This window comes from Algoriphagus aestuariicola, from assembly GCF_017254835.1.
GTDB classification, from domain to species: Bacteria; Bacteroidota; Bacteroidia; order Cytophagales; family Cyclobacteriaceae; genus Algoriphagus; species Algoriphagus aestuariicola.
Window position 1 is genome coordinate 746013 of the sequence record NZ_JAFKCW010000003.1, and the last position, 57671, is coordinate 803683.

Genomic DNA, 57671 nt, shown 5'->3' on the forward strand with positions numbered 1-57671 from the left:
CACCTACGTTTTTGACTTTCAAAAATCGGTGGTGGACATCTCCGAAGAAAATCCAGCAGAGAACCTTAAATTGGTTTTCTCAACAGGCTCAGCGATAGATAGTATTAGTCTTTCCGGAAAAGTGAACTTTTACTTTCCAGGATCAAAACCTGACTTCAAGGACGTTCTTGTCGGCATATATCCTCTAGGAGACACTACTGACGTGCTCACTGCACCTCCATACTATCTAAGCCAAGTCGACACAGCAGGAAATTTCCGAATCAGCAACATCAAAAACGGAAAGTATATGGCCTATGCCTGGAAAGACGCAAACGGTACGCTTAAAGCCGAATTTAAATCAGAAGAATATGATTTTTCGCTAGACACATTGGTCTTAAACCAGAACTTGGAAAACCTCAACTTCAACCTCTCCAAAGCTGATATCACTCCAATCCGAATCCTGAGGACGGCAACATTTGGACAAAATTTCGATGTCATTGTAAACCGAACACCCGCTTCGACTACCGTCGAAAACGATTTACTCGGTGAGGAATATTTCTTTAGCAATACAGATGGACGCATCAGAATATATTCAAAGAACCCAAAACCAGACAGCATTCCCTTCCAAATCAATGTTACCGATTCACTGGGATTCAGCAAAGACACCCTGGTCTGGGCTAAATTCCCAGAATCGGAAAGAAAACCTGAAAAACTCACCGTATCGGCAAACTCGGGCAAAAACTTCTATAGAAACCTCGAGGTCGAGCTGAAGTTCAACAAACCCCTTAAATCGATCAGCACGGACTCCTTATACATATCCTACGACAGCGCTTCCATCATACCCGTAAAAGAGTCCATGATGTCATACAGCGATTCATCTATGCGGGATATTCTGAAGATCCTAGTCACAATTCCCGACTCTCTTTCGCAGGAAATATTCACCCTCAAAGCCGCAGATTCGACTTTCACGGATACAGAAAACCAAAAAAACGAAACAGCTCTTCTAGCAAATTACAGAAAATTGAAACGTGAGGGTCTCGCAGATGAAATTGCTGGAACAATACAGGGCGCAAATCCCCCGTTTATTGTCCAGTTGCTGAACACCAAAAACGAAATCGCCCAAGAGCAATTTCTAGAAGACACCAATTCTTATTCCTTCAAAATGGTGGAGCCCGGAACTTTTAAAATTAGGGTAATAGAGGATCTCAACGGAAACCAACGCTGGGATCCATCGAACTTTACCCAAAGGAAGCTCGCAGAGAGAGTGTTCTACTTCGTCAATACAGAACGCCAAGCGACCTTGGTGATCAGAAGCGGCTGGTCTCTGCAGGACCAAAACATCCAAGCTTCTGACCCAACTGGACTTCGAAAAGACTAGCCTAGTCCCTGTGGAAAAGCAGAGAATAGTTGTCGATAACTTCATGAAAAGTCCCGATTAGATGCAAGCTTGCCAACAAATCCAAAGCGAATCAATCGAACTGAAAAATATTTGGGGAAAAGCGATCTCTTATCCACAACGTAATTGAGGGCTTTCCACAGCCAAATTAACCACAACACAGTCCACCGGAATAATCCACCAAAATCAAGAGTTTCTGATAACTCACAGAAGTACAGAATCGAACAAGTGGAAAAACGGTTGATAACTTGTCAAAACAGACTTGGAACCCGACCCATTCATGTGGTCAACTTTTATCCCTTCGATTATCAACAAATCCACAGCCTTAATAACCTTAATAGTTTTTATTTAAATAAATAATTAATAGAGTTATTACCACGTGGATTCTGTGGATAGCTTTTGTGATTGAGATTGGGAATGGGTAATATTAAAATAGGCAAACCCAAAAGAATTGATGGATCTCAATAGACTCTTCGATCTGATTCCCTATCAGATTTCCAAGTACGACAAAACGGTCGCATTGGGCCACAAGGAAGACGAAGTCTGGAAAACCTATTCTTCAAAAGATCTAAAAAGGATTGTAGACAATCTCAGTTTGGGACTTCTAGCCTCTGGGCTTAGTGCTGGAGAAAAAGTAGCAATCATCTCCGAGAATCGGCCGGAGTGGAATTTTGTCGATTTTGCCTTGCAGCAGATTGGTGCTATTTCAGTGCCTGTCTACCCTACCATCACTACGGAGGACTATGCCTATATCTTCGATCATGCTGAGGTAAAAATGCTCTTTGTGGGAGATCAGACGATCTATTCAAAAGCTTCTGAAGTAGCCGCAGGTCGAAGCATTTATTCATTTGATCTGATAGATGGTGTGGATCATTGGCACATGTTGGAGCAACTTGGCGAAACCGGGGATCTCGCCAGATTAGAACAAAGCAGAAGTCGGATCAAAGGTGAAGACCTCGTCACGATCATTTATACCTCAGGTACCACGGGCAGACCGAAAGGAGTAATGCTAAGCCATTCCAATATTCTCTCCAACGTCCTCTCGGTAGCCGAGAGGATGACCCCGCCCGCTGGAGTTTCGACAGCCCTCAGCTTTCTCCCTCTTTGCCACATCTATGAGCGCACTGGCTTTTTCTGCTTTATATACCTTGGGTTTTCGGTCTATTATGCGGAGAGCATGGATCGGATAGGCGAAAACGTGAAGGAAGTCCAGCCCGATGTGTTTAACACGGTACCGCGACTTCTGGAGAAAGTGTATGATAAAATAGTCGCCAGAGGCTATCAATTGAAGGGCTTGAAAAAGAATCTCTTCTTTTGGGCACTGGATTTGGGTCTTCGCTATGAACCGACCCGCAATATGGGAGCATGGTACCGCTTCCAATTGAGAATGGCTAACAAGTTGATTTTCTCAAAATGGCGTGCGGCCTTGGGTGGTAATATTGTACAGATCAATTCCGGCGCTTCTGCGCTGCAGGCTCGTTTGGCCAGGGTTTTTTGGGCGGCAGGGATTCGGGTTTGCGAAGGCTACGGCTTGACGGAGACCTCACCGGTGGTATCTGCGTCAATCGGGACACCGGATGGGATACGCATCGGCTATGTCGGAAAGGTGGTCAAAGATGTCCAAGTAAAAATCGCTTCAGACGGCGAGATTCTCGTCAAAGGACCCAATGTCATGCAAGGGTACTACAAGCAGCCTGATACCACCGCAGAGGTCCTTAAAAATGGCTGGTTTCATACCGGTGATATCGGGGAGTTTGACGGAGATTACCTCAAGATCACCGATCGCAAAAAAGAAATGTTCAAAACCTCTGGAGGCAAGTACATCGCGCCTCAGGTAATCGAGAATAAATTCAAAGAGTCCTCCTTGATCGAACAGGTAATGATAGTGGGTGATGGGAGAAACTATCCAGCAGCACTCATTGTCCCCAATTTTGAGGCATTGCATGATTACTGTCGGCGAAAGGAAATACCCTATTCTACGGATGCTGAGATGATAGTCAAGCGGGAGATCCGGGAGAAATACCAATCGGAGATTGATGGCTTGAACAAATATTTTGCGAAATGGGAACAAATCAAGCGCTTTCGACTACTTGACGAGCCCTGGGGTATAGATTCCGGAGAGTTGACTCCCACGATGAAATTGAAGAGGAAAGTGATCATCCAAAAATTCATTGATGAAATAGAAAAGATCTACCAGCCTTCCTAGGTAGGTATGGGCAATTGTCGATTTTTTAACAAAAAGGTCAGCTCAAAATTACTTTTTGGGTAAAGGGATTTCAGGCCATTTTTGTTTGGATTTCCTTGTAATGTCGACCAAGTTTTAAACCATTGTTCTTTGATCCTGTAGAATGGCAGTTTTTAATTTGTGATGCATGCATAACTTTTTTGAAAATAGTATGCATGCATACAAAATATATTCTAAATTAGGTCAGCTCAAATTCAGCTTTTGATTGCCATGAAAAGAGAAGAGACTGTAGACTATCACATCAAAAGTGCTTGGCATGCCATCTCCAGGATGTATAATCAACAGGCAGCCGAGGAGGGATTTACGACTGCGATCGGATTTGTGCTGATCAATATCCACTCCAAAGACGGAACACCAGCCACCAAGATTGCGCCTTTGATCGGATTGGAGACGCGCAGCCTTACCCGCATGCTAAAGACGATGGAGGAGAAGGGATTGATTTTCAAAAAGGCCGACCCTTTGGACAAGCGTTCGGTTCGGATTTTTCTGACTGAGGAAGGGAAGGAGAAAAAGGAAAGATCAATCAAAACCATCATGGAATTCAACGAGCAGGTTCGTGAAGTGGTCAGTCCACAAGAACTGCAAACCTTTTTTGGCGTATTTGAAAAGATCCAACTGGTAATAGACCAGGTCAATGGAAACGAAGTCAACAAGCCTGTATTTGAAATGTAAACCAATCTTCCCAAAGCACATCTGTGTGCCAAAAACTCAATGCAATGAACAGAACCATTAAGAAGGTAGCCATTTTAGGTTCGGGGGTGATGGGATCACGGATCGCCTGTCATTTCGCCAACATTGGCGTTCAGGTACTTTTGCTGGATATAATCCCTTTTGAACTGTCCGAAGAGGAGCTAAAAAAAGGATTGACCAAAGAGCATCCCGCGGTCCGCAACAGGATCGTAAACACAGCCCTACAAAATACCCTGAAGTCCAACCCCTCTCCGATCTACGACAAAGCTTTCGCCAGCCAGATCACGACGGGCAATTTCGACGATGACCTACCCAAGATCAAGGACTACGATTGGGTGATGGAAGTCGTTGTGGAGCGACTGGATATCAAGCAGTCGCTTTACGAGAAGGTGGAGAAATTCAGAAAGCCTGGTTCTCTGGTCACCTCCAATACTTCCGGTATTCCCATGCATATGATGTGCGAAGGCAGGAGCGAAGACTTTCAATCCAATTTCGCCGGTACTCACTTTTTCAATCCTCCAAGATATCTGAGGCTTTTGGAAATCATTCCAGGTCCGAAAACAAAACCGGAAATCATCGACTTCTTGATGGAATACGGGGATCGGTTTTTGGGAAAAGAGACCGTCCTGTGCAAGGACACTCCGGCGTTCATCGCAAACCGCATTGGGGTCTATGCGATCATCTCTGGAATGCACGCCATAGAAAAAATGGGCCTGAGCGTCTCCGAAGTGGATAAACTTACCGGGCCGGTCATAGGGAGAGCCAAATCGGCAACCTTTCGGACTATGGACGTGGTCGGGCTTGACACCACGGTCAACGTAGCCAATAACCTATACAAAGCCCTACCCCACGATGAGTCTCGGGATAAATTCAAACTCCCGCATATCGTCGAGGTGCTCTACAACAACAAGTGGTTTGGCGACAAAACCGGACAAGGCTATTTCAAGATGATCCGCCACAAGGATGGAAGCAAGGAACTCAAGGAGCTCGATCTGAAGAGCTTTGAATACAAAGACGTAGAGAAGCCTAAGTTCAAAGCCTTGGAAGCTTCCAAGGATATAGAGGACCTCAAAAAACGAATCAAGTTTTTGGTCAACTTCGACGATAAAGCGGGTGAATTTTATCGTGCGTCATTCTACGATCTATTTAGATACTGTTCCAACCGTATCCCGGAGATCTCCGATGAGCTCTACCGCATAGACCAAGCGGTCTGCGCTGGATTTGGATGGGAGCTGGGGCCCTTTGAGACATGGGATGTGTTGGGAGTGAAAGAAACGCTCGAAAAAATGGAAGCCGCTGGAGAGAATCCAGCAGCATGGGTAAAAGAGATGCTGGATGCTGGTAACACATCCTTCTACAAAGTCGAGAATGGCAAGAAGCTTTTTTACGACATCCCCAGCAAATCCTACCAAGAGATCCCAGGAACAAAAGACTTCATCATCCTCGATACGCTCAAGTCCGCAGGCAAGAAAGTTTGGGGAAATGCCGGCTCCACGGTCTACGACATGGGTGACGATGTGATTGGATTGGAGTTCCACACGAAGATGAACTCCATGGGCTCCGAGGTAATCGAAGGCATCAACACGGCAATCGGTATGGCAGAGAAGTCGTACAAAGGACTGGTGGTTGGCAACGAAGGGGCAAACTTCTCCGCGGGAGCCAATCTGGCCATGCTGTTCATGTTTGCAGGTGAACAGGATTTTGACGAGATCAATTTGATGGTCGCACAGTTTCAAAATACCATGATGCGGGCACGTTATTCTTCCATCCCGGTAGTTCTCGCTCCGCATAATATGGCTTTGGGCGGTGGCTGCGAGCTTTCCCTCCATTCTGACCATATCCAAGCTCATGCAGAGTTGTATATGGGCTTAGTGGAAGTAGGTGTCGGGCTGATACCGGCGGGAGGCGGTACCAAGGAGATGACGCTGCGATATTCCAATTCCATCCACAGTGGAGATGTGGAGCTCAACCGGCTGCAAGAGTACTTCATGAACATCGCGACCGCGAAAGTTTCGACCTCAGCTGAGGAAGCGAGGGGCTTGGGTTATTTGCGAAAAAGGGATGCAGTCTCCATCAATAGGAAGCGCCAACTCGCCGATGCCAAAGAGAAAGTCTTGGCCCTGGCGGAAGCTGGCTATACACAACCGATAGAGCAGACGAATATTAAGGTGCAGGGAAAAACCTCCCTGGCGCTCTTCGAAGCGGGAATCACGGGCATGCAGTACGGAGCCTATATTTCTGAGCACGACGCCAAAATCGCGCGAAAATTAGCCTGGGTAATGTCCGGAGGGGATTTGTCATCCCCGACAGAGGTCAGTGAGCGATATCTGCTTGATTTGGAGAGGGAGGCCTTCTTGAGCTTGACTGGGGAGAAAAAAACCCTTGAGCGGATACATAGCATTCTTTTTAAAGGAAAACCGCTAAGAAACTAAAGTATCAAGTATCTAGTACGAAGTAACAAGAGATTTTAAACCCATCTAATCATGCACAACTTCAAAGAACTCAAAGTATGGCAGAAGGCTGTCGATTTCGCCGTGAAGATCTATTCTGTAACCAAGCTGTTTCCCAATGAGGAAAAGTTTGGACTGGTTTCACAGATGAGAAGAGCTGGAATCTCGATTCCCTCTAACATTGCCGAGGGCTGTGCCAAAACTTCCCGTAAGTCTCTTGTAAACTCATTGGAGATCAGCTTGGGAGAAAGTTTTGAACTGGAGACACAGATGATCATCTCAGAGCGCGTTGGGATACTGAATCTTGAAACAGCAAGAGAGATGGAAGTGGATCTTGCTGAAGTGCAGCGCATGATCATGGGTTTAAAGACCTCAATTGAGGCAAAGTCTTGATACCAGCTACTCAATACTAGATACTCTCAACTAAAAATAACCATGGAAGCATACATAATCAACGGATATAGATCGGCGGTAGGAAAGTCGAAAAAAGGAGGTTTCAGATTTTATAGACCGGACGACCTCGCTGCGGATGTCATCAAGCATCTCATCGCCAATACGCCGGGCTTGGAGACCAAAATGGTTGATGACTTAATCGTCGGCAATGCGGTACCCGAAGCGGAACAAGGGATGCAGATGGGCAGAATGATCTCACTTTTGGCGTTGGGAGTAGACAACCCTGGATTTATCATCAACAGATATTGCGGTTCTGGCTTGGAAGCTATCGCCCTAGCAGTGGGCAAAATCAAAGCGGGAATGGCAGACTGCATCATTGCAGGAGGCACGGAGTCTATGTCTCTGGTGCCGATGATGGGCTACAAGACAGCCCTCAACTACAAGATCGCAACGGAAACGCCTTCCTACTACATCAGTATGGGATTGACTGCAGAGGAGCTTGCAAAAGAGTACGGAATCACCAGAGAGGAGTCCGATGCTTTTTCTGTCAAATCCCACGAAAAGGCCTTGGCCGCGATTGCTGCGGGCAAGTTCAAGGACGAGATCGTACCTGTGGAAGTGGAAGAAACCTATCTCGATGAGAAAGGAAAAAAGAAGACGAGAAAATTCTCCGTAGATACCGATGAAGGGCCTCGGGCAGGGACGACACAGGATGTGTTGGCTGGATTGAAGCCCGCCTTCAAAAATGGAGGACAGGTCACCGCGGGAAATTCCTCCCAAACTTCCGATGGAGCTGCTTTCGTCGTAGTAATGTCTGAGCGTCTGATGAAATCCCTGAATCTGGAGCCTGTGGCCAGACTGATGTCCTACTCCGTTGCCGGTGTTGACCCAAGAATCATGGGAATAGGACCTCGGGAAGCTGTGCCAAAAGCACTGAAGCAGGCAGGCTTGACGCTCGCTGACATCGACTTGATAGAGCTGAACGAAGCGTTTGCGGCGCAGGGACTGGCCGTGATGAAGTCTTTGGACATGAATCCGGACATTGTCAACGTCAACGGTGGAGCCGTCGCTTTGGGCCATCCGCTCGGATGTACCGGAGCCAAGCTATCCGTGCAGATATTCAACGAACTTCGCCGCCAAAACAAAAAGCATGGTCTAGTCACTGCTTGTGTAGGTGGCGGACAAGGTGTTGCTGGCGTCTATGAGTTGCTGAAGTAGGTAGACCATGGACGAATGACCTAAGAAAAACCATTTCTCCATTCGACATTCTGAATAGACGGGATTCCTAACTCTGAACATTGAACAAAAAAACATATACGATACATGAACACCTTATCCAAAGCAATCCAGGGAGGTGAATTTCTCGTCAGAGAGACACCAGCACAGGATATCTTCATACCTGAGGAATTTAGTGAAGAACAAAAAATGATGGCTCAGGCCTGCCAGGACTTCATCGATACGGAGATCACTCCGAGGATTGAAGAGATTGACAGCATGAAGCATCCCGAGCTGGTGCCGGAGATTCTCAGAAAAGCCGGAGAGCTAGGGCTTTTGGGCGTTTCCATTCCGGAGGAGTACGGGGGTCTAGGCATGAGCGTCAATACGGCCATGCTGATAGCGGATATCATTGGCGCAGCCGGTTCTTTCTCTACCACCTACGGAGCGCACACAGGGATCGGTACTCTGCCCATCCTATACTATGGTACTGAGGAGCAAAAACAAAAGTATCTGCCCAAGCTAGCGACGGGTGAATGGGCTTCCTGCTACTGTCTCACCGAGCCGGACGCAGGCTCTGATGCGAATAGTGGAAAAACAAAGGCAGTTCTCTCTGCTGACGGTAGCCACTACTTGATCAATGGACAGAAGATGTGGATCTCCAACGCCGGTTTTGCGGACTTGTTCATCGTCTTTGCGAAAATTGAAGATGACAAAAACCTCACTGCCTTCATCGTGGAAAAGACCTTTGGAGGCATTACTATGAACGAGGAGGAGAAAAAAATGGGCATCAAGGGCTCTTCTACCCGTCAGGTTTTTTTCAACGACTGTCCGGTTCCGGTGGAAAACATGCTTTCGGAGCGCCAAAATGGCTTCAAGATCGCCGTCAATGTCCTCAACATCGGCAGGATCAAGCTAGGCTCAGGAGTCTTGGGTGGAGTTCGTACGGTTATCAGCCGCTCCATCGCCTACTCCACGGAGCGTAGGCAGTTTGGCGTCAGCATCAATACATTTGGTGCAATCAAGTCAAAGCTGGCCGAGATGGCGATTCGAACCTACGTATCGGAGTCTCTTTGCTACAGAGCAGGTCAGGACATCGACGACCGGATAGATGCTTTGAAAGCCGAGGGCATAGACGAATCGGAAGCCAAGCTTAAAGGAGTAGAGGCATTCGCCATCGAATGCGCAATTGCCAAAATCCACGGCTCCGAAGTGCTCGACTACGCAGTAGACCAAGGTGTGCAGATCTACGGGGGAATGGGCTATTCTGCCGAAGCTCCCATGGAGCGTGCCTATCGGGATGCGCGTATCGCCCGCATTTATGAGGGTACGAATGAGATCAACCGTATGCTGATGGTGGGGATGGTGCTGAAAAGGGCCATGAAAGGGGAAATAAACCTCTTTGAGCCAGCTATGGCTGTCTCGGCCGAGCTGACTTCTGTTCCTTCCTTTGAGACCATTGATACTTCGGAGCTTTTCGCAGCTGAAAAAGAAGTCCTCAAAAAACTCAAGAAGGTATTTCTGATGGTTGGAGGCAAGGCGGCCATGGCTTTGCAGGACAATATCGAGGACGAGCAGGAGATCATGATGAATCTGGCCGATGTGATGATCGAGATCTATGCTTCCGAATCAGCCATCCTCAGAGCAGAAAAGCTGGTAGGTCTCCGGGGTCAGCCTGCCTGCTCCCACCAGATAGCCATGGCCCAGGTTTACTTGGCCGAAGCGGTGGACAAAATCAACTCCGCAGCCAAGGAAGCGATCGCATCCTTCACCAAGGGAGACGAGCAAAAGGTGATGCTGATGGGTCTGAAGCGATTTACCAAAGCCGATTTGGTCAACACCAAGGAGCTCAGAAGACAGATTGCAGACCACATGATTGCAGAGGGAAAATATCCATTCTGATTTCAATAAGGGCTGACTAACGACAAGCCTTCAGTAGGATTTCCTGCGAAGGCTTGTTATTTTCAGTTGCCTAAACCCAAAGTTAAGGTCACTGCCGAGGGATAGAGCGGATTTTTCTAAACCGACTTTTTTTATGAAAAAAGAAAAGCTCCTGCTTATTGTTTTTGTTTTTTGCTCCGGCTTGGCCATTGCCCAAAAGCAAAAAGTGTCATTCAAAGACTCTTTAGACCACAAGCTTGATCTCAGTGATTGGGTATTGACCGCCCATGGTTTTATTCCCTTTCCTTCGATCATCACCGAGCCGGGGCTTGGTGGGTTTGGAGGGGCAATGTTTGGTGTATTCGTAGACCCCAACCCTCCCTACAGAGACAGTGTCGATGGCAAGGAAGTCCTTACCCGCGTCAAGCCAAACATTTACGGCGCCGGAGGGGCTGTGACTGTGAATGGCACTTGGATGATGGGGGCCGCGGCCATCGGTGTGATCAATAAATGGCGCTCCAACTACCGTCTGGTCACGGGCTACGCCGATGTGAATTTGGAATTTTACAGGACGTTTCCGGTTATCGGTGAGAAGAGATTTGAATTCAACATCCGTACGATCCCCATCACGGGTCAGCTGACCAAGCAGATTGGGAAAAGCGACTGGTACGCGGGACTGAATTACCTGTTTTTGAAAACTGAACTGGGTCTGACCAACTTTGAATTCCATGACGAAAAGGCGATAAATACGATCATCAGCCGTCCGAGTGTGCTAATAGAGTATGATGGGCGAGACAATATTTTTACACCGGACCGAGGGGTGCATTGGGTCACTTTGATCGGCAATTCGGCTGATTGGCTGGGCAGTGATTACTCCTATGGGATCGTGAGTTCTACGGTATTTTACTGGCTCCCAGTGACGCCGACGTTGATCTCTGGATTCCGCGCGGAGGTTCAAAACCTATGGGGCGAGGCTCCTTTTTATATGCTTCCCTTTGTCAATCTGCGCGGCATTCCCGTCGCTCGCTACCAGGGCAATACCATCGCCACGGCAGAGACCGAATGGAGATGGGATTTCAGTCCCCGATTTAGTGTCGTGGGATTTGTCGGCACGGGCAAGGGTGTGATGAAAGAGGATTCCTGGGGCGAAGATTCTTGGAAAACCTCTGGGGGAGCCGGCGCACGCTACCTGATCGCCCGCAAGCTTAAGCTGAGGATGGGAATCGACATCGCCCGAGGCCCGGAGGAGTGGGCGTACTATTTCGTCTTTGGGACTTCTTGGCGGAAATAATAATGACGGTTTAACACTGATTCTTTTGCAAAAGGAGCTGCATGGCAACTTTTTGACCTCAGCACCTGATTCGTTTTCCCTTCCAAACTATTTAGAGGCCGGTATATAGGGGGGTGTATAACTTTTGGCTCACGGTACGGGCAAAGCCCGAAATGACTGAATTTTACGCTATAATAGCCGATATCTTTGGTGAAAAAAGGAAGAAAGAATTTAACTAGTTGTTTTTCTTGGAAAAGGAAAACACCAAATTAGCAGCAATGAAAAATGCCCTGATACTGTCGCTGGCGAGCTGCCTACTGATTTTTTCCTGTTCACCCGTAAAAGAAGAATTTGGTACTGAAATTTCCACAGATGCAAGCCAAATATTGAAAGGGAAGGCGGTCTTTGAAGACCAATGCTCCACTTGTCACAATTTCAACGAAGATGCGATCGGCCCCAATTTGAGCGGGGTGACCAGACAAGTAGAAACTTCCTGGATTCGTCAATTCATCCGAAATCCCCAGCAGCTTTTTGATGCCAAAGATCAGCGGGCCCTTGAGCTATTAGCCAAATTCAAAACCCCAATGCCGGGATTTGCCCATTTGAGTGAAGATGTCGAAGCCATACTGAGCTATTTGCACACCTTTGAAACGCTCCCATTGGAAATCTCCGGGGATACCACATCCAACCTTATTCCGGAAAAAGTGGTGGATTCGGGAGTCAGATTGGAACTTGAGTTTTTTGCACAGCTTCCTCCATCCGATACCGTTCCTCCTTTGGCCAAAATGACCAAAATGGAGCCCATTCCGGGGACTGACCGGCTTATGATCAATGACCAGAGAATTGGAATTTATGAATTGGTTAATCAGCAGCCCATTCTTTTTCTAAATATTTTGGAAAACCGCCCAGCAATGGTCAGCAAACCAGGTTGGGCTACGGGAGTGGGAAGTTTCGCATTTCATCCGGAATTTGAAACGAATGGACTTTTCTATACTGCTCATACAGAGCCTGGAGGCACCAAACCTTCGGATTTTGGCTATACGGATAGTCTGGCAGTTTTTATGCAATGGGTCTTGATCGAATGGAAAGCTGAAGATCCCAAGGCAAAAACTTTCAAAGGAACTGACCGGGAAATCCTCCGTATTGATAATTCCACCCAAGCTCACGGGATGCAGGAATTGGCTTTCAATCCCAATTCCAAAAAAGGCGATCCGGATTACGGATTGCTATACATCGGATATGGGGATGGAGGCACTGCCGAAAAACGATTTGCTGGAATTTCCAATCACCAGGGTGCAGGGATTTACAGCAGTATTTTAAGAATAGATCCTGCCGGAAAAGACGGGAAAAATGGGAAATACGGAATTCCGAAAAACAATCCGTTTGCGGGAGAGCAGGGAAAAGCGGGTGAAATAGTTGCCTATGGATTCAGAAATCCCAATCGGCTGTTTTGGGATCGGGAAGGGCAGCTTTTTGCCACGGACATTGGGCAGCATAGCATAGAGGAAATCAACAAAATCGAACCGGGAAAATTCTACGGCTGGCCGGTTCGAGAAGGGACTTTTCGAATCAATCCGTATGGGAGCTTTCGGGCGCTTTATCCTTTGGGTGAGGATGATGCCATAACCGGTGTGACCTATCCACTGATCCAATTGGAACATGATGAGACAGTAGCTGTTATTGGAGGATATTTTATCCCTTCTGGAGTCCTGAATGGCAAGTTTGTCTTTGGGGATATTCCATCTGGTAGACTATTCTTTGCCGACCTGTCGCAAGCTATCCCTGTAGTCCAGACTTGGGGGGTAATTTTTGAAGGGAAGGAAGTGTCCATGAAAAGCTTGGTAAATCATGATCGGGTGGATCTCAAGTTTGGAATCGATGGAAAAGGGAATGTTTTTATTATGAGCAAAACCGAAGGGAAGGTATATAGACTAAAATTGGACTGAGATAATCCTAGGCAAAAAGTAAACAAACGATTCTTCGCAAGAAGAATGAGAAAGTCCGCAAACGCGGACTTTCTTGTTACTTATAGAGTTTTTGATAGTACTCCTCCGCCATCCTGTTGCTGTCAAATTCATGTCGGACATCGTGCATACCGGCTTGGACGATATCCCTCCATTTGCGCTTGTTATCATAGTAGGTGGGTAGAATTTCGTTTTGTAGGATCTCAAAGAGGTGGTCGAGATCTTGGTTGTCTTGGTCTTGGATACTCAGGGTATGATAGTCGGCCTGGGGGACGATGAAGCAGTTTTCCCCATGCTTGGCAAACTCACAAATCCAGCCGTCAAAGGTGCTGAAGTTGACAGAGCCATTCATCGCGGCGCTCATCCCGCTGGTACCTGAGGCTTCGCGCGGCACGCGAGGATTATTGAGCCAAACATCGGATGCTTGTTTGAGCCTCTTGCTTAGCGCAAGTTCGTAGTCCACACAGACAGCCACATTTTTGAACCGCTTGCTTAGATGAACGAGGGAGTTGAATACGCTGATGGCGCCATAGTCCATGGGATAGGGCTTGCCCGCCCAAATGATCTGAACCGGCTGTTCGGTATTTTCGACCAATTCCTGAAATTTGGCTAAATCCTGTGCGATGAGATCCGGCCTTTTGTAAGCGGCAAATCTCCTAGCCCAGACGATGGTGAGCACCTCAGGGTCGAAGAGTTTGCCGGTTTGGTCCGCGACGATTTCGAAAGCCCGCCTTTTCAAAAACATCTTCCGGTCATCGAAGGCCACGTTATCTCCCTCTTCCATATACCGATACAGCTGCTTGTCCGCCCAGTATTTCCAATTTTGCGCGTTGGTGATGGACTGGATTTCAGGGATGTTTGGGTAATGTCCCCACATCCTTCGGCTCACTTCTCCATGCAGCTTGCTCACGCAGTTGGCTTCACTCGCAAATCGAAGCGCGGCCAAGCTATGGTTATACACCGCTCCGTCCATTTCGGTCAGCGCTTGTACTTCCGAGATCGAATGTCCATAGAAGAAGCTCATCTTGTTAAGGAGGAAGTAGTCATGTTTTTCGTTGCCGGCTTCTTCAGGAGTATGGGTTGTGAAAACCAGATGTTTTTTGACTTCATCCTTGCTACCGAATTTTTTCATGAGGTAGTAGATGCTGCTGCCGGCATGGGCCTCATTGAGGTGGTAGAGTTTTGGGTTGAAATTCAGCTCATCGACCAGCATAGCGCCGCCTATCCCCAGGATCATCATCTGGGCAATCTTGGCTGCGGTATCCGCATCGTATAGCTTATGGGTAATGGTCTGGCTGAGGTAGTCATTTTCCGGGAGGTCGGTGCTCAGCAGAAAAAGCGGCGCACTTTCAAAGGTTTCGGGGGGAAGATACCAAGCCTTGACCCAGACCGGCTGATTGTGTACAGGCACTTGGATTTTTATTCCGGTATCCTGGAGAAAGCTGTAGGTTTTCTCGTACCATTCAGCCTTCAGCGTTTGGTCTTGGTTTCGTCCTTGGTCGTAATAGCCATATTTCCACAGGATACCAATTCCGATCAGGTTTTGCTTGAGTTCATAGGCGCTTCGCAAATGGGAGCCGGAAAGGAAACCCAGACCGCCGCTATAGATCTTCAGAGGCTGATGAATGGCAAATTCCATGGAGAAATAGGCGACGGCCGTGGAATATTCCGGGGCAAGTTCATAGGGAACTTTGTAGTTCTTAAAGTCGGTCATAGGTGTAAGGATAACGTCGATGAAGTATTGAAAAAAACCGGTGATCAGAGATTTGAAGAATACTTGGCTACAGAAAAGTAGCTCTTTCCAATAAGGTAAAAAATGGCTGGGGCCAAAAAAAGAGATCAGCTGATTTTTTGGTTCAATTGAAAAAAGGTTTCAGGAGGAGAACCCTCCTGAAACCCCGGAACGATGGATAATTTGTTTTGCCTTTAGGCGCTGGCAAGGCTCATTCTTGCGGCTCGGTCCGGATCGTTTTTAACTTCACTTGTATCGTTCAAAACCATGGTTTCCCCGTTTTGAGCGGTGAATTTTGGCCAATTGGGAAGCGTTCCGGCGTTGGGGTCGCCGGTTTTCATAAAGGCCAGTAGCGAAGCGGACATTTTCTCGGAAAGCATTCTTGGGCGCTTGCCCCCGCCGGTGTGGGTGTACATCCTGTCTGTATTGTCGTACCAAAAACAGATGTCGATGCAGTGGAAAGCACGCATCCTGCCATTGTAGAGATTGGGTTCCCAACCAAACCAAGCCATATAGACGGGTGCCTTTTGCTTGACTTTTGCATTGCCACAGGCAACGGCATTGGCGCGGTTTGAGGCTGCCAGAGTCATAATTTCAGCAGGCTTTTTTCCTGGGAAATTGGCAGCATAGGCTTGGTAGACTTTTTCGGAATTGTCCCCAAAGCGGGATTTCAAAGCCTCTATCGCCTGCTCTGGCCCCCCTGCCTCAAGCTGCGGATTGGTGCGCGTGGCTCCCCATTCGTGGAAGGTCGTGCAGATCATCAGCGGTATTTCTGCAGTATGGTCATTCGGATTGCTGAAAAACTCGCCTTTGGGCACATTCACTCCATCTGCCACGGGTCCAAACCCGCCTCGGAATCCTGGCTGAGGAAATTCTTTTCGCATCCGGTCCAATGCTTTGTTGGCGATGTCGAGGTATTCTCTCCAGGGAATGTCCTGGAGTTTATCTACTTCTGCCGGGGTCAATCCGGCTCCTTCAAGGACATATTGTCCAAGTTTGCGGCTGTATTCGGGATCATTGGCTCTGAGCATCGAACCACTGAGTGCCACACCTTTGTGCACAAGTCCTTTTGCCGCGGGCATAGACATGGTGCAAGTTACTTTTGCTCCACCTCCGGATTGGCCCATGATGGTGACATTTCCGGGATCTCCGCCAAAATTGGCGATGTTGTCCCGCACCCAGTGGAGTGATGCTAAGATGTCTAGCTGGCTAGCGTTGCCCGAAGCAGCATATTTTTCACCGCCGACTCCTGAGAGGTCCGTAAAACCAATAGGACCGAGCCGGTGATTGATGGAGACAAATACCACATCCTTTTTCTTGGCGAAGTTTTCCCCATGATAGCCATCCTGCTCGATTCCGTTGCCATTGGTAAATCCTCCCCCATGCAGCCAAACTAGCACTGGTCGCTTTTTCCCATCTGCCAGTCCGTTGGTCCAAACATTGAGTTTGAGACAGTCCTCGGATACGTCATCGTAGTTCCAGTGATCGGCAAAGGAATAATGCACGTTCGCATAGCGTCGGTCCATGATTTGGGGCGCGGTATTTCCCCACCAGATGGTGTCTTTGATTCCCTCCCACTTTTCGGGTTTTTGTGGGGGCATAAATCGGTTTTTGCCGGAGGTATCAGCCCCATAGGGCACGCCCAAAAAAGTGTAAACCCCATTGAGCTGGTAGCCCCGGATTTTTCCAAAACTTGTATCAGCCACAGCGATATCATCTCCGATTTTCAGGAATTGCTCATCCTCGGCTTCTGCCTGAGGCGATGAAGCAGAGGCACCACTTACAGCAAATGGTACAGCCGCAATACCAGCTGTCCCAAGGCCAATTTTCTGCAAAAAGTCGCGTCGGTTGTTTTTCATAAAGGTTACAGGTTTAGTGTCAATTTCTATTGTCTCAAGTTGTGGGAATAGATGAGAAAATCCTAATCGCCTGATTGTTTTTATTTTGGCTAGTCAAATGGGGTTTGGACGGTACACAGGTTATTCTTGCGGAGGGAGGAATAAACTGGACGCTCGATCAAATTTCCTGGGTGCTGTGAGCCTTGAATTGAGCTATTGGAGTTGATTTGACTTAAATTGGCTTTGGTTAATTTTCTTCCTTGAATCCGACTACTCTGCAATGAAAAAACTCCTTTCCCTGCTGTTGATCCTGATTTCTTTTCAGGCATTTTCCCAAAAGATTTCCGTTCCGGGTTCCGTGAAAAAGGCCATGGCTCAAGTGGATACCCTGACGGTCCGAAATCACATTGCTTACCTGGCAGATGACAAATTAAAAGGGCGCCTTCCCGGTACCGAAGGCTACCAGATGGCAGTGGACTATGTCATTGAGCAATTCAAGAATATGGGTGTTCAGCCTGGAGGTGATCCGGGACAATTCACTCAAAAATTGATTTTGAGGAAGTCCATAGTAGAAAATTCTTCTGCCAAGGCCGCGTTGAAGGATAAATACGGCAATGTGGATTCCTTGGCCTTTTTCAGAGATTTTCTACCTGTCCCCCATCCCTTGCAGTCAAGGGCTTCTGGAGAGGGAACCCTGGTATTTGTGGGATACGGGGTGGATATTCCAGGTAAATATTCCGACTATGAAGGCGTGGATGTCAAGGGTAAGGTAGTAGTCATGCTTGCCGGAGTTCCTGATGGGATTCCTGCTTCAACCTTGATTTCACACTTTTCCAGTCCTGGAAATAAAATGAACACCGCTTTTTCGAAAGGCGCAATCGGATCCATTCTGGTCAATCCCAGTTTGACTTTTGCCAATCCCAATCCCTTGCTTCAGTCCAATGTGGCGTTAAACCCAGAGAAAACCACAGCCTACGGACGCGGTTTTGTTGGCAATCTAGGCTTTGCTTTCAACGCTAGTATGTCTTTTCTAACGGGGATCTTCTTGAATTCAGGAAAAAGCCTGGATCAGGTTTTGGCAAACTTAAAGTCCGGCAAGAATTCTTCTTTTGAATTTCCATTGACATTTTCGGCAAGCTATTCCAATTCCCACAGCGAGTTTGAAAGCGCTAATGTCATCGGCATGATTCCAGGTTCGGATCCCAAGCTGAAAAATGAATATGTGGTCCACTCTGCTCACTTGGACCATGTGGGTGTCGGTAGACCTGAAAACGGAGATTCCATTTACAATGGCGCCCACGATAATGCCTCCGGGGTAGCTTCGCTTTTGGAGATTGCGCGGATTTATTCCAAAGGAAATGCAAAACCCAAGCGCTCGGTGTTAATCGTAATGGTGACGGCCGAGGAAATGGGCCTTGTCGGATCGTCTTATTTTGCCGCCAATCCCTCTGTGCCCAAATCCTCCATCGTGGCAAACGTCAATACCGACATGCCAACCCTCATTGCGCCTTTGCTTTCTGTGGTTCCCTTGGGAGCGGAGCATTCCAGCTTGATGGAGAATGTAAAGTTTGCCGCTGATTACCTGGGCTTAGAAGTAGAAGCGGATCCCGAACCTGAACAAAACCGATTCGTACGCAGTGACCAGTACAGTTTTGTGGTCAGTGGGATTCCCGCATTGCATATTAAATACGGCAACAAAACCAATGATCCCGGATTTGATCTAGACGCTTTTGTGAAAGAGTGGAGAGCTAAGTTTTACCACAGGGCTGCCGACGGAATGGACGGAGTTTTCGATTTTACCGCCGCCAAAACATACATACAGCTCAACTTCCTGATCAGCTATTCCATTGCGAATACTTCCGCAAGGCCGACATGGAACCCCGGGGATTTGTTTGGTGCCAAAGGGAATTAGGAAAAGGACCGGGAAGAAGGCACAATATCCTCTGAGAGGGTCTTCCCGGTTTTCAAAAAAGTTTGGTTTATTGTTGGTTTTCGAGACTGCTGACAGAATCTGCGGCGGCGGATTGAATCTCCATGATTGCCAGCTGTATGGGAGCATTATCCCAATACCCATGGGATTTCACAATTTTGCCGTCGACAAATTGGGAGGTAACATGAATCGGAGTTTCAACTGATTTTCCATCGGCTGTCAACGTTCCTCTCCACACTCCCCAGAAGTTCACCCAGGTTTCACCCTGATCGTCAACCACCATTTCCAAAAAATCCTTTCCCCTGTCAAAGGAATAAGAAGAAAGAGCTTCCAATTCCATCTTTTGCTGGGCTATGATCTCCTGTATGGTGGCTGGATGATCCTCCGTTGCGTTGAAAAATATCTGAGCCCCCTCCGCATAGTGCGGGAGGTATGCCTCAAAATCCCCTTTTTCGTAACTGCTTATTATTGATTTGAAAGTTTCAATTTCTGCAGATTGTTGCGTGTAGCGCTGCTTGCCTTCACAGGCGAAAAGCATTGCCGCAACAGCATAGATAATGATTCTGTTTTTCATCGTAGTTTTTGGATTTCAGTTAGACTTTTATTGGACCAAAAGCTTTCTGGCCTCCTCCGCCCTTTCCTGAGAGACTTCCAAACCCATGTCAGCTGCTTTTTGGTAGTATTTGGCTGAGTTTTTATAGTCTTTCACATTCATGTAGTACTCTCCCATACTGTCGTAGGTATTGGGTTCATCCGGAAATTTCTTGATATACTTTTTGAAGGATGCCTTAGCGACTTTCATATTGGCATAGCCCAGCATATTGTATCCTCCGCCGAATTCCGGGGCAAGTTTTACCAGCATTTCTCCGTTTTTTACCGCTTCGGCATAGTCTTTTTTGTAGAAGTAGTTGACAAAAAGACCGAACTCATAGACTTGCGCCGTGGTAGGATAGGCTGCTTGAAGTTCTTTGATTACTCCTGAAATATCCGCCTTGAGGTCACTGTCCAGCAAGACCAAGGCTTTTCGCAGGATCTTTTCTGAATCGGTTAGTTTGGCTTCAGAAATTGCAAGGGCTTTTTGGATGTTTCCCTTTGGAAGATCTAGGTTGGAGGAATTCAAGCTCTCAATACCACGATGGGCCAAAGCCATGAAGAACTCGGGGTCACTTTCCAATGCTTTGGACATCAACTCCCGATAGGAGGTGAGATCGGCGTGTTGTGCTGACATCACGGCGGCCTGGTAGTTTTTCTTGGCTTCATCTGAGGTCGTCGAAACCGGCAAAAAATAATCCTGAGCCTTCGAAGTGTTCAAGGCTAGAAAAAGGATAGCGAAAGAAATGAGCGTTTTCATCGATTTTTTGGGAAATAGGTTATCTGGTCCTTCGGCTCATTTCAACGTTCAGTTTATACTGATATACCCAGGTGTTTTTCAGGGACAGTCTGAATTCTGCCTGAAGTGCCTCCCGTTTTTCCTTTCCATGTTCCTTTTCATAGAGGTCCCATACTCCGTCCCTTATCATGTCCATTTCCGCAAAGTTTTCAAAGGGAATCACGTAATGGTAATTTGGACTCTCAGGGCCCATAGTCAGCCAATTATACCAATACCCTCTTGCAGCTCCTTCAGCTTTGGTAATACTTGCTGTAACTTCCCGGATGGTAGGAAGAAAAAGGTAACCATGGGATTGGGTGAGTTCGAAGAAGGAGACTGAGATTAACTCATCCTCGGTTGGAGATGCAATGCTCAATGCCGGGAGTAGCCTGGTGATGTGATTGGTTGACTTCTCGATATGGGGATTGATCAGATTAATGGCTATTGTAGCACAGTTTTTTCCGACAGGGTCTTCTTTGTCCATTTCGGCCCAGTTTTGCATGTCAGACACTAGGACATACACGTTGCCATCCCCCTGCTGCCTTTGCCAGATCCTCCAAGTCCATTCCCCGTTTGCGGCGATGTAGCATTCTTTCCAGGCTTTTACTCCCTCTTGGAACTGAAGGTCATGCCCGGGTTTGATGGTAAATTCCGTCACAGACATCAATGGCCCGAGTGGTTCATTTTGGGAAAATGAAGAGAGAGTGGCGGAAAGGATAACGGCCCCTATAAAGGAGGACTTTATCAAGAATCGAGAAAGAGTTTTCATAAGATTATTGGATTTTTTCTGTTCAATTTGAACAGTATCTGGGCGTATTAAAAGTCAAATAGGACAAAGACAGCCTTATACTGTCCTAAGGTGTTGTTTTATTTTTCTTGGCCTTTGAACTACAATAATCTGATTTTAAAAAGATTATATTTTGTTATATTTATCAAATGAAGAGTGTTTGGATTCTTCTTTTTTTTTCGACAATCCATTTGGCTTATGCTCAGATTGGAGAAAAGAATGGATTTTTTCAATATCAAGAAGTCTTTTTAGAAACAGACGATTTTGGCCAAGAATATCTGGGAGTTTTGGAGCAATCCTTGGCACAAATTCACACTGATTCACTGCTCAGACTAAGGATACTCAATGACTTGGGGTACTACTATCACACCAGAAATTTGAACAAGGCGCTTGATCTGATCAATCGAGGTCTTGACGAAGCCACGCTGCAAGACAATGTCTACTGGCAAGGTAAACTACAGGTTTCCCAAGGAGCCATCTTACTCCGAATGGAGGAACTGGATCTTGCGGAGGTCGTCTTGAAAAATGCCCTCGAAAAAATCCCCGAAAAGGAATATTGGCTGCTTTATACCAATCTGGGATATGTCTATGAAAGAAGGGGAAAACTTGGCGATGCGTTTGACTACGCATCCAAAACTCTCAAGATAGGGGAAACTTACAACGACAAAAAAGCCATTGCAATGGCCTATTCGGATATGAGCAATCTCTTTTGGAAGCAAAGGAAATATGGAGTGGCTTTAGAATACGGGTTAAAGTCTGTTTCGATTTTTGAGGAAATAGGGAAAAAAGACCTGGATTATGACTTCACCCTTCATGTGGTGGGAAACAACCTAGTTGAGCTCAACCGACTCGAAGAAGCCCAAAGGTATTTTGAAAAATCCATCCGGATAGGCGAGCAATATGGATTCTACAACAATCTGAGCGATAGTTACATTGCACTTTCTGATTTGAATACCCAAAAAGGGAATTTTGCAGAGGCCATCTCCTCGGGAATGGAGGCTTTAAAGTATGCAGAGCTTTTGGAGAATGGATTCATGATCATGCGCTCTTACCTTTCCCTCGGCAAGGCGAGTAATGCGGCGGGAAATTTTGAAGAAGCGGTGGCATATTTGGAAAAAAGCATAGAGACCGCAACCCCCGACTTCGGAGATAAATATTACCTGAGTCTTGTTTATTTGGAACTGAGCAAAGCCTTGGAGGGAAGCAAGCAGTTTGCCAAAGCTCTCGATGCCACGCGTACCTACGATCAGCTCAGACAGCTTGTTTTTAGCCACAATGCCAACGAGCAAATTTCCTTTTTGCAAACCCAAATGGAGCTAAACCAGAAGGAAAGTACCATCAAACTCCAGGAAGCAAAACTTGCCAAAAACCAAGTTATTCAGGCTTTTATCCTGACCTTGTCTGGGATTCTGGTAATTTTTCTCTTTGTCCTTTACAGGATTTTCCTTCGAAAAAAGAAATACAGCAGGCTTTTGGAGAAAAAGAATCTCGAAAAGGAATTTCTTCTCAAAGAGATTCACCATCGGGTAAAAAACAATCTGGAGACCATTTCCAGCTTGCTTTCCTTGCAGACAGCCCAAATTGAAAGCCGGGAATTTCAGACAATCATGGAGGAAACCCAAAACAGGGTTCACAGTATGGGGATGATCCATAAGAGACTTTATCAGGGCGAAAATATCAAGTCGATTGAGATGCGGGATTTTTTTGAAAGTCTCGGGAACTATACCATCGATACGTTCGATGCCTCGGAGAGAATCCGCTTTCTATCAGACATGAAGCCGCTCGAGCTCGATGTGGACTTGGCCATCCCTATTGGACTTATAGTCAATGAATTAATTTCCAACTCCTTAAAGTATGCATTTCCAAACAACTGCTGCGGTGAGATAGAGGTGAAACTTTTGGAAAAGGATGATCATCTGCATCTGATAGTCTCGGACAACGGAATCGGAATATCCGAAAATCCCCAAGTACTAGGCTCGGGTTTTGGCAGCCAGTTGATTCAGCTGCTTACCAGGCAGTTGGACGGAAAAATGACCCTTTTGAGGCAAAAAGGCACAGAAGTAATTTTTGAATTTCAAATCAACAAGGCAGCCTGATGGAAAAGACAAGTATTCTGATCGTAGAGGATGATATGATCATCGCCGCTAATATCAGTTTGAAGCTGTGCAATCTGGGCTATGAAGTGACCGGAATCGAAACCAAGGCAGAAGAGGCTATTCACCATGCCTTGGAAACGAGGCCTGACATGATCCTGATGGACATTCAGCTCAAAGGTCAGTCTAACGGTATCGATGCTGCCAAAGCTATCCGCAGATACCTCGACATCCCCATCATCTACCTCACCGCAAATGTGGATGATTCCACCTTCCAAAAGGCAAAAGAAACCCATCCATATGCTTTTATTGCCAAACCCTTTACCAATCTGAACCTTGAACGAACTATAGCTTTGGTGGAGGAAAAAGTCAAGGAAAAAAGAGAGCATGTCTCGATGGAGGACACTTTTGTGGATTCCCAAGAGGATAGGATTTTTATCCGCAACCAAAATAGGCTCGTCAAAGTAATGTTCGACGAGATTCTTTTCGTGGAGGCAGACCGGAATTATAGCAAAATTACCACGACTACACAGACCTTTCTGATTGTATGTCCTCTGAACAAATTATGTGACAAAGTTGACCCCAGGCATTTTGTCCGAATCCACAGATCCTTTGTTGTTAATTTTGGAATGCTGGATGCAGTGGCCGACTCCTATGTGGATATCAAGGGAAAGCTTATCCCGATAGGAAAGCAATACAAGGAAGTTTTGCATAAAATGCTAAACAAAGTCTAAGGCTTTCGAGCTTGTTCAGCTCGTCCAGTCCACTTCTCCTACGAGCATTTTAGCTCCTCCGGTAGCAAAATTTGCAATGTCGGCTGCTGCCGCAGACCCTTCGGCCGAGGCCATAGTAGCCTGAAATTCCTCCAAGTTATTGAAATACAATTCCCCCATCCTATAATATGGAGGATTAGCCCCATCAGGACCAGAAAGAAACTTGGTGATTTCGGCCCTGACCACTTTTTTCATTCTGGCAACAATGACCAGATGCTCATTCAAATAATACGAGTCAAAGGCCTTTGGATCCGCAGGATGGCCGTAGAGAACAGTTACTTTGATCATGATAATTGGGTTTATGTTCAGGTACAATTCTATTTTTGCTATTTCTTAAACATCAGCTCCCCGACCTCATGCTCCACCGGTTCGAGACTGTGAAGAAAGAGGTAAAGCGCTTCCAAATCCTCATCTGACATTCGTGAAAAAGGTCCCCAGTGCATGGGAGAAATTTTGATTTGTCGGCCCTTTCGGAACCGTACCTTCCATTCTTCTACCGTTTTGAATTTGGAAAGCGCGCTGTTGGGATGAGGGGTAATATTGGGAGAGCGCATCCATAGCTCGGGATCTTCACCCAATGCCAGATGCATCTCAGGAAAAGGCTCAAACTCCATCCCACCAGCAAATTCAGGCCCAATCGCCTCAAAAGTAGTCAGATCTCTTTTTGTATGACAAGCCACACAGTTTGCCACATTTTTGGCCAGATACTCTCCCCTTTCGACCGTTGCCTCCATCGGAGGAGCCTTCGGACTTGGATCGGGATTCTCAATAGGTTGAAAGGTAGGTGAAATTACCTTAACCGCTTTCCCCATAAATGTCCATTTACTGTCTGAGACTTTATTTTCAATGGGGGCCATAGTTCTCAGGTAGGAGACTACTGCTATCAAGTCTTCATCAGCCATTTTCCAAAAAGGCATGAGCAACGCGATGCTCGCTGTTCCGTCTGGCTTGACTGCATGACGCATCATTCTGAATACCTGACCGTCGGTATATCTTCCAATGCCTGTTGTTGGGTCCGGTGTAAGATTTTTTGTGAATAAACTACCCAATGGACCCAACGAGAATTCTGCCCCACCTCGTAGGGGAATAGGCTCCCCTGCATCCGTAGCGACCATTTCTTCAATAGTGGCTACATGGCAATTCGAACAATGTGCCGGTCCGTGCACTAGGTACTTTCCCCTTGCGATCACGGCCGAATCCGTGCTTGTCTGAAGATCGGGATAGGGAATGTCATAGGTTTTGTTCCATGACGCCTGAACATAAATTACCATTCCCCCTATCACCACAATAAGGAGGATTAGAATTCCGAGAAAGATTTTCTTGAACATCGTTATAGGGTTTAAGTGAACCGTTTTTACTTTTTATTCCATTGGCCTTTTTCGACGATTTCCCCGTTTCCACAAAAAATGGCGTACTGTTTAGCCAGCGGAAAAACACAAAAGCAAAAGTGACCACATAGCTTCTGTACATTCGTTCTTTGTAGTGATTGATTCGCCTCAGTAGAATAAATCGGAGTGCCGCAAGCCAAAAGCTGTAGCCAAGCTTTGGGTTTATCCAGGATTAGGCTGAGTTCTTTGGCCACTTCTATTTTGATTTATTGGACCGTTGCCTCGTGCAATTTTTTGGTATCCGCATACTGTTGGAATGCCACCACTTTCCCGTCTTTTAATGTCCAGAAATGCGCCACCTGAACATTGTAACTCTTCCCGTTTTTCCTAAGGGCATCATATCTCAAAGTGGCCAGCACTTTGCCGTGGAGTATCTCATGCAGCTCGATATCTTTCAAATTAAAATACTCGTGTTCTGCTCCTATTCGGGCAAAAACCCCATTCAGAACCGCCTCAGGCCCTAGGTATGGGTTGCCGTCTGCATAGGGATTGCCTTCTGCCTCATTCCAAACAATATTGGGGTCCATACTGCCCAAAACTGTCGGTATATCACCAAGGGCAAATGCATTGTAAAGTCCATCGATGACGGAAAGGTTTTTGCTTCCAATTTCAAGGCTATTCATAGTCGTTTTCAGTTTTAGGAATTCATTGTTTATGTGCTTCCAGCTCGATTTCTATCAAAAATTCAGGTAGGGCCAAGCCTTTCACCTCAATCCAAGACCCGGTTGGAAATTGCTTTGTATAGAGCGTATTTCGGTATCCTGCATGTTCTAAAAAGGCCGGCATATCGGTTGTAAATACATTCTCAACCACTACATCGTCAAAGGTGCAACCGTAGTGTTTCAGCACTTGGTCCAGGTCTGCATAACAGTTTTTCATTTGCTGGAGAAAATTACCCATTGCGGTGGGCGTACCTTCATCATCCATGCTGACTGCACCGGAGACTTTGATGCTGTTTCCGATTTTTACCGCATGGCTGTAGCCATAGGCTTTTTCCACTTCAGGCCGGAGCGAGAAGTATTCGGGCTTTTCGTTAATTGATTTATCTGAATTTTCCACTTGATGATCAGGGTTTGATTTAGTAAGCTTTATCCCAAGAAATTCATCTCGTTAAAAAGAGCCTCAATTTTCTGTATCGCTGTTTCCAATGTCCCTGATACAGACAAACTTTCCGTTGCGCTTTTCCCAGATGGCCATATATTTTCCGGTGGAAGTGACCTTTCCGGAGGCATCCGTTCTTGTTGATTTACCAACCTCAGTTACGATGTTGTCATCACCAAAAACCTCCAAAACCTCATAGGTAACCGTGCCGCCGGTAGGACTTTCAGCAAAGCCTTTTTCAATTGATGTTTGGATGGCGGCTTTACCCACACTCATGGGTTCTCCGCTTCCCATCGTCACCGCATCGTCACTGTAGAAAGCAAGGATGGCATTGACATCACGGGCATTGTCAGCTTCTGCAAAGGCGGTTTCAATGGCTTGGATTTCTGCCTTGATCGCAGCCATATCGGGTTGGGTGACCACTATCGGTTCGGGGGCTTTGGCTTCCTGCGGAGCTGGAGAGCCGCAAGAGAGAGTTAGAAAAGGCAGCGCGATAAGCGCTATTCCAATTCGGAAATAGGTGGTATTATTCATGGTTTTGGATGTTTGGTGCTTACTCTGATCGGTTTTCGGCATCCCCGTTTTTATTTATAATGCTTAGGTGAAAAGAATACCAAGGTTTCTGATCAATGAGAGGCCTTGAATCCGTCTTTTGCCCATCGTGAACACTACCATACAGATCACCGAAAGCATGATGGAATTGGTCAGATCCATATTCTCAAGAGAAGCTAGAGCTGATTTCAATTTATTTTGACTGTTTTGGAAAAAGAGACAGGTCAGGGCTTTTTGAAAAATCCCGAGATGTTTGGCTTGCAGGTAAGCTACCCAGTTGGATAGAGAAAAAGAATCAGCCTAGGACAAACGACCCGACTGAATGTCCGAAATGGGGTAAATACTTTCCGGGGAATATTCAAAAAATCGGGCCCTTGGTAAGTTGGCGACTTGATTTTGCTCGGCTTGGGAACCTACAGATCTACTTCTTTTTCCTTTGACCTCATGTTTCCGAGCTTATAGGTGTAAGTTGCCATAAACATCCGCTTACTTGAATTACCTTGGTAATCGCTGATTCTGCAAACGAACAGGATAAGACTTGTGACCCCTTTGATCTACTCAATAGACTTCCCAAAAAAGCTCGAAATTGACCTTTCGATAATTCGTATGGTTCTCCTGCGGGTCATTTCAATTGGCAGGCGGCGTCACGGTGTATCCCTGTGTTTCCAGGATATTCAACACATCATACCAATACCTCAGAAACTCGATTTTACCGTTAACTACACGGGCAGCTGTGTGATAGGGGACTTCGATGATTTTGCCTGTAGTCTTATGGGTAAGTGTGTTTGTTCCCCAGGATAACACCCATTCCCCTTCATTCCAGTTGTTCGTTACTTTCACTGGCAGATATAGCTCTTCTGAAATAGAGTGCTTGTATTGATTGATGCTGTTGGTAAAATATTCTTTGTGCTGAGTCCTGTTTAGAGAATCCATCCCACCTCCGAGTCCATACACCATGACGTTAGGTGCAAGCTGAGCGTCCATTTTAGAAACATCCCCCGAATGAAGGGCTTTGACATAACTTTGAACCAACTCAAGTGCAGTTGCTGCATTTTGAAATTCAAGGGTAACTGTACCCTCTTGAGCCTTTGAAACGAGAGGCGTCATCATCAGCACGAATGCCAATGGTAGCAATGATTTTAAATTTTTCATAGTTTGATTGTTCAGATAGAAGGTTAGATAAATTGAAAAGTTCGTTGAAGTGAGAAAAAAGATCCAGGTATTCAGTAGATTATAAAAGCCATGTAGGACGAATGACCGGTTATTGTTATCCCAAACCAAGGGAAAAATTTTCCGGGAGAGGTCTATCGAATCACTATCCGAGTTTGAAGAAATCGGAAAACAAAGGGGCCATGATCTCGAACTGTTGAAGCACCTAACTTGGGTTCAGGATAAACTGAAAGCCCCAGGTGTATGCGATTTCATCCAAAAGTTCATGGCGTTAAATCCTTCGAACAAGGCCGACAGAGAGAATTATGAAATAGATGCTGAGTGTCACTGGACCTTGGGCGGCTATGCCCCGTTTGAAGCTAGCAGGATGCCAGCGCTGCAAAAAAATAGGATCAATCCCACATGCCCTTTCGGAAATCTTCGTCAAACTCGTCTAGGCAAATTCATACAAAGGGAATCCTGAGATAAAAGGTGGAGCCTTCTCCTTTTTCCGAATCCACTTCCAGCTCTCCCCCATGCGCCTTGACAATATCGTAGCTAAGGGACAAGCCTAAGCCCGTTCCGGATCCCGTTGGCTTGGTGGTAAAGAAGGGCTGGAAGATTTTGTCCTTTATCGAATCTGGGATACCGATGCCGTTGTCTTTGATAGAAATTTCGACACCAGAAGGAATTTTCTTGCTGCTTATCCCGACTTCAGGCTTGAATCCATCAATCCCCGATTTGGCTTTTTCGTTGACCGCATAGAAGGCATTGTTTACCAGATTCAGGATTACCCTGCCAAGATCGCCAGCCACGATCTCGACTTTGGGTAGCATTGGGTCGAGGTTTAGTTTTATCTCGGAATTAAAGGATTTGTCCTTTGCACGGAGTCCATGATAGGATAGTCGCACATACTCCTCAACCAAGCCATTGATGTCGGTCAGCGATTTTTCACTCTGATTTGTCCGGCTATGTTCGAGCATTCCCTTAACTATGCCGTCTGCGCGCTTGCCGTGCAGCCTGATCCTCGACAGGTTTTGCTTCAGTTCTTCTCCCAGGGCCTTTGCTTCCTCATAGTCCCCTTTTTCCAACTCTTCCTTCATCTCGTCGACCAGTTCCTCACTGACTTCAGAGAAGTTCTTCACAAAGTTGAGCGGGTTTTGGATCTCGTGGGCTATGCCTGCGGTGAGCTCTCCCAGAGATGCCATTTTCTCGGCTTGGATAAGTTGAGCCTGGGTGGATTTCAGCTGATCGTAGGCAGTGGTTACATTTTCTCTTTGGGTTCGGATTTCCTCTTTTTGAATCTGTAGCAGGCGGTTTGCCTTTTGCTTGCTGAGGTTGTTTCGGAAGAGCGAAATGCTGATGATGACAAACATCACCAAACCGCCCAAGGAGGCAAATATGATGATTCGTTGATTGAAAACGGCCGCGTTTTTCAGCTCCGTGTCTTTTTGAAGTAGCTCGATTTCCGCTTCCTTTTTGTCCAACTCATATTCAAATTGGATCTGTTGAATTCGCTGTTCCGTACTGGATTTTGCGATTTCCTCTTTTACAGTTTTTGCGTTGATCTCATTTTCGTAGGCAGCCTTGAAGTTTCCGATTTGGGCTTCTGTTTCTGCAAGATTTTGATAGATGTCTACCAATTCATTTTTGGCATCAAGGGCAATTGCCAAGAGTTTTGCTTGCTCGAAGCTATCAATGGCGCCTTTGAAATTTTTCTGCTTGATTTGGGTTTTCGCCAAGCCAATCAGACTTTGCGTCATTTCAAATTTGGCGTCCAAAATTTCTGCGATTTTCAGGGCTCTGTTGTGATAGCCGTATGCTTGCTGAAAGTTTCCCAACTCTGAGTTGATTTCCCCGAGCTGGGTCAGGGGAAAGGTGGCGTCGAGAGTTCCGTCGCATAGCTCTAAGGCCATTTGGTGAAAGTAGATGGCGGAATCATACTTGGAATCGAGAAAATAGACCTCCCCAATATTCATGGCGGCGATAGCTTCTCCCGATTCCAAGTCTATTTCTCGGAAAACCTCCAAGGATTTTTTGAAATAAGTCAATGCTTCGGTGATAGTATTGCGGTTTTTGCTATATACCGTACCGATGTTGTTGTAAGAGGTGCCGATTCGTAGTTTATTGTCCAGCTGCTCCGAAAACTTCAGTGACTCAAAATGCAGTTCCAAGGCCTTGCTGCTATTTCCCAACATGTAGTAGATAGAACCCAGATTACTGAGAACATTTGCTTCGCCAGTTTTGTCGTCGATTTCACGGAAAACCTTTAAAGCATCTTGGAAGGTCAAGATAGCTTCCTGAAGTTTTCCTTGCTGGGAATAGGCCCTTCCTTTTGCGTTGTATGCATCCGCCAATCCTTTTTTGTAATCTAGATTGAGTCCCAACTGGATGGCGCTATCGAAATTTTCGATTGCGGAACTAGGATCGGTGCCAAGCAACTCAATCCCCAACTCCACATAGGCAATGGCCTTTGCACTATCATCCTTCATGTTCCCAATCGAGCTCGATAGACTATCGACTCGAGAGGTTTGAGCCAAGCTTTTATTCCAGAGAGAAAAAGACAACAAAAGAAGAAATAACAAGAATCTATAAATGGTCATAAAACAGTTCTAATTCCCATATTCTATCGGACAGATTAGTCTTATTCAATTTGGTGATTTTTTGGCTAAAAGAAATAATACCTGTTTATGGATCTTTGATGATATGAATGGTTTTTACGCCTCGTAAGGTATTGATATTGATCATGTAGAATCCATGATGCATTTGTGAGAAGTCCAGCTCCAGTCGGCTTTCGTCACTATGCCAAGTTCTTCGCAATTGATGGACTCTTCCCATCGCATCCAGAACCACCAGTGAGAATTCACTTGGTTCCTCATTTACCAACCCTTTCAAGTTGAGGCTTAGGATATCTCTGACTGGGTTAGGATAGGCGACTAGTTCAATAGTTGATCCTTTCTCTCCCAATGTCGAGTTGTTTTCCGAAACAGAGAGCTCTGGGTATGCTTCATTTGAGAGAGGCGCTGTCCTGGCAGATTCGAAGCCATTTCCTATTGGCCGAATCGCAATCGCTTGCGCAACCCACTGCTCACTTATACTAGCCTTGGCACTCTTGTCACCGGTATTTCCGGGATCGCCTTGGATAATATAGGACATCATATTTGAAGTCAATCCTTGCTGCTGGTTTGGATCATCATAAACTTCTATCGCACCGGTAGGTGGAGTCCAAGTAGCCTTGCTCTTGTTGGAGTAAAAGAGCATGACTAGGGTATTGCAATCTAGAGTAGTCAGAGAAGGAGCGGTCGCAATCAAAGATTGATTACCGGACGAGGCACGGGACGAGACGATAGGCCCATCGGGATGGTAAATGTCAGCACCCGTAATTCTGGTGATTCCCATCGTCCATTTTGGAGCTTGTTTGATGGCAAATTTGTAGAGATCAGGCTCGCTTGCGCTTTTTACCACTTTGTAATAAGTAACCATTGCAATTTGGTTTTTCTGATTGACCCGCTTTATCAAAATCCATTCTTTGTCAAGGGGCGTAACCGACGGAGCCTCTCCTTTTTCAAACATCAGACCCACAATCAGCAAATCTCCGACTTTGGTGTTGGCTGGTTTCTTAATGGTCGCGGGATTGCTGGTATTTCCTGCACCCATGGCGGTTTCAAATTCTCGGATTTCAGGAGACTCGTTGGCACACCCTACGATCAATAGGGTTTCATACGCTGAACTCGCGAGCAGATAGTTTTCATTTCCAAAGAAGGTGGCCTTTACCCGGTAAGTGCCGGGGTGCGATGGAGCTATAGCAGTAGGACCGTAGTTCGTCTCTCCCACTCCTTCATATTCGATCGTAATCAGACTTTGATCCAGCAGGTCTTCTATTCCTCCGATTCCGTAAGCAGATGCGGTTACTTCGATTGGTTCCCCGTTATACTCAAATATTCCGCCCATAACCAAAACTGTCGGAGTGGCCTTTTCGACAGTTAGGAGCCCTTTTGTGATGGTACCAATGACATAATTCGACGGGTCAAAGAGCTTGATGGCCGGATCAATCTCGAAAATACCTGCTGGGATCAAGCTATTGGCTGGAGATGAGGCTTGACTGCCAAAGAGCGAATAAGAGATGGATTCTACTACAGATTCGGCGTTGTCTTCCAAGGTCACTTCGTTCCCTTCTGAATCGAGAAAGTTCGTCCTTATCTTAAAGCCATCAAATTCGGTGGTGAACGTCGGTTCACTTCCACCAAACACGACCAAATTTGGATCTGCGGATGTTTCCGCAGAGAGTGGAGCAGGGTATATTTCCAAGTCAGCCGGCAAGTAGGATGAAATGAAGTTTCTGGTTTCGAAGGTACCGGGTATAATGATGTGTTGTCCCACGTCCGTGCCGGTCACCATATTAATCGAAAAGAATTCCAGGTTGAAATCATCGTCACTTTCTCCGACCTCCTCACCAAAATCGTAATATTTGCCTATATCGGCGTTTTCACCTTCTATTGCCAGTTCCAGATCTTTTTCTCCGAAAATTACCAGACTATTGTTTTCGGCTTCTTCTTCACTTCCTCCGGTGCTGTTAATGATAGTTCTCGAATTGATGATGACCCGGCCATTGATCAAGGTTCTGGCGTTGATCAGGGTACGTCCATTGATGATGACCCTTCCATTGATGAGGGTGCGTGCGTTGATCATCGTGCGCGCATTGATCATTGTTCGACCGTTGATACTCACATCCTTGAGCTCCTGACTATCGGGGTCATCAAGGTAATCGAGGAATGAAGCTACGGGCACATCAAATGCAGAGTTGATGATAGGTCTACCATTGATAATGGTCCTACTGTTGATCATTGTCCTTGCATTGATCATGGTGCGAGCGCTGACCATGAAGCTTTTGTTGACAAAGTTGGCTTTGTTGATGAATGTCCTTCCGTTGAAGATTCCCAGTGGAAGACTGGTATCGTCTGGTCTTTTGGCCAGCTGAAGATCCTGCAGGTATTGGGCAATTATGCCATTTTTCAATCCTTCGACGTCGTTGATCTTCACTTTCCCATCCATTTCGATCAGATCGGCCGGTATGATCACTTCGAAATCCAAGGCATTGCCGATCGATTCTCCATATTCCAAGGCAAGTTGGCCGGTCAGGTCTTTGGGTTTGATAGTGATCGGCAAACCTTCCACTTTGATGATTCCCGGACCGTAGTTTCCAAAATCATTGTTTGTACCATCATATAGCAAGCTTCCATCCTCCTGGGCCACACCGACATAGTTGAAAAAGTCCGAGAAGGTAAATGTAGTTTGCGGGTGTGAGGCGGTGATAATGTAAGTGCCGACGTCGGCCAAGTCTCCGCCTATTGTACTATTAAAGCTGAGTAGTCTCAATGAAGGATCCGGGTTTTCTGGGTTCAATGTGAGCCCCACTTCCTCTAGCGTAAGTTCGCTTGGTACCCATTCGTTGCCGATTCGTTCGAGCACACTAGCGGTAAATGGCTCAAGGATTTGGGCGTACTTTTTGGTTACGTCATCAGCTCTGATTGCTATGGTTTTCTTGACCACATCGAAGAAGTATTCCGGGCCCGCAGATCCACCATCCTGCCCACTGTCAGAAATGGAATTGTTGGTCACAGTGACGCCGGGATTTCCTTCGAATGGAGGTACGGTGACTTCTAGGTAGCCAAAACCGAACTCATCGAGCCCGTAGACGGCATTCAATTGTTCTTCCCGCAAATAGACATTTGAGCCTTCGTAGAGATTTGTTCCACGGATGATCAACTTAAACTCTATCTCACCAGGATTTACTCCTTCATCATACACCAATTCGATATTGTCTGGATTAGGCGCTGCTAGAGAAATCAATGCCCTATCTGCTCGAATGAGGCCTGCCCCAGATTTTATATCCTCGCCTGGCTCGTGCATATCCTGGGCGGATGCTTTGAGAACCCTTCGAATATCGTTCGGCAAGCTAACACCGATTCCACCCTCCCATTCCGTCGGGTTAGATGCGGGATAATATTTGATGCGAGCCTGTTTGATCAAAGCGGCTACCGCGGCAGCATGGGGAGCGGCAGCTGATGTGCCATAGAAGTTCGGGAAATCGTCGCCTTCTAGATTGGGAGCGCCGAAACTCACTGTGGTATTTACTCCGTTGGGGGCTGTGAAATCTGGCTTCGCTCTCAGCTCCCTATTGGTTGTGGTTCCGCCTCTAGAAGAAAACGATGCTACGGTAAAAGGCTCTGTTCCACTTGGAACCAAAGCTGGGTCAAAGCCGAAGACGGAAGTATTCGCATAAAGAACAGCTCCCACCGTCATGGCACCTTCAGAATTAGCATGTCCTACGATGGTGGAAGCGTTGATGCCGTTTTGATCGTTCGGATCTAGCTCACCTCTGAAAACAACATATTTAAAGTCGATACCCGTATTGGTGTCTAGGTCGGTGCAAGTTTCACACTCCCTTGCTATAACAAGTTCGACGGTAGTTTCTTGAGAAATGGTGAAAGAGAGAATTTCCAAGGGGTCGCCATTGGCATTGTCACGGTTGAAGCCATAAAGTGGAACACCGAAGTCTTTCAGGTAAATATCCAAATCGTATGCACTGCCTTGTTCATCAATTGAGTAAATGGGGTCATCCCATTGGAGGGCGATCATATAAACTGCGGGACCGTTTTCCCCGGGGAATACCTTGATGGATTGTGTAGTATTCCCATTGGCAAATTGATGTACTCTTCCCAACCCATTCCAAGTTCCTTTATTCAAGGGCAATGCAATATTCGGATCTGTTGTCGGAGTAAATGTGCCTTCAAACGATTTGCTTCCGAAGTTTCCTGCGGAAGTAAAATAGGATACACCATTGGCGGTAACCTCATTGATGGCCCTTGCTACTTTCCCATCTCTAAATGTTGGTTCTGTCATGTAGGTGATGTCGTCCACCAGGATGTCACTCCCCGCAGCGGCCATGTCGCGTATTCCTTGGGCAAAATCTCCGGCGGTAATGACTCCTGTGCGGAAACCAAGGTCGGCTCCTGGAGCGATGTCGAAAGCGATCTGCGCCATTGCGCGGCCCTCGTCAGTTCCGGTTCCAAATCTGCTGGGGAGATCTCTAAAAAAGAAAGTGGTTTCAGGCAAGTCTCCATTTGAAATGTCCGCGGCTAAGGTATTTACTCCGGGATCAGTTCGGGTGGCGTAGCTGTCAGAGAGTACGCCGATTTTGATACCCGTGCCGTCAATGGGCTGATCTCCCTCAAAATGGGTATACCCAGCTCTGACGAGATTTGAACGCATCACTCTGTCCCCCTGAGTTGTAGTTGCACCCTTGTTGGCAACGGGTGGAATAGCTGGCTGAACATGATTGATCACTTCGGGATATAGGTTCAGTTCTGGAAGTTTTTCGATCGGGAAGAAGCCTGCGATGATCAAAGAATAGGGATCTTGTTTGAGCTCTTCTTCATCTGGAGTTACAAAACCCAAGTTTTCCAAAATCGCCTTCGCCTCGGCAAATTTGTCCTTCATGTAGATCACTTCAATCAGGACTTCGTTTCCATCGATGTAGAATACTTCGTTGGATTCTACCACCTGGCCTCGACTGAATATTTCATGCAATGCAGTGAGTTCAGACCCGATAAGTGAATAGACTTTTCCCTGTGTACAAATACCAAAGATTTGCCTGTCGTTGACTGTCACGTTCAGGGTTTCAGCACTTCCGCAGCCTGCGGTCGTTGAAACCATGATTACATCACCATTTGTTACCAAAATCGATTCTGGAGTTGCTATTGTTTGACCGTTTCGGGTAAAAATCAGCTCTCCCTGATCAATGGAGGCAAAGTCATAGAGATTGGCAATGGCGTTGTTTCCTCCGTTTTCGGTACTGCACAACACAGCGTCGACGACTGAAAGACTGGGCGCAGTAGTATGGGTGACCTCAAGGCTGCATTCCGTTGGGCTGCAGGCGCCTTTGTTTTCTATTTCCAGCGAAACGCTACCAGAGCCCGACCATTCTACCGTGATTGAATTGGTTCCTTGGCCGGAAATAATTTCGCCTGCTTCGGTGACAGTCCAAAAGTAAGACTTGGCTCCCTCGGGCGCTGAATATGAGGCAGAAGAGCCGGCACAAACTTCAACATCCCCCTCAATGGCACAGGCTGCATCAGAATCTATCACCTCAGAAGCTGCCTGCACAGAACGGCTTTGGCTTCCTACAGATTTTCCATTTAGTGAAACAACTCGGGTATGGTAAGGAGAGCCGTTGATGCTAGAGGCTGAATTTCCATCTCCCCAATCCTGTGCTTTGGCGATGTGTCCTCCCCAGGAAATTACGACGGTGTTGTAGGAGCTTTTTGCACCAAAAACTGAGAAGGATATCTTCAATCTGGTGACGGCGTTGTTTGCCGAAGTGTTTTGTTGTAGGACGTATTTGATTTGTGTGATTTTGCCTCCGTAGATGGCGATTTTTCTTTCAGCTTCAGACAGTTGGCCAAAACTTGTGGAAGGTTGAGGGGTACCATTTGGAGTGGGAATTGCCAAAAAATTTGGATTACCGGTACTGGGAATTACGGACTCACATATTCTATCGAAGCTTGTGATATAGTCAATTGCATTTTTTCCGTCCTTTTTCGTATCCCATTCTATTTCCAAGGTATGGTCTCCTGGGCGCAACTTTGAAATTGTCACACGATAGGGAATAGATTGTCCTTCAAAAAAATGGCTATTGCCGGAGTTGGAGTTTCCTGTTGACCAGACAACGGGGCTTTTCGGTACTTGGCCCACCCCACCATTTTGTCCCTGCTCCAGCTTGACGGTTTGGGAATTTGCATAAGTAGCAACGAGGAGAAATAGAATCGCCAGTCCCTCGCGAAGAGTAGATAATCTTAGCATAATTAGTCTTTAGTCTAAAGAGTCCAATTGTTAAATCGAAATAGGTGTTGTTTAACTCAAGAAGCATCAAAAAGTAAGAAGAAGCATTTATTTGCTATCAAAATACAAAGTTAATCCTGTAAAATGGCTTTTCAGGACATTAAAAGTTTGATCAAAATATTCTAAACCAATGACTTAAAAGGTTATTCTGGATCAGTGGAGTTATAGAACAAGATTAAACCTTTAAAAAATTTGACTATTTGATCCAGTAAACCATTTTTTAGAAAAAAATCTGTATTGAAAATTCTTGGTGTCAAGGAGTTTATATTCTTTTTCCCCAGCGAATTTTCGATAAATGTATCTTATAATTCAGGTTTGAATGTGTTGCTGCCAAAGCAAGAGTGAGAGCAAGGGTGCAGTTGAAGGCTATCGTTTTATAAAATGAAAAGTGAGTATCTCTTTTTCATTAAATCGGAGGTTGCGGTAGTCTAGGAGTACTTCATCTATTTGTAGTCTTTTGCTGTATTGTTTTGATCATGAAGTAAATTACAGTCAAGGCGACAAAGAAGACGGAGAGGCCTGTTTTCTCATATCCAGTAAGATAGGATAGAAAGAAAAGGATTATCCCCGCTGACAGGATTGGAACGGTATATCCGAAAGGAATTTTGAAATACCCGGATTGAGCTACTTGTTTCTTTCGTAACGGGATGACCGAGAGACAAACCCCAAAATAAACCAGCAACATACTCGCGGAGGCAATTACCGCTAGCTCTCTGAATCCGCCAATCGCAGCTAAGGTGAAACCCAGTCCTGCGTAAAGAAGAATGGCCAAATAGGGTGTCTTGAACTTGGAGTGGATAGCAGCCAATTTGTCAATGGGGATGACCCGGTCACTGGCCAAACCGAAAATGACCCGGGGAAGATTGAGGATTTCTCCACTAAGCATACCAAACATGGAAACGCCTGCTCCGATGATAAGCATCGTATAACCTACTGGACCAAACACCACTTGCGCAACCGCGGCCAGAGGAGCTTCTTTCGAGAGGACCAACTGATCTCCCAGAATCCCTTGAGAGACTGTTTGGATCAGGATGTAAAGGATCAGGACGAAGAAAATCCCCAAGAAAATCGCCGTAGGAACAGTTTTTTGGGGGTTTTTGATTTCGCCACCGACAGTCAGTCCAGCGTCCCCGCCCTGAAAGGCGAAAAACAAAATCAAACAAGCCTCACCGAATTTTTCAAACGTAGGAGCGGATTCCCAATAGAGATTGCTGAAAGAGACGTCTTTCCAGCCGAAAAGAATCAGCAATATCAGAGGCGTGAGTTTGGCAACCGTGTTGATTTTGACCAGACCGATCCCCTGCTTGACTCCGATGACATTCATGAAGGCCAAGCCAGAAAAAATCACAAACAGCAAGAGGACTCGGTTAACGGAGCCGGAGAATACGGGAAATGCCAGAGCAATCAATTCTACCAAGGCATTGGCGACCGCAGCATCGGAAAAAACACTTCCGGTAACCATAAATACAGCCGACAAAAACCCGGTATATGGTCCAAAGGCGGTGGCTACATAGGCATATCCACCACCAGATCGGGTGACTTTGCTTCCTGCTTCCGCGAAGCAAAGCATGACTAAGGCAATCAAAAATCCGCAAAACAGGTAGACGATAATGCCCGACGAACCCATGATTTCCGCGACAATCGCAGGCAGGACAAAGATCCCCGCACCGACGATGATATTTACTATGTTGGCAGAGAGGCCCCAAACGCCGATTTCTCTTTTTAACTGACTGTCATCTCCCACAGGTATTCAATTATGACTTTTGATTTTATGATAAAACCCTTTGCCTTATGTCAAGCAGAACTTCAATTTGCTATCACCCCGTTTTCTACTGAACACTGAGACTGCACACTGTTTACTGGATCAATATGCTTTCGCCGCTCCGTCCTCACTCGAAGAATCCGAAGCACCCACATATACTCCCAGGCTTGCGTCATAGGTGATTCCCATCAGGACACCCAGATTGGTGGTAGGCCTCAAAGTATGGCCCATTTGTTCCAGCGCTTTTTTGGTATCCGGGGACAAAAGATTCCTTTCGTAAGTGATTTGATTAGGGAGCCATTGGTGGTGGATTTTCATCGCTTCAATAGCCCGGTCGATCCGCATGTCATAGACCAACACGTTCAAGACCGTCTGAAAAACCGTATTGATGATGGTTCTTCCTCCGGGACTTCCGATGACTAGGTAGGGCTTGCCATCTTTGGCAACAATAGTGGGAGTCATACTGGAAAGCATGCGTTTTTCAGGTGCTACGAGATTGGGATTGGAGCCGATTAGTCCCGTGGAAGTGGTGAATCCGGGAATTGGATTGAAGTCTCCCATCTCATTGTTGAAAATGAAGCCCAGTTTGGAAGATCCCATTTTTACGCCATAGGAATTTTCAAGGGTGTAAGTCATGGAGATGGCGTTTCCATCCTTGTCCACCACAGAGAAATGCGTGGTATGATCTCCCCCATACAGCTGCCCATAGCGGGACGAGTCACTTTTCGAGGCTTTGGTCAGATCCAGGTTTTTGAATCTCGCTTGCGCAAATTCCTTGGAAATCAAGTTTTCCACAGGCATTTCCGTATTGAAGTCCGGATCTCCCAAAAATTCCGCCCGGTCGGCAAAAGCCCTACGCATGGCTTCGGCAACCAAATGGACATAGGCCGTGGAGTTAAACTCAACGTTTGAAATATCCGCCGCCTCCATCAGGTTCATCATCTCGATCAGCGCTACCCCGCCAGAACTGGGTGGAGGCATGGAGAAAATCTCAAAATCTTTAAACTGCGTCTTCAGAGGTTTGCGCTCCACCGCTTCGTACTTCGCCAAATCCTCTTGGGTGATGATTCCCCCATTGGCCTTCATGTACAATTCGATTTCCTCGGCGACTTTTCCTTTGTAGAATCCGTCACGACCATGATCTCGGATTTCCTCCAAAGTCTTGGCGAGGGCCGCTTGTTTCCAGAGTTCTCCCGGTGCGACGATTTCTCCATCGGTCCCTCTGAAATAGTCCTTCATGATGTCCCAAGACTCGTCACCGTTGGACATTCGGGTTGCGGCTCGATACAGTCCCCAAGACATGGGGAAACCTTTTTTGGCTAGTTTGATGGCTGGGTTGACTAAGTCCTTCCAGGGAAGTTTCCCATATTGTTGGTGTGCTTGATAGAGGCCGGCGACGGTGCCTGGGACTCCTACCGAAAGTAAGCCTTTGTGGTTGGAGTTGTCTTTGATCTTTCCGTTATCATCCAAAAACATGGTCGGGCTTGCTGCTAAAGGAGCTTTTTCCCTGAAATCAAAAGTGGTGACATCACCATCAGATTTCATCAAGACGATGAAGCCGCCGCCTCCAATGTTGCCGGCTTCGGGATGAGTGACCGCCAAGGCAAAAGCTGTGGCGACAGTGGCGTCGATGGCATTTCCACCCTTTTTCAAAATCTCAACCCCGATCTCAGAGGCCAAATAATGATCCGAGACCACCATTCCGTTTTTGCCATAGGTCTGGGAAAATGTGTTTTTTGAAAATCCGAGCCCTAGTAAAAATGCTATGAGCGTGTAAAGTGTAAACCTCATAAAGTGCTTTAGGTGTAATCTTTTTTATGGTTTAGTTATGGTTGTGCTCCAAGCGATGCTTTTTCAGAATGTCCTCGCCGAAATTGTTTCCTTTTTCCCGCCAGATCGAGTGGATGTGGTTGGCATTGTCCAGAAAGCCAACGTTGTCGTATTCGATCAGGAAATCTGGAGAGTGAATGACGTAATAGTGGGGTTTCATGGGTTCATAGCTCCCAATCCAAGCAAAATAGACTTCATTCATCCCTCTGGCATGAAGCTTGGCTAGATATTCCTCCGCCTTGGCAGGATGCAGATTTCCAATGTATTCTTCGATCAGATAGTGAAGTATTTTCTGCTGGCCCTCGTTTAGTTCCGCGCCCTTGATACCCTGAAATTCTTCGATCCATTGTGGACGATCGGGGCTGGTGATGATGTCCGTGGGCACTTTTCCCTCCAAGGTCGCTTTCGCCTTTTGCCCTTCGTCCAGTGCATTGATCAGCCAAAATCCATAGTCCTCTTCTTTGCTCAAAGGTCGAAGTCCGGCATATTGTGTATCCTCCACGACAGCGGGATCTGAGCCTAGGAAGAAAGGTGTCATAGTGAATTGGCCTCCTGCTCCAGTCAAATTTATAGAGATGTGATGCCCTTCAAATTTTAGCCCCCATTCGCCATCGTCCTCGGGACTTCCCGCGATCGCCACGTAGTAGTTTCCATAGTCCCAATTGAGCCCACGGATCATCTTGATGGCGTTTTCATTGATCTGGCCCCGGTTGAACTGAATCTCAAAGAGCTCGTGAAGAATGTCATCCACCTGCATGATGGAGAAGGTTTTCAAATAACCCTGAGAGCTCAGCATGGCGCTGAGGACTTGATGAAACGCAATCTTGCTGCCCTCCGAAAGATCCCCGTACCTAACTCCGGACCTTGCGGCTAAACCCAAAGGCAGATTAGTCCACTGGGTGCGGGTGCTATCCTCCATGGCAAATAGAATTTGGTTTTTTTGGGCTTCTTCCAGAGACTCCAGGAAAATGAGGGTTTTTGCCCTCATTTGGTCGATGGACTGCGCATGGAGTGCTGGGGTAAACGCCCAAAGAAGTAATGCAATAAGGAATAAGAACCTCATGGTGTGTCTTGTTAAAGAGTAACAGGGCGTGAGTAAATGCTCCGGATAGTTGGCGATTCATGCGATAGAGCGCCGGAACGAATGCTAGTCGTACTGGTTGCTGTTCGGGTTTTTGGATGCCTGGTATTTTTGGCAATAGCCAACACTACCGGTGATGCACAAAGGAATCCTCAACATCGAAGAGCAGCTTTTACTAAAAAAGCATTTCTGAAAATATGAAAAAATCGGGAAGTTCCAACTTGAGGATCAGGACAGTGGGCAAGGCAAATTGGTTTTCTCGAATGGAAGGGGATTATTTATTGCGGAAGATTGCCATAAGACTACTACCATACCAAATGGTTTTAGGCTGGCTGATTTCGGAAAAGCTTTTGGATTTTGCAGCAATACCAATATCAGTCCCTGGCAATTTTGGAATATTGGGTGGGGAAAAAAGAAAAAGGAGATGGATCAGACCATCTCCCAAGGGCTCAGATGGACTCCAGAAGGGATCTGAAAGCAACCGCTCGATCCTGATAGCGTTCGGTGGTCTTTGCGCCAAGCAGCGAAGCATGCTTTTTTTCGTACTCCATCATCTTTTCTATGCTCTCTGTAAAGTATTGGATGCAATAGTTGGTGGAGCCATCTTCGGAATCGTGCAAGAGTCGGAAAAACTTATGCTCATGAAAAATCCCCGTTTCAAGGACCTCAGGAATGTGGATGTCTCTCATCCAAGAAACAAAGTCCTCTTCTATATCTGGGGTGACGTTTATGGTGATATTGTACAGAATCATGAGTGAAGAAATGGGTTTTGGTTACTTTTGCTGCCAACAATAAAACGGCTCCCAAAGTTAAGCATCCCGAAACGAAACTTTGGCCTCAATTCCTGATATGCACAAATATGTCCCTTCGAGGGGAGAACCCCGATTTTCTAGATTGTTGATTGGTAGAATATTAATAGTTGCGATTTATCTGGTGGGAGTTATTGGCCTGAGCCTGCCTGAATATCAGGAGTTATTTTTGAAGCTGACGCCAGCGCAGCTTTTGCTTACGCTATTTCTTGTCCTATTCTACCACAAGGGATGGAATGATGCTTTTCCCATCTACGCGGCGGCTGCGTTTTGGATAGGATTTGGGTCCGAACTGATCGGTATACACACTGGATATCTTTACGGGGACTATGTGTACGGCAAGGCTCTGGGTCCCAAACTTTGGGAAGTCCCCATCGTCATTGGTGTCAATTGGTTTCTCCTCAGCTACCTCACTGGAACGGTTTTCCACAAGATTCCAAATGATTACTATGCGGCGTTTTTGGGAGCTTCGGCGATGACGGCCTTGGATTACATCATGGAGCCAGTCGCCACGGTATTGGATTTTTGGGTGTGGAAATTTGACATCATCCCTCCAGCCAACTATGCGGGATGGTTTGGCGTGTCCTTTCTGATCCATTTGATCTACCGAAAGGCGAATTTTGAAAAGACTAATCCCATCGCGGCATTTCTTCTGATGGCCATGATTCTGTTCTTTACTATATTGAATTTTACGTTGGACATATGAATCGGATCAAATCTCTGGTCCACGGAGATTCAGCTGGAAAAATTTAGGGGGAAAAAATAGTTTGTAACAAAACGACAGCATTGTTGTTGTTTCGATAATGGTCAACGCAATAGCATTTATAGCGATCGGTTTTATCTTGATGGAGCTTGCAGGTTGGTTTATCCACAAGTACCTGATGCATGGTCCGCTGTGGATGATCCACCAGACCCACCATCGGCCATCCAAGTCATTCTTTGAATTGAATGACTTGTTTTCCGTGCTTTTTGGATCTATTGCGGTGATTTTGATCTTCAAAGGACTTGATGCGTTGGATTATAGGTTTTGGATGGGAGTGGGAATCAGCATCTATGGGGTGCTGTATTTTATCCTTCATGACGTTTGGGTACATAGACGTTTGAAGTGGTTTGGTAAGCCGCGCAATCCCATTCTTAGAGGAATATTCAAAGCCCATCAAGCCCATCACAAAACCAACAAGAAGGAGGAGGCGGTTTCTTTTGGACTCTTTCTGGTACCCAGGAAATATTTTAAAGAAGACGAGGAGTGAGCACTTATTCGATCAAGGATCTGGAACAGCTGTCGGGTATCAAAGCGCATACCCTTCGCATTTGGGAGCAACGGTACAACCTGCTCAATCCGAAGCGGACGGAGACCAATATCCGATACTACGATGATGAGGACCTAAAGCTGATATTGAACGTGGCCTTTCTCAATGAAAATGGCTACAAAATCAGCAGAATCGTCGCAATGCCCAGACGCGAAATCAAAGCAGAGGTGCTGAGGATGACCGAGGAGTCACTGGCGCAAGACGACCAGTTGCATGCCTTGACTTTTTGTATTATCGACATGGATGAAGAGGGTTTTGAGCGGGTTTTCAACGCCTGTATTGTCAAGCTGGGATTCGAACAGACGATGCTTGACGTCATCTATCCTTTTATGTCCAAAATAGGAGTCCTTTGGCAGACCGGCTCGATCACCCCAGCCCAAGAGCACTTTATTTCCAACCTTGTCCGCCAAAAGCTCATCGTCGCCATCGACGCGCTCAACCAGCTAAATACCGGGAAAAAATTTCTGCTTTTCCTGCCCGAGGGCGAGCTTCACGAGATCTCCCTTCTTTTTTCTTGCTTTTTGATAAAGGCAAGTGGGCACAGAGTAGTATATCTTGGACAAAGTACGCCTCAGGAGGACTTGAGGATGGTTTATCGAGTTCATCAGCCGGACTATATGCTTACGGTATTGACGTCTGCGCTGTCTTCCGAGACGACTCAAGAATATGTCAGTTCGCTTTCTGCACAGTTTCCTGATACACAGCTGCTCGTATCAGGCTATCAAGTGATAGCCAAGGATCTGGTTTTTCCCTCAAATGTCCGTCTGATGCGGCACTTTGCAGACTTCAAGGAGATCTTGGGAGAAATCAGTTCCGTGGCACAGGAAAAATAACCTAGTTGTCCAATAGGCCCCGCTGCCGATGAGTTGGTGCTTTTCCTCTCAATCCGAGCAGGCAGTCCAAACTTGGCGTTTCACTTCCCAGACATTTTAGGGATGGCAATGGCAGCTTTCAAAGCTGGTGTTCACCTTTTTCAGCTCCCACTAAGATTAAAGGCAGCATGCCTGTTTGCCCATAAGGTACCGTAGTATTCTGGCGTGAAAGCACAATTCGGACCCAATTGGAGCTCCAATTTTTTTGACCAAGTTCTAAGAGAAACGGTGGAAGCGAGTCAGAAGCCCACAAGAAACCAACCTTAGCTGTAGTTTTGTTTAAAGAAACGCAAGAAATTTTAAACAAAACCTTGCATTTTTGTTTAAGTATACTTAGATTTCGTTAAACAAAATGGTTTCCAAATGACAACTCTAGAATTTAGCTACTCACTAAACAAAGCCTCCGGCTCACTGAAACCTTTTGCAATGAGGTTGACTCGTGATGCCGACGATGCCAATGACCTGCTTCAGGATACGATCCTCAAAGCTTTTTCCAACAAGGAGAAGTTTGCGGAAGGCACCAACTTGAAAGCATGGCTCTATACCATCATGAGGAATACTTTCATCACCAACTATCAGCGAGCAGTGAGAAGGGGAACATTTGTCGATACCACCGATAATCTTCACTACATCAATTCCGGAGGACAGGCGATTGAAAATGGGGCATTTGGAGCCTTTGCCCTGACAGATATCCAAGTCGCGATCGATAAGCTGGATGATGTCTACAAGACGCCGTTTCAGATGTTTTTCCGCGGATTCAAATACCATGAGATCGCCGATGAGCTTCGCATTCCCATTGGAACTGTGAAAAATAGAATACATATTGCCCGTAAGCTGCTCAAGGACGCCTTGGAGGTTTATATGCATAAAAATTGATCCCATGCCCCAAAAACACATCGTGGTGATCGGGTCTGGATTTGCCGGGCTCTCGGCAGCCACACATTTGGCCGATAGGCCGGGCTGCAAGGTCACCCTTTTGGAAAAAAATGACTCCCCCGGCGGAAGGGCGAGAAAATTTCAGGCTGAGGGATTCACGTTTGACATGGGGCCGAGTTGGTATTGGATGCCGGATGTTTTTGAACGGTACTTTGCCCGTTTTGGTAAGAAACCCTCGGACTATTATGAGTTGATCCGTTTGGATCCCTCGTATTCGGTCATTTTTGGAGAGGGGGAGATTCTCGATATTCCGGCTGACTTGGGCCAATTCAAAGCCATGCTTGAGGAAATCGAGCCTGGGGCGGCAGAGCAGTTGGACAGGTTTCTTGCACAGGCAAAATATAAATACCAAGTAGGTATCCATGATTTGGTCCACCGGCCCAGTCGGTCGGTCTTTGAGTTTGCTTCACCGTCTCTCTTGATGGACGTCATGCGCTTGGATATTTTCCAATCCATGGCAAAGCACATACGCCGATTTTTTTCCCATGAAAAGATCATTCGAATCATGGAGTTTCCGGTGTTGTTCCTTGGAGAAACTGCCGAAAACATCCCTGCACTCTATAGCCTGATGAACTATGCGGATATTGCCCTAGGTACGTGGTATCCGAAAAAGGGCATGCACGAGATCATCCGCGGGATGGTAACCCTGGCGGAGGAAAAAGGAGTGGATATTCGCTATGGAGCAGAGGCCGAAAAAATCGAAGTGACAGACGGGCAGGCAAAATCTATCCGACTGAAGTCCGGAGAGTTGATCGATGCGGACGTGGTGGTGGCAGGGGCAGACTACCATCATGTGGATCGAGTTCTCCTGCCCCGAGGATACAGCAACTACTCGGGGAAATACTGGGATCAGCGGGTCTTGGCGCCGTCCAGCTTGCTTTTCTATCTGGGAGTGGGCAAGCGACTTAAAAATCTACGGCATCACAATTTGTTTTTCGATGAGCAGCTGGGTCCGCATGCGGATGCGATCTACAAAAATCCCCGATGGCCAGAAAAGCCGCTTTTTTATGCATCGGTTCCATCCATCACAGACCCTACAGTCGCACCAGAAGGAATGGAGAATTTGTTTTTGTTGATACCCTTGGCACCCGATCTCCAGGACTCCGTGGAGATGCGGGAAAAATATTATGAAATAATCATGGATCGTCTGGAGAAAGTCACCGGACAGGATATTCGATCCCATGTGGTCTACAAGAGGTCCTACGCACACAGCGATTTCAAGAGCGACTATCACGCCTTCAAAGGCAATGCCTATGGCTTGGCCAATACGCTGGCGCAAACGGCGCTTTTAAAACCTTCGCTTAAAAACAAAAAGGTCAGAAATCTGTATTACACTGGACAGTTGACCGTTCCCGGGCCCGGTGTCCCGCCTTCCTTGATTTCCGGGGAGGTCGTGGGCGGAGTAGTGATGAAAGAACACGATTTATAGATAAACAGGTATATTATAGCAATGGACTCAATCGCACTTTTTGACCAAACCTCGCTGGAATGCAGTCGCCTGATCACCCATCGGTATAGCACGAGCTTTACCTTGGGTATCAAGACGATGGACAGAAAATTCCATATGCCCGTATATGCCATTTATGGTTTCGTCAGGTATGCGGACGAAATTGTCGACACCTTTCATGAAAAGAATAAAAAGGAACTCTTGGCCCGATTTAAAACTGACACGTATCTAGCCATAGAGAGTGGGGTATCACTCAACCCGGTACTCCACGCCTTTCAGTTAGTGGTAAATCGCTATCAAATCGACACAGAGATGATTGAAGCATTTCTCCACAGTATGGAAATGGACCTCGACTTCCATACGTATGACGATTCGCGGTATTCCGAATATATCTATGGATCTGCGGAGGTAGTCGGGCTGATGTGCCTCAAGGTCTTCTGCGAAGGCAACTCAGAAATGTATGAACACCTGAGGGAACCGGCCCGCAAGCTAGGTTCTGCGTTTCAGAAAGTCAATTTTCTCCGTGACATCAAGAGTGACTTTGAAGAACGCGGAAGGGTATATTTCCCCGGTGTGGACTATCGGTTTTTTGACAATGCGATGAAAGCCGAGATCGAGGAGGACATCCGCAAGGATTTCGCTGCCTCTCTTGCCGGAATAGAGCAGCTGCCCTCGGGCGCTAAGTTGGGCGTAAGGATCGCGTATCTCTACTACCAAAAGCTATTTGAAAAAATCAAATCCATGCCGGCATCTACCATCACGGAAAAGCGCGTCAGAATCCCTAATTCCCAAAAACTGTCCCTGCTGCTGGGGACTTATTTTGAGACGAAACTCGGCATGCTCTAATGGAAAAATACCTCTATTCAGGAGTGTTGTTGTTTGCCGTTTCCTATCCGCTAGCCCAGTCGTTTGAGCATAGGATCCGCTATTCCTCGCAGTGGTATGCGCTGATGCCCGCCTTGTTGATCTCGGCTGCTGTATTCCTTGTCTGGGATTATTGGTTTACCCAAGCCGGCGTCTGGGAATTCAATCCACTCTATGTCTTGGGTGTCTTTCTCTATGGACTTCCCTTGGAGGAGATTCTGTTCTTTTTCGCGGTCCCATTCGCGTGTGTTTTCATCTACGAGGTTTTGAACTACTACTTTCCCAAGGATTTTTTGTTGCCCTTTGCCAAGCCTTTCGTCTACGTAATGATTCCTTCTCTGCTCGGATTTGGACTGCTTCACCTAGACAAGCTCTACACTTCGGTCAATTTCCTGTTTGGAGCGGCTGTCCTTCTGCTACACTTCCTCGTTTTTGGAGATCGCTATCTAGGTAGGTTTTTGTTCGCTTACCTGGTTCACTTGATTCCGTTCATCATTTGCAACGGAATCCTTACTGGGGGGCTGACACCTGAGCCGGTGGTGATCTACAACAATGCAGAGAATTTGGATATCCGGATTTGGACGGTTCCCATCGAGGACACGGTCTATTCCATGTCCTTGCTTTTGCTCAATATCAGTATTTACGAAAAGATCCGGAGTAGAAAACAATTGCGAACCTCAAAGGTTTATAGGGTATGAAAGATCTCCAAGTACAAATAGACTCGCATTCAGGGTTTTGCTTTGGTGTCGTCTACGCGGTCGAAATGGCCGAGGAGATTCTGGATGAGCGCGGTTACCTCTATTGCTTGGGTGATATCGTGCACAATGACGAGGAAGTAGCCCGACTGACTCGGAAGGGCCTGAAAATCATAGACCATGGCGATCTCTTTGGCTTGCGCAATGAAAAAGTCCTGATACGCGCCCACGGTGAACCACCGGCTACCTATGAGCTCGCGCTGAAAAACAATCTGACCCTGATTGATGCCAGCTGTCCAGTCGTTCTGAAGCTCCAGAATCGTATAAAAAACTCTTTTGACAAAGGGGAGCCTATCTACATTTATGGCAAACACGGGCACGCCGAGGTGGTAGGTCTTTTGGGCCAAACCAACAACCAAGCGGTGGTTTTTCAGGATTTGTCAGAGCTGGATATCGCTCGTCTGCCCAAAAACCTCACACTTTACAGCCAGACTACCAAGAGCACCGACAAATTCTACGAAATCAACCAGACGCTCAACGAAGCCGGTATCTCCGTCAGCACCAACGATACCATCTGTCGCCAAGTCTCCAACAGGGACAAAGAACTCAGGGACTTTGCCCGTAAGTTTGACAAGATCGTTTTTGTCTCCGGCTCCAAGTCATCCAACGGAAAGGTACTCTTCAAAGCCTGTACGGAAAGCAACCCCAATACCTTTTTCGTATCCAATCCTGATCAAGTAGATCAAGAATGGTTTGGAAAAAGCGAAACTGTGGGAATCTGCGGCGCGACATCGACTCCGATGTGGCTCATGGAGCAGGTGAGGGACAGACTCCTCAGCTTTTGATTACCTTTACCCTGTGATGAATACCTCCCAAATTTCACACTCCAAGACGCTTGACCCGAAAGGACTGCTTATTGGCTGGTCTATCATTTTGTTTTGGGGTCTTTCATTGGCATTTCTGCTCCGCTATCCACTTTCTTGGACAGATCCTCTTGTTTATTTGGGCGTTTTCATTCAAATGCATCTTTACACTGGACTGTTTATTACAGCCCACGATGCGATGCACGGTGGCGTGTCTTACAACAAAAAGCTCAACCACCTCACCGGCTGGGTGGCAGCGATCCTTTTTTCCTTTAATTTTTACTGGAAGCTTTTTCCCAAGCACCATGCACACCATCGGCATGTGGCGACAGCGGACGATCCGGACTATCATCCTTCGGGAAAGTTTTGGCGCTGGTATCTGGCCTTTATCCGACAGTATGTCACTTGGCTGCAGATCTTCCTGATGGCGGTAGCTTTCAATCTACTCAAGCAGATTTTTCCTACGGAAAACCTGATCCTTTTCTGGATGTTACCGGCCGTCCTCTCTACCTTTCAATTGTTTTATTTTGGTACGTACCTTCCCCACCAGGGTGAAATCGACAACGCCCACCATTCACACACGCAACAAAAGAATCACCTTTGGGCGTTTTTGAGTTGCTATTTTTTTGGCTATCACTACGAGCACCATGATTCCCCGGGCACGCCATGGTGGAGGCTGTGGCGCCTAAAGGAAAAATGAGGATACGTGCTGGTATTGACATGAATCAAAAAAAAACACAACCCTAAACAATCAACGACTAATATTGCTTTACTGGAAAACCTACACTCCGTGAACTTTAGAATTACGCTTTTGGTCTTTTTCTTCCTCCCTATCACCCTTTTTGCACAGGGTATTCTCAAAGGAAGAGTTTTCAATCCTGTAAACAACGAGCCCGTGCCGTTTGCCAACGTACTCATCCTGGGTACTGAGCTAGGCGGAATATCCGACGAAAACGGCAACTACGAAATCTCCAGTATCCCGCCTGGACTTTACAACGTCAGGGCGAGTTTTGTCGGGTTCAAGCCGCTGACCCAGTTCGAGGTGCAGATCTCGCTGGCCCGCTCGGTACAGCTGGACTTTGCCTTGCAGGAGGAAGCTTCTGAGCTGAGTGAAGTAGTGGTGAGTTCGGAGTTTGTGCGATCGGAGGAGACACCGATCTCTGCCCGAAAACTCAACACCAACGAAATCGAGCGCTATCCGGGTGGCAACCGCGACATCTCCAAAGTAATCCAATCGCTTCCTGGCGTAGCATCCACGGCGAGTTTCCGAAACGACATCATCATCCGGGGCGGTGCTCCCAATGAAAACAAGTTTTTTGTGGATGAGATCGAGGTGCCGGTGATCAACCATTTTGCCACGCAAGGCTCATCGGGTGGACCGGTGGGCATCCTGAACGTGAACTTGATCAAAGACGTGGAGGTAGTCACAGGTGGATTCCCCTCGGATCGCATGGACGCGATGAGTTCATTTTTTGAATTCCAGCTGAAAGAAGGCAGAAGGGACAAAATGGCCACGCAGCTCACACTCGGAGCCTCGGAGCTGACGCTTTCCAACGAAGGTCCACTGGGGGAAAAGACCACCTACCTGCTTTCGGCCCGGCGATCATACCTTCAGGGACTCTTCAAGCTTTTGCAGCTTCCTTTTTTGCCGACTTTCAATGACTTTCAGCTCAAAACCACGACCAAGCTCAACGATAAAACCGAGCTGACTTTCATAGGCCTTGGTGCGATTGACAAATTTGTGCTCAACGAGGAGATTCCCGAGGGGGAATCTGAGGAAGAACTGGAAAACCGGCTTTATCTGTTGGACGTGCTTCCGATCCAAAGCCAATGGAACTACGCAACTGGAGTCAAGTTGAAGCGATTTCGGGAAAATGGCTTCTGGACTTTTGTCCTCAGCCGAAATATGCTCAACAATCAGTCTTATAAGTATGCCGGAAATGACGAAAGCGCTCCCGGAAACCTCCTGTTCGACTATTCTTCCCAAGAATCGGAAAATAAGTTTAGAGCAGAAAACAGCATCTTTGGTCAAGGCTTTACGGTAAAATACGGCTTCAATTACCAATACTCCAGGTATTTCATTAGCAACTATGACCGCTCCACGCTTGCGGCGAGCGGTGAGGTGATAGATGTTGAGTCCAAAACAAATTTCAACCAGTATGGTGCCTTTATCTCCGGCAGCAAAAACTTTCTCAAGGACCGGTTTCTGATTAGTGGCGGTATTCGGATGGATGGAGCGGACTTTGCCGAAACAGCCTCCAATCCTTTGAATCAGATCAGTCCTAGGATCACATTTTCCTACCAACTTAGACCCAATTTCTTCGCTACAGCAAATGCCGGAATCTATTACCAAAAGCCACCCTACACCGTACTCGGCTATCGAAATAACGAGGGAGAGCTGGAAAATCAGGACGGCGACGTGCGCTTCATCCGTAATTCCCAGCTCATCGCAGGTTTAGAGTGGATGGTTCCGGACAAAAACCGGCGGTTTACCCTAGAGGCTTTCTATAAGAAATACAGCAACTATCCTTCTTCCGTCCGAAACGGGATCTCACTGGCCAATCTGGGGGCTGACTTTGGAGTGATTGGTAATGAGCCTGTCGTTTCCAATTCAGAAGGCCGAGCATACGGCATGGAGTTTTTAGCCCAGCAGCGTTTGTTCAATGACTTTTATGGGATTGCTGCACTGACCCTGGTACGAAGTGAGTTTACCAACCCGAATACGGATGGCTATGCACCTTCGGCTTGGGACAACAAGTTTATCGTGAGTCTCACGGCAGGCAAGCGCTTCGGCAAAAATTGGGAAGTGGGCGCAAGGTGGAGATTTTTGGGCGGAACGCCCTACACTCCCTACGATCTGGAGGAGTCCAGCCTGATAGCCAACTGGGACCTGAGAAATGCAGGAATCTTGGACTACTCGCAGATTAACGCCGTCCGCTTGGATCCTTTCCACCAGCTTGATGTTAGGATTGACAAAAAGTATTATTTCCGCCGCTGGAATCTCAATTGGTACGTCGATGTTCAAAACCTCTACAATTTCCAAGCGGAGCAGCCGCCAGTTCTTGTTCCGGTCAGGGATACCTCGGGAAATATCCTCATCGACCCCAACGATCCCAGTCGGTACCAACTCAAGCTATTGGAAAACCCGGCAGGAAATCTCCTACCTACCGTGGGAATCATTGTGGAGTTTTAGCCTTCAGGCCCCAAAACGGCTAGAAGTTTGATGATGCGGTCTGCCTTGGCTTGGTCGCTGTCGGCGCTATAGATGAATTCTACCCACTCCTTCTGCTTGGCTTCGCTCAGTTTTTGGAAAAGTGGGAGTTTTCCCGGATCGTCCTTTAGGCAATCGATCAGTTCTTGGGGAATGGATGAAGGGATATCTTCCCGAAACAGCTTCAGTCGCACCACATCTCCTTCTTCTTTTCCAATGTGTGTTCGGATTGGTTTGGATATGGGGAGAAAAAGTATGCCCTTTTTCATGGGCATGAGGTGTTTTCCGACAAATTCAAAGTCGTCCACCGATCCGTTGAGTTTGACCATTCCAAAAGCCTTGCCTCCCGGCAATTGTCCTACTGGTATACGTATGAAAGTCCAACCTCCCTTGCCAGGAAAGCGCTCCAACAAAAATTCTCCTTCCAGTATCAGTTCCATCGCAAAAAAATAGAGCGGGTTTCCCCGCTCCGGTCATCAGTGGTAAGTGATCAATTGAATCTCCATCGTATGTTGAGGCCGAAGCCACCGGCATCAAAGCTGGTCTCCTCGACGATGATAAAATAAGGTCTCCAGTCCAGGCCGATGGTCAAAGGAACTTCGGAAAAGGGGTATTCTGCGCCAATCTCCCCCGCTACGCCAAACTTGAAATCGTTAGCCAGAAATAAGGAAGGGCCAAAACCGGCGTACCATTTGAAATCCGAGGTGGAGATGTCGTCATAAATTGGGTTCCAAAGTGCGTCAATGCCGACACCATCGTTGCCGAAGCTGACGTCAGCATGTATTCTGCTGAAGTCGCCGAGGGCAAATACCCCGTCAACGGCGACATTGTTGCCATTGACATTGCCGAATCGAATACCCACCTCCTGTGCTTGGGATTCCAGCGCAGCGAAAAGCCCCAAGAAAAGGACGAAGGAGAAAACTTTTAAAAGCTTCATAAATAAATCAGTTTGTATTGTGATAGGTTGGTTTGTAAAAAAAGCCTTCCGATTTCCCGAAAGATCTTGCTGCGATCTAGCTAAAATTGCGCCAATTGTAAAGATGAACCGAAAAATCCGAGCTTCTGAAGGGCTTGGCGGAAGTGAAAAAAAAGCGCGGGATTTTTCCCGCGCTCGTCATTTCTAATTCGAAGTATTGCTACTGCCTCCACCACCAAATCTCCAGCGGATGTTTAGCCCAAACTGATCTGCCAGAAAATCTGTGTCCTCCACGATTCGGAAGTTGGGTCGCCAGTCGGCGCCGATCACGATCGGGATTTCGGAAAACGCATATTCCACCCCGATCTCACCAGCTATCCCAAAGGCGAATGGGTCTCCCAAAAAGAAAGACGGACCAAAGCCGGCGTACCAATTGAAACCGCTGCTGGCAATAGGGCGATACAGCGGATTCCACAACGCATCGATACCGACGCCATTGCCACCGAAGCTTACGTCGGCATGAATTCTACTGAACTTTCCCAATCCAAAGACTCCATCAATGGCGACGTTATTTCCTGAAAAGTTGCCAAAACGGACACCTAGTTCCTGAGCGTTGCTCTCAAGTGAGGCTGCAAAAGCAAAAAATGCAACCAAGCTGAAGATCTTTAAATATTTCATCTTTTCTATGGATAAATGATAAAACAAAAACTTTCCATGAAAATATTACTTTTTTTCAACTAATCGGTTGTAGGAGAGAGGTTTTTGTAGACAATGCCAGCCAAAACAGCTCCTACAATTGGGGCAACCCAAAAAAGCCAAAGCTGCTGTAGGTAGATACCACCTGCGAAAATCGCTTGAGAAGTGCTTCTTGCCGGATTTACGGATGTGTTTGTGACTGGAATGCTGATTAGGTGTATCAGGACCAAGCAAAGACCAATGGCCAAGCCGCCAAAACCCGCTGGTGCTTTGGGATGGGTAGCGCCGAGAATCACAAAAAGAAAAATAAACGTCATGACTACCTCTGTGACAAGAGCTGCTGTCATGGAATAGCCTCCGGGAGAAGCTTCACCAAAGCCATTGGAAGCGAATCCGCCCAAGTCGACCCCGGCCTTGCCCGTAGCGATGACGTACAAAATTCCTGCTCCCGCGATCCCGCCGAGTACTTGGGCAATGATGTAGGGGAGCAATTCCTTAGAGTCAAATCTGCCGCCAATCCACAAACCCACCGAGACGGCTGGGTTGAGATGGCAACCAGAAATATGGCCTATCCCATAGGCCATAGTCACCACGGTCAAGCCAAAAGCCAGGGAGACGCCGACAAAGCCGATCCCGAGCTCAGGAAATCCTGCCGCCAACACGGCACTGCCACATCCTCCCAAGACCAGCCAGAGGGTCCCGATAAATTCCGCTACTAGTTTTTTCATGATAAAAGGATTTAAGGTTGTTAAAAATTGATAGGATAAAAGATACTAAAATGGACTCAACAATCAGATTGTAAAATATTTACCAGAGTGTTTCTACTTCGTCAAAAAAACCGGTGCCAGTTGCGTCCGGATCAGCGTGTCGGTCAAGATCCGCTGCTCCTTGCTCTCCCAATTCATCAGCACGATGTGGTATTGGTTTGTGATGGTGTCTTGAAACTGGTCAAAGACCAGCCATTTACCGTCAGGACTCCAGTCGTGGTATACCTCGTCTTTTCCGCTGTTGGACAATTGCCTTCCGTTTGATCCGTCTGGACTGACAGCAAAGATGAAGGTGTGGTCGCCTCGGGAACTTGCATAGGAGATGAAGTTCTCGGTAGGATGCCACTTTAGCGCGCCCGCCTTGTATCCGTGGCTGAGAGCCGCGGGGTCTTCTGCGGGAAAATGGGTCAGCTGCCGCTCTCCGCTACCGTCCCGGTTGATCAGGAAGACTTCAGGAAAGATCCCCTCAACTTTTGCTTTGGGGCTTTTGACAAATGCGATCTGTAAACCGTCTGGAGAAAAAGCAGGATCTTGAAAATGATGCAGTGAATCACTGATCAGAGGTTTGAAGCTGCCGTCATCCAAATCGATGAGAAAAAGCTGATATCGGATCGTGGGTGTTGGCCGTGCCGAAACGACCATTTCATTTGTCTTTGGATCTAGATCCATCCAACTGTCTTCCAGACGAAGGCCACTTAGTTTTTTCACCGCAGTCCCTTCCGCGCTCATTTCATACAGGAAAAAATTACGGTAAGCGGTATCCCTGTCACTGATGAAATAGATTTTGTCCCGATGGGCCAGATAGGTCCAGGCAACATCTGGATGCTTGGTCAGATTTTTTGATGCAGGGGCAGAGTCGAGACTTAGGAGGTGGATTTCCCAATTGTCCTTGGCAATAGAATCCGGCTCAAAGGTATTGTAGGCGATAAAATAGCCTTCTTCCCTGACAGAGTCCGACTGCTTTGCAGTACAGGATAAGGCTATAAAAAATGCCGCAAAGCTATAGGAAAGCGATCTCATGGGAACCGATTTTCGGAATTTAGGCATTTTCCCAAATCTTTGCTACCCACGCAGTTAGACTTCTAGATTCCGGGCAAATAAAAATCACCCTTCGGCCGGCCGGCCTTTTATGCTCAAGCTTAGTCTTAGCCAATCGCTATTTCTTGAAAATAAAGTAAACAGCCAATATCAGAAACATCGCCCCGATGGCATGGTTCCATCGAAGAGTTTCTGTTTTGAAGGCGATCAAGGTAAAGATCATGAAAACGACCAGCGTGATCGCTTCCTGCAGGACTTTGAGTTGGACGAGCGAAAAGGGCCCTCCGTTTCCGGAGAAACCGATTTTGTTGGCAGGAACCTGAAAGCAATATTCAAATAGCGCTATGCCCCAGCTGATTAGGATCACGGAGACCAATCCCAACTTGCTAAACCATTTCCATTCGGCAAATTTCAGGTGCCCGTACCAGGCTAGTGTCATGAAGGTATTTGAGAGGATTAGCAGACCAATGGTAAGAAGTGCTTTCATGGAGAGAAGAGAATAACGCAGCGAATTTCGAAAAAAACCGAACCCCTCAACACGCTCTTACCGCAAATTCTACTCCACTAGTTTATCGTTCACCCTGACGTTGCGCAGCGTGAAATTCTTGACAATCCCCTGATCGATTTTTGCGTTGCTTGCTCTGATTGTCAAATTTTCGAATGAAAAATCCCTCAGCCTATCATGCTCCGTGATCGCCACGTCAAAGAAGATCTCGCAATCCAGCTCAATGTTTTTCATCGTGATGAACTGTGACTCGGAGATTGGTACATCTTTTCGTCCCTTTAAGTCAAAGAATTGAGTCCAAGGCTTCACATAGATCATACTATAAGCCTGTCCGATGATGTTTTCTACCGATATATGCTCGTAGAGCTGAGGGGTATCTGGGCGCATCTTCAGCCAAAGGAGGCGACGGGCATCCTGCACTTTGATGTTGCGGAGGATGACGTTTTTGTTGTGGATCGCTTCACTCCCACAGGTCATCGCCGCATGACAAAATCCAAATTCACTGTCTTCGATCAGGATGTTGGTGTTTGCTCCGTTGTTTGGGTCTTGGTCGGCCCAGGGTCCTTTGCCGCCCTTTAGCGCGATGGCATCGTCATTGACGGAGAGGTAGCAGCCCTTGATCAGGACATTGTTGACCACATCAAGGTCAATGGCGTCGGTGCTGGGCGCTTTTACCGGAGCGTGTGGTGAGGTGATGGTCAGATCGAGAATCTTAACGTTTTCACACTGGTAATAGTGGCTGCTCCAGAAACCCGCATTGATCAGCGATACGTCTTGAAGCTGTACATTGTTGCTTTTCCAGATGAACACCAGCCGGGGGCGGGACACTTCCAAGTTTGTGCAATTGGGATCCTCTTCCCTTCTTTTCCAAAATGCCTCCCAAAATTTTAGTCCATTCCCGTCTATGGTTCCTTGGCCGCTGATGGTGAAGCCATCGACCCCATAGGCGTTCACCAGGGCGGCGTAGTAGTCC

46 protein-coding genes and 1 pseudogene (2 of these 47 cut by a window edge) are annotated in these 57671 nt (G+C 46.8%); 22 read left to right on the forward strand and 25 right to left on the reverse strand.

What is annotated here, in order from left to right; all coding sequences use genetic code 11:
• The 9 genes from J0A67_RS15945 to J0A67_RS15985 form a co-directional block, all read left to right on the forward strand.
• Window positions 1-1357 carry the 3' portion of an Ig-like domain-containing domain gene (locus J0A67_RS15945; RefSeq protein ID WP_206570357.1) on the forward strand. The gene continues 308 nt to the left of window position 1, outside the view, so the window shows 1357 of its 1665 coding nt (coding positions 309-1665); the start codon falls outside the window, past its left edge; its stop codon occupies window positions 1355-1357.
• A gap of 472 nt (window positions 1358-1829) precedes the next feature.
• Window positions 1830-3581: an AMP-dependent synthetase/ligase gene (locus J0A67_RS15950; protein ID WP_206570358.1), complete on the forward strand. Its 1752-nt coding sequence runs from the start codon at window positions 1830-1832 to the stop codon at window positions 3579-3581.
• Between the two features lie 249 nt (window positions 3582-3830).
• Window positions 3831-4292 (forward strand): MarR family winged helix-turn-helix transcriptional regulator, encoded by a 462-nt coding sequence (locus J0A67_RS15955; protein WP_206570359.1) that lies wholly within the window; start codon window positions 3831-3833, stop codon window positions 4290-4292.
• 44 nt (window positions 4293-4336) lie between these two features.
• Window positions 4337-6742, forward strand: coding sequence for a 3-hydroxyacyl-CoA dehydrogenase/enoyl-CoA hydratase family protein (locus tag J0A67_RS15960; RefSeq protein ID WP_206570360.1), 2406 nt, complete (start codon window positions 4337-4339; stop codon window positions 6740-6742).
• Window positions 6743-6793: 51 nt separating this feature from the next.
• A complete protein-coding gene (locus J0A67_RS15965; protein WP_206570361.1) occupies window positions 6794-7153 on the forward strand; it encodes a four helix bundle protein in 360 nt (119 codons plus the stop codon).
• Window positions 7154-7195: 42 nt separating this feature from the next.
• On the forward strand, window positions 7196-8371 hold the full coding sequence (locus tag J0A67_RS15970; RefSeq protein ID WP_206570362.1) for a thiolase family protein: 1176 nt from the start codon (window positions 7196-7198) through the stop codon (window positions 8369-8371).
• A gap of 105 nt (window positions 8372-8476) precedes the next feature.
• Complete coding sequence (locus J0A67_RS15975) at window positions 8477-10270, forward strand: acyl-CoA dehydrogenase FadE (RefSeq protein ID WP_206570363.1); 1794 nt, start codon at window positions 8477-8479, stop codon at window positions 10268-10270.
• Window positions 10271-10403: 133 nt separating this feature from the next.
• The gene (locus J0A67_RS15980) at window positions 10404-11540 is read left to right on the forward strand and encodes a BamA/TamA family outer membrane protein (protein WP_206570364.1); all 1137 of its coding nucleotides are present in this window, start codon (window positions 10404-10406) and stop codon (window positions 11538-11540) included.
• Window positions 11541-11797: 257 nt separating this feature from the next.
• Window positions 11798-13465 carry a PQQ-dependent sugar dehydrogenase gene (locus tag J0A67_RS15985; RefSeq protein ID WP_206570365.1) on the forward strand — a complete coding sequence of 556 codons (1668 nt, stop codon included), beginning with the start codon at window positions 11798-11800 and terminating at the stop codon, window positions 13463-13465.
• A 76-nt stretch (window positions 13466-13541) separates the two neighbouring features.
• On the opposite strand, the gene glgP is transcribed toward J0A67_RS15985, so the two are convergent.
• Window positions 13542-15197, reverse strand: coding sequence for an alpha-glucan family phosphorylase (glgP, locus tag J0A67_RS15990; RefSeq protein ID WP_206570366.1), 1656 nt, complete (start codon window positions 15195-15197; stop codon window positions 13542-13544).
• A 212-nt stretch (window positions 15198-15409) separates the two neighbouring features.
• Entirely contained in the window at window positions 15410-17074 is a 1665-nt protein-coding gene (locus J0A67_RS15995) for a carboxylesterase/lipase family protein (protein ID WP_206570367.1), read from the reverse strand.
• 259 nt (window positions 17075-17333) lie between these two features.
• Between J0A67_RS15995 and J0A67_RS16000 the strand changes: the two genes are divergently transcribed.
• Entirely contained in the window at window positions 17334-18965 is a 1632-nt protein-coding gene (locus J0A67_RS16000; RefSeq protein WP_206570368.1) for a M28 family peptidase, read from the forward strand.
• Between the two features lie 67 nt (window positions 18966-19032).
• On the opposite strand, the gene J0A67_RS16005 is transcribed toward J0A67_RS16000, so the two are convergent.
• The 3 genes from J0A67_RS16005 to J0A67_RS16015 are packed head-to-tail and all read right to left on the reverse strand — an operon-like array spanning window position 19033 to window position 21121.
• Window positions 19033-19557, reverse strand: coding sequence for a nuclear transport factor 2 family protein (locus J0A67_RS16005; protein WP_206570369.1), 525 nt, complete (start codon window positions 19555-19557; stop codon window positions 19033-19035).
• 27 nt (window positions 19558-19584) lie between these two features.
• On the reverse strand, window positions 19585-20334 hold the full coding sequence (locus tag J0A67_RS16010; protein WP_206570370.1) for a tetratricopeptide repeat protein: 750 nt from the start codon (window positions 20332-20334) through the stop codon (window positions 19585-19587).
• Window positions 20335-20353: 19 nt separating this feature from the next.
• Window positions 20354-21121: a hypothetical protein gene (locus tag J0A67_RS16015; RefSeq protein WP_206570371.1), complete on the reverse strand. Its 768-nt coding sequence runs from the start codon at window positions 21119-21121 to the stop codon at window positions 20354-20356.
• 317 nt (window positions 21122-21438) lie between these two features.
• On the opposite strand from J0A67_RS16015, the gene J0A67_RS16020 reads away from it, so the two are divergent.
• The gene (locus J0A67_RS16020; RefSeq protein ID WP_241265209.1) at window positions 21439-23235 is read left to right on the forward strand and encodes a tetratricopeptide repeat-containing sensor histidine kinase; all 1797 of its coding nucleotides are present in this window, start codon (window positions 21439-21441) and stop codon (window positions 23233-23235) included.
• A complete protein-coding gene (locus J0A67_RS16025) occupies window positions 23235-23966 on the forward strand; it encodes a response regulator (protein WP_206570373.1) in 732 nt (243 codons plus the stop codon). Before J0A67_RS16020 ends, J0A67_RS16025 begins: the two co-directional genes overlap by 1 nt.
• A gap of 15 nt (window positions 23967-23981) precedes the next feature.
• On the opposite strand, the gene J0A67_RS16030 is transcribed toward J0A67_RS16025, so the two are convergent.
• From J0A67_RS16030 to J0A67_RS16090, 13 genes and pseudogenes are all read right to left on the reverse strand, one after another.
• Complete coding sequence (locus tag J0A67_RS16030) at window positions 23982-24293, reverse strand: EthD family reductase (protein ID WP_206570374.1); 312 nt, start codon at window positions 24291-24293, stop codon at window positions 23982-23984.
• Between the two features lie 38 nt (window positions 24294-24331).
• Window positions 24332-25333 (reverse strand): cytochrome c, encoded by a 1002-nt coding sequence (locus tag J0A67_RS16035; protein WP_206570375.1) that lies wholly within the window; start codon window positions 25331-25333, stop codon window positions 24332-24334.
• Between the two features lie 266 nt (window positions 25334-25599).
• Window positions 25600-26016 carry a nuclear transport factor 2 family protein gene (locus J0A67_RS16040; protein ID WP_241265210.1) on the reverse strand — a complete coding sequence of 139 codons (417 nt, stop codon included), beginning with the start codon at window positions 26014-26016 and terminating at the stop codon, window positions 25600-25602.
• Window positions 26017-26038: 22 nt separating this feature from the next.
• Window positions 26039-26452 carry a RidA family protein gene (locus tag J0A67_RS16045; RefSeq protein ID WP_206570376.1) on the reverse strand — a complete coding sequence of 138 codons (414 nt, stop codon included), beginning with the start codon at window positions 26450-26452 and terminating at the stop codon, window positions 26039-26041.
• A 63-nt stretch (window positions 26453-26515) separates the two neighbouring features.
• On the reverse strand, window positions 26516-27028 hold the full coding sequence (locus J0A67_RS16050) for a YybH family protein (RefSeq protein WP_206570377.1): 513 nt from the start codon (window positions 27026-27028) through the stop codon (window positions 26516-26518).
• A gap of 63 nt (window positions 27029-27091) precedes the next feature.
• Window positions 27092-27322: pseudogene (locus J0A67_RS23510) on the reverse strand (hypothetical protein); the annotation flags it as partial.
• 351 nt (window positions 27323-27673) lie between these two features.
• A complete protein-coding gene (locus J0A67_RS16060; protein WP_206570378.1) occupies window positions 27674-28198 on the reverse strand; it encodes a nuclear transport factor 2 family protein in 525 nt (174 codons plus the stop codon).
• 461 nt (window positions 28199-28659) lie between these two features.
• The gene (locus J0A67_RS16065; RefSeq protein WP_241265211.1) at window positions 28660-30687 is read right to left on the reverse strand and encodes a tetratricopeptide repeat-containing sensor histidine kinase; all 2028 of its coding nucleotides are present in this window, start codon (window positions 30685-30687) and stop codon (window positions 28660-28662) included.
• Between the two features lie 196 nt (window positions 30688-30883).
• Entirely contained in the window at window positions 30884-37057 is a 6174-nt protein-coding gene (locus J0A67_RS16070; protein ID WP_206570380.1) for a S8 family serine peptidase, read from the reverse strand.
• A gap of 478 nt (window positions 37058-37535) precedes the next feature.
• Window positions 37536-38840, reverse strand: a complete 1305-nt coding sequence (locus tag J0A67_RS16075) for an APC family permease (protein ID WP_206570381.1) — start codon at window positions 38838-38840, stop codon at window positions 37536-37538.
• Between the two features lie 120 nt (window positions 38841-38960).
• Entirely contained in the window at window positions 38961-40649 is a 1689-nt protein-coding gene (gene ggt / locus J0A67_RS16080; RefSeq protein WP_206570382.1) for a gamma-glutamyltransferase, read from the reverse strand.
• 31 nt (window positions 40650-40680) lie between these two features.
• A complete protein-coding gene (locus tag J0A67_RS16085) occupies window positions 40681-41751 on the reverse strand; it encodes a DUF3500 domain-containing protein (RefSeq protein WP_206570383.1) in 1071 nt (356 codons plus the stop codon).
• 467 nt (window positions 41752-42218) lie between these two features.
• Window positions 42219-42521: a DUF4286 family protein gene (locus J0A67_RS16090; protein WP_206570384.1), complete on the reverse strand. Its 303-nt coding sequence runs from the start codon at window positions 42519-42521 to the stop codon at window positions 42219-42221.
• 97 nt (window positions 42522-42618) lie between these two features.
• On the opposite strand from J0A67_RS16090, the gene J0A67_RS16095 reads away from it, so the two are divergent.
• The 10 genes from J0A67_RS16095 to J0A67_RS16140 all read left to right on the forward strand — a co-directional run bounded on the left by J0A67_RS16095 (window position 42619) and on the right by J0A67_RS16140 (window position 52758).
• On the forward strand, window positions 42619-43284 hold the full coding sequence (locus J0A67_RS16095; RefSeq protein ID WP_206570385.1) for a carotenoid biosynthesis protein: 666 nt from the start codon (window positions 42619-42621) through the stop codon (window positions 43282-43284).
• Between the two features lie 97 nt (window positions 43285-43381).
• Window positions 43382-43828 (forward strand): sterol desaturase family protein, encoded by a 447-nt coding sequence (locus tag J0A67_RS16100; protein WP_206570386.1) that lies wholly within the window; start codon window positions 43382-43384, stop codon window positions 43826-43828.
• A complete protein-coding gene (locus J0A67_RS16105; protein ID WP_206570387.1) occupies window positions 43825-44721 on the forward strand; it encodes a MerR family transcriptional regulator in 897 nt (298 codons plus the stop codon). The genes J0A67_RS16100 and J0A67_RS16105 overlap by 4 nt, the downstream gene beginning before the upstream one ends.
• A gap of 402 nt (window positions 44722-45123) precedes the next feature.
• Window positions 45124-45636, forward strand: a complete 513-nt coding sequence (locus J0A67_RS16110) for an RNA polymerase sigma factor (protein WP_206570388.1) — start codon at window positions 45124-45126, stop codon at window positions 45634-45636.
• A gap of 4 nt (window positions 45637-45640) precedes the next feature.
• Window positions 45641-47125: a bifunctional phytoene desaturase/3,4-desaturase gene (gene crtID, locus J0A67_RS16115; protein WP_206570389.1), complete on the forward strand. Its 1485-nt coding sequence runs from the start codon at window positions 45641-45643 to the stop codon at window positions 47123-47125.
• A 21-nt stretch (window positions 47126-47146) separates the two neighbouring features.
• The gene (locus J0A67_RS16120; protein ID WP_206570390.1) at window positions 47147-47989 is read left to right on the forward strand and encodes a phytoene/squalene synthase family protein; all 843 of its coding nucleotides are present in this window, start codon (window positions 47147-47149) and stop codon (window positions 47987-47989) included.
• A complete protein-coding gene (locus J0A67_RS16125; RefSeq protein WP_206570391.1) occupies window positions 47989-48705 on the forward strand; it encodes a lycopene cyclase domain-containing protein in 717 nt (238 codons plus the stop codon). Before J0A67_RS16120 ends, J0A67_RS16125 begins: the two co-directional genes overlap by 1 nt.
• Window positions 48702-49547, forward strand: a complete 846-nt coding sequence (locus tag J0A67_RS16130) for a 4-hydroxy-3-methylbut-2-enyl diphosphate reductase (RefSeq protein ID WP_206570392.1) — start codon at window positions 48702-48704, stop codon at window positions 49545-49547. Before J0A67_RS16125 ends, J0A67_RS16130 begins: the two co-directional genes overlap by 4 nt.
• 16 nt (window positions 49548-49563) lie before the next feature.
• Window positions 49564-50265: a fatty acid desaturase gene (locus tag J0A67_RS16135; protein WP_206570393.1), complete on the forward strand. Its 702-nt coding sequence runs from the start codon at window positions 49564-49566 to the stop codon at window positions 50263-50265.
• Window positions 50266-50355: 90 nt separating this feature from the next.
• On the forward strand, window positions 50356-52758 hold the full coding sequence (locus tag J0A67_RS16140; RefSeq protein WP_206570394.1) for a TonB-dependent receptor: 2403 nt from the start codon (window positions 50356-50358) through the stop codon (window positions 52756-52758).
• On the opposite strand, the gene J0A67_RS16145 is transcribed toward J0A67_RS16140, so the two are convergent.
• The 7 genes from J0A67_RS16145 to J0A67_RS16175 all read right to left on the reverse strand — a co-directional run.
• Window positions 52755-53216 carry a DUF1905 domain-containing protein gene (locus J0A67_RS16145; protein WP_206570395.1) on the reverse strand — a complete coding sequence of 154 codons (462 nt, stop codon included), beginning with the start codon at window positions 53214-53216 and terminating at the stop codon, window positions 52755-52757. The genes J0A67_RS16140 and J0A67_RS16145 overlap by 4 nt on opposite strands.
• A 50-nt stretch (window positions 53217-53266) precedes the next feature.
• Window positions 53267-53713: an outer membrane insertion C- signal gene (locus J0A67_RS16150; RefSeq protein WP_206570396.1), complete on the reverse strand. Its 447-nt coding sequence runs from the start codon at window positions 53711-53713 to the stop codon at window positions 53267-53269.
• A 183-nt stretch (window positions 53714-53896) separates the two neighbouring features.
• The gene (locus tag J0A67_RS16155) at window positions 53897-54370 is read right to left on the reverse strand and encodes an outer membrane insertion C- signal (RefSeq protein WP_206570397.1); all 474 of its coding nucleotides are present in this window, start codon (window positions 54368-54370) and stop codon (window positions 53897-53899) included.
• A gap of 59 nt (window positions 54371-54429) precedes the next feature.
• Window positions 54430-55116: an aquaporin Z gene (gene aqpZ / locus J0A67_RS16160; protein ID WP_206570398.1), complete on the reverse strand. Its 687-nt coding sequence runs from the start codon at window positions 55114-55116 to the stop codon at window positions 54430-54432.
• Window positions 55117-55209: 93 nt separating this feature from the next.
• A complete protein-coding gene (locus J0A67_RS16165) occupies window positions 55210-56175 on the reverse strand; it encodes a TolB family protein (protein ID WP_206570399.1) in 966 nt (321 codons plus the stop codon).
• A 136-nt stretch (window positions 56176-56311) separates the two neighbouring features.
• On the reverse strand, window positions 56312-56680 hold the full coding sequence (locus J0A67_RS16170; protein WP_206570400.1) for a DMT family protein: 369 nt from the start codon (window positions 56678-56680) through the stop codon (window positions 56312-56314).
• Window positions 56681-56749: 69 nt separating this feature from the next.
• Window positions 56750-57671 carry the 3' portion of a rhamnogalacturonidase gene (locus tag J0A67_RS16175; RefSeq protein WP_206570401.1) on the reverse strand. Its footprint extends 413 nt past the window's final position, so the window shows 922 of its 1335 coding nt (coding positions 414-1335); its start codon lies beyond the right edge, outside the window — the gene reads right to left on this strand; it ends in the stop codon at window positions 56750-56752.

Coding starts and splice junctions, on each gene's coding strand:
- J0A67_RS15950 (WP_206570358.1), top strand. CDS start 1,830: ATGGATCTCAATAGACTCTTCGATCTGATTCCCTATCAGATTTCCAAG.
- J0A67_RS15955 (WP_206570359.1), top strand. CDS start 3,831: ATGAAAAGAGAAGAGACTGTAGACTATCACATCAAAAGTGCTTGGCAT.
- J0A67_RS15960 (WP_206570360.1), top strand. CDS start 4,337: ATGAACAGAACCATTAAGAAGGTAGCCATTTTAGGTTCGGGGGTGATG.
- J0A67_RS15965 (WP_206570361.1), top strand. CDS start 6,794: ATGCACAACTTCAAAGAACTCAAAGTATGGCAGAAGGCTGTCGATTTC.
- J0A67_RS15970 (WP_206570362.1), top strand. CDS start 7,196: ATGGAAGCATACATAATCAACGGATATAGATCGGCGGTAGGAAAGTCG.
- J0A67_RS15975 (WP_206570363.1), top strand. CDS start 8,477: ATGAACACCTTATCCAAAGCAATCCAGGGAGGTGAATTTCTCGTCAGA.
- J0A67_RS15980 (WP_206570364.1), top strand. CDS start 10,404: ATGAAAAAAGAAAAGCTCCTGCTTATTGTTTTTGTTTTTTGCTCCGGC.
- J0A67_RS15985 (WP_206570365.1), top strand. CDS start 11,798: ATGAAAAATGCCCTGATACTGTCGCTGGCGAGCTGCCTACTGATTTTT.
- glgP (WP_206570366.1), bottom strand. CDS start 15,197: ATGACCGACTTTAAGAACTACAAAGTTCCCTATGAACTTGCCCCGGAA.
- J0A67_RS15995 (WP_206570367.1), bottom strand. CDS start 17,074: ATGAAAAACAACCGACGCGACTTTTTGCAGAAAATTGGCCTTGGGACA.
- J0A67_RS16000 (WP_206570368.1), top strand. CDS start 17,334: ATGAAAAAACTCCTTTCCCTGCTGTTGATCCTGATTTCTTTTCAGGCA.
- J0A67_RS16005 (WP_206570369.1), bottom strand. CDS start 19,557: ATGAAAAACAGAATCATTATCTATGCTGTTGCGGCAATGCTTTTCGCC.
- J0A67_RS16010 (WP_206570370.1), bottom strand. CDS start 20,334: ATGAAAACGCTCATTTCTTTCGCTATCCTTTTTCTAGCCTTGAACACT.
- J0A67_RS16015 (WP_206570371.1), bottom strand. CDS start 21,121: ATGAAAACTCTTTCTCGATTCTTGATAAAGTCCTCCTTTATAGGGGCC.
- J0A67_RS16025 (WP_206570373.1), top strand. CDS start 23,235: ATGGAAAAGACAAGTATTCTGATCGTAGAGGATGATATGATCATCGCC.
- J0A67_RS16030 (WP_206570374.1), bottom strand. CDS start 24,293: ATGATCAAAGTAACTGTTCTCTACGGCCATCCTGCGGATCCAAAGGCC.
- J0A67_RS16035 (WP_206570375.1), bottom strand. CDS start 25,333: ATGTTCAAGAAAATCTTTCTCGGAATTCTAATCCTCCTTATTGTGGTG.
- J0A67_RS16040 (WP_241265210.1), bottom strand. CDS start 26,016: ATGAATAGCCTTGAAATTGGAAGCAAAAACCTTTCCGTCATCGATGGA.
- J0A67_RS16050 (WP_206570377.1), bottom strand. CDS start 27,028: ATGAATAATACCACCTATTTCCGAATTGGAATAGCGCTTATCGCGCTG.
- J0A67_RS16060 (WP_206570378.1), bottom strand. CDS start 28,198: ATGAAAAATTTAAAATCATTGCTACCATTGGCATTCGTGCTGATGATG.
- J0A67_RS16065 (WP_241265211.1), bottom strand. CDS start 30,687: ATGAAGGATGATAGTGCAAAGGCCATTGCCTATGTGGAGTTGGGGATT.
- J0A67_RS16070 (WP_206570380.1), bottom strand. CDS start 37,057: ATGCTAAGATTATCTACTCTTCGCGAGGGACTGGCGATTCTATTTCTC.
- ggt (WP_206570382.1), bottom strand. CDS start 40,649: ATGAGGTTTACACTTTACACGCTCATAGCATTTTTACTAGGGCTCGGA.
- J0A67_RS16085 (WP_206570383.1), bottom strand. CDS start 41,751: ATGAGGTTCTTATTCCTTATTGCATTACTTCTTTGGGCGTTTACCCCA.
- J0A67_RS16090 (WP_206570384.1), bottom strand. CDS start 42,521: ATGATTCTGTACAATATCACCATAAACGTCACCCCAGATATAGAAGAG.
- J0A67_RS16095 (WP_206570385.1), top strand. CDS start 42,619: ATGCACAAATATGTCCCTTCGAGGGGAGAACCCCGATTTTCTAGATTG.
- J0A67_RS16100 (WP_206570386.1), top strand. CDS start 43,382: ATGGTCAACGCAATAGCATTTATAGCGATCGGTTTTATCTTGATGGAG.
- J0A67_RS16110 (WP_206570388.1), top strand. CDS start 45,124: ATGACAACTCTAGAATTTAGCTACTCACTAAACAAAGCCTCCGGCTCA.
- crtID (WP_206570389.1), top strand. CDS start 45,641: ATGCCCCAAAAACACATCGTGGTGATCGGGTCTGGATTTGCCGGGCTC.
- J0A67_RS16120 (WP_206570390.1), top strand. CDS start 47,147: ATGGACTCAATCGCACTTTTTGACCAAACCTCGCTGGAATGCAGTCGC.
- J0A67_RS16125 (WP_206570391.1), top strand. CDS start 47,989: ATGGAAAAATACCTCTATTCAGGAGTGTTGTTGTTTGCCGTTTCCTAT.
- J0A67_RS16130 (WP_206570392.1), top strand. CDS start 48,702: ATGAAAGATCTCCAAGTACAAATAGACTCGCATTCAGGGTTTTGCTTT.
- J0A67_RS16135 (WP_206570393.1), top strand. CDS start 49,564: ATGAATACCTCCCAAATTTCACACTCCAAGACGCTTGACCCGAAAGGA.
- J0A67_RS16145 (WP_206570395.1), bottom strand. CDS start 53,216: ATGGAACTGATACTGGAAGGAGAATTTTTGTTGGAGCGCTTTCCTGGC.
- J0A67_RS16150 (WP_206570396.1), bottom strand. CDS start 53,713: ATGAAGCTTTTAAAAGTTTTCTCCTTCGTCCTTTTCTTGGGGCTTTTC.
- J0A67_RS16155 (WP_206570397.1), bottom strand. CDS start 54,370: ATGAAATATTTAAAGATCTTCAGCTTGGTTGCATTTTTTGCTTTTGCA.
- aqpZ (WP_206570398.1), bottom strand. CDS start 55,116: ATGAAAAAACTAGTAGCGGAATTTATCGGGACCCTCTGGCTGGTCTTG.
- J0A67_RS16165 (WP_206570399.1), bottom strand. CDS start 56,175: ATGAGATCGCTTTCCTATAGCTTTGCGGCATTTTTTATAGCCTTATCC.
- J0A67_RS16170 (WP_206570400.1), bottom strand. CDS start 56,680: ATGAAAGCACTTCTTACCATTGGTCTGCTAATCCTCTCAAATACCTTC.